General features: G+C 72.0%; 48 protein-coding genes, 4 tRNA genes, 1 other RNA gene and 1 pseudogene (2 of these 54 running past the window's edge). 22 read left to right on the top strand and 32 right to left on the bottom strand.

The window, feature by feature from the left end; genetic code table 11:
- Window positions 1–482, bottom strand: the 5' portion of a protein-coding gene (locus tag ACFYMP_RS24600) for a hypothetical protein (protein WP_388861518.1). The gene continues 361 nt to the left of window position 1, outside the view; the window shows 482 of its 843 coding nt (coding positions 1–482); the start codon lies at window positions 480–482; the stop codon falls past the left edge of the window.
- A gap of 227 nt (window positions 483–709) precedes the next feature.
- Here ACFYMP_RS24600 and ACFYMP_RS24595 point away from each other — a divergent pair, with 227 nt between their 5' ends.
- Window positions 710–1795 (top strand): Leu/Phe/Val dehydrogenase, encoded by a 1086-nt coding sequence (locus ACFYMP_RS24595; protein ID WP_388861516.1) that lies wholly within the window; start codon window positions 710–712, stop codon window positions 1793–1795.
- A 324-nt stretch (window positions 1796–2119) separates the two neighbouring features.
- Window positions 2120–2383, top strand: coding sequence for a DUF3073 domain-containing protein (locus tag ACFYMP_RS24590; RefSeq protein WP_388861514.1), 264 nt, complete (start codon window positions 2120–2122; stop codon window positions 2381–2383).
- Between the two features lie 368 nt (window positions 2384–2751).
- Here the strand turns inward: ACFYMP_RS24590 and purM are convergent, their stop codons facing one another.
- The 4 genes from purM to ACFYMP_RS24570 all read right to left on the bottom strand — a co-directional run bounded on the left by purM (window position 2752) and on the right by ACFYMP_RS24570 (window position 8368).
- Window positions 2752–3855 (bottom strand): phosphoribosylformylglycinamidine cyclo-ligase, encoded by a 1104-nt coding sequence (purM, locus tag ACFYMP_RS24585; protein ID WP_388861512.1) that lies wholly within the window; start codon window positions 3853–3855, stop codon window positions 2752–2754.
- 488 nt (window positions 3856–4343) lie between these two features.
- On the bottom strand, window positions 4344–5870 hold the full coding sequence (gene purF / locus ACFYMP_RS24580) for an amidophosphoribosyltransferase (RefSeq protein ID WP_388861510.1): 1527 nt from the start codon (window positions 5868–5870) through the stop codon (window positions 4344–4346).
- Between the two features lie 509 nt (window positions 5871–6379).
- Window positions 6380–7492 (bottom strand): META domain-containing protein, encoded by a 1113-nt coding sequence (locus tag ACFYMP_RS24575; RefSeq protein ID WP_388861508.1) that lies wholly within the window; start codon window positions 7490–7492, stop codon window positions 6380–6382.
- Between the two features lie 72 nt (window positions 7493–7564).
- Window positions 7565–8368, bottom strand: a complete 804-nt coding sequence (locus tag ACFYMP_RS24570; protein WP_388861506.1) for a sterol carrier family protein — start codon at window positions 8366–8368, stop codon at window positions 7565–7567.
- A gap of 544 nt (window positions 8369–8912) precedes the next feature.
- On the opposite strand from ACFYMP_RS24570, the gene ACFYMP_RS24565 reads away from it, so the two are divergent.
- The gene (locus ACFYMP_RS24565; RefSeq protein WP_388861504.1) at window positions 8913–9140 is read left to right on the top strand and encodes a hypothetical protein; all 228 of its coding nucleotides are present in this window, start codon (window positions 8913–8915) and stop codon (window positions 9138–9140) included.
- A gap of 689 nt (window positions 9141–9829) precedes the next feature.
- Window positions 9830–10228, top strand: coding sequence for a hypothetical protein (locus ACFYMP_RS24560; protein WP_388861502.1), 399 nt, complete (start codon window positions 9830–9832; stop codon window positions 10226–10228).
- Here ACFYMP_RS24560 and ACFYMP_RS24555 read toward each other — a convergent pair.
- The 5 genes from ACFYMP_RS24555 to purS all read right to left on the bottom strand — a co-directional run bounded on the left by ACFYMP_RS24555 (window position 10197) and on the right by purS (window position 15387).
- Window positions 10197–11102 carry a M23 family metallopeptidase gene (locus tag ACFYMP_RS24555; protein WP_388861500.1) on the bottom strand — a complete coding sequence of 302 codons (906 nt, stop codon included), beginning with the start codon at window positions 11100–11102 and terminating at the stop codon, window positions 10197–10199. The two genes, ACFYMP_RS24560 and ACFYMP_RS24555, sit on opposite strands and share 32 nt — an antisense overlap.
- Before the next feature lie 248 nt (window positions 11103–11350).
- Entirely contained in the window at window positions 11351–11863 is a 513-nt protein-coding gene (locus ACFYMP_RS24550) for an ArsR family transcriptional regulator (protein ID WP_388861498.1), read from the bottom strand.
- A 355-nt stretch (window positions 11864–12218) separates the two neighbouring features.
- Complete coding sequence (gene purL, locus ACFYMP_RS24545) at window positions 12219–14468, bottom strand: phosphoribosylformylglycinamidine synthase subunit PurL (protein ID WP_388861496.1); 2250 nt, start codon at window positions 14466–14468, stop codon at window positions 12219–12221.
- Entirely contained in the window at window positions 14465–15145 is a 681-nt protein-coding gene (gene purQ / locus ACFYMP_RS24540; RefSeq protein WP_363149631.1) for a phosphoribosylformylglycinamidine synthase subunit PurQ, read from the bottom strand. Before purQ ends, purL begins: the two co-directional genes overlap by 4 nt.
- Window positions 15142–15387: a phosphoribosylformylglycinamidine synthase subunit PurS gene (gene purS / locus ACFYMP_RS24535; RefSeq protein ID WP_363149632.1), complete on the bottom strand. Its 246-nt coding sequence runs from the start codon at window positions 15385–15387 to the stop codon at window positions 15142–15144. The genes purQ and purS overlap by 4 nt, the downstream gene beginning before the upstream one ends.
- A gap of 471 nt (window positions 15388–15858) precedes the next feature.
- Here purS and ACFYMP_RS24530 point away from each other — a divergent pair, with 471 nt between their 5' ends.
- The 8 genes from ACFYMP_RS24530 to ACFYMP_RS24495 all read left to right on the top strand — a co-directional run bounded on the left by ACFYMP_RS24530 (window position 15859) and on the right by ACFYMP_RS24495 (window position 21904).
- Window positions 15859–16176, top strand: a complete 318-nt coding sequence (locus tag ACFYMP_RS24530) for an Lsr2 family protein (protein WP_363149633.1) — start codon at window positions 15859–15861, stop codon at window positions 16174–16176.
- A gap of 234 nt (window positions 16177–16410) precedes the next feature.
- A tRNA-Gly gene (locus ACFYMP_RS24525) sits at window positions 16411–16482 on the top strand.
- 77 nt (window positions 16483–16559) lie between these two features.
- Window positions 16560–16632 (top strand) — tRNA-Gly (locus ACFYMP_RS24520).
- Window positions 16633–17072: 440 nt separating this feature from the next.
- A complete protein-coding gene (locus ACFYMP_RS24515) occupies window positions 17073–18188 on the top strand; it encodes an ABC transporter ATP-binding protein (RefSeq protein ID WP_388861493.1) in 1116 nt (371 codons plus the stop codon).
- Complete coding sequence (locus tag ACFYMP_RS24510) at window positions 18185–19015, top strand: ABC transporter permease (protein WP_388861491.1); 831 nt, start codon at window positions 18185–18187, stop codon at window positions 19013–19015. Before ACFYMP_RS24515 ends, ACFYMP_RS24510 begins: the two co-directional genes overlap by 4 nt.
- A gap of 108 nt (window positions 19016–19123) precedes the next feature.
- A complete protein-coding gene (locus ACFYMP_RS24505) occupies window positions 19124–21118 on the top strand; it encodes a sensor histidine kinase (RefSeq protein ID WP_388861489.1) in 1995 nt (664 codons plus the stop codon).
- Window positions 21119–21131: 13 nt separating this feature from the next.
- Window positions 21132–21782, top strand: a complete 651-nt coding sequence (locus tag ACFYMP_RS24500; protein WP_388861487.1) for a response regulator — start codon at window positions 21132–21134, stop codon at window positions 21780–21782.
- A 49-nt stretch (window positions 21783–21831) separates the two neighbouring features.
- Window positions 21832–21904: transfer RNA gene (locus ACFYMP_RS24495), tRNA-Gly, on the top strand.
- Between the two features lie 177 nt (window positions 21905–22081).
- On the opposite strand, the gene ACFYMP_RS24490 is transcribed toward ACFYMP_RS24495, so the two are convergent.
- The 6 genes from ACFYMP_RS24490 to ffs form a co-directional block, all read right to left on the bottom strand.
- Window positions 22082–22981: a phosphoribosylaminoimidazolesuccinocarboxamide synthase gene (locus ACFYMP_RS24490; protein WP_388861485.1), complete on the bottom strand. Its 900-nt coding sequence runs from the start codon at window positions 22979–22981 to the stop codon at window positions 22082–22084.
- Between the two features lie 281 nt (window positions 22982–23262).
- Complete coding sequence (locus ACFYMP_RS24485) at window positions 23263–24747, bottom strand: N,N-dimethylformamidase beta subunit family domain-containing protein (RefSeq protein ID WP_388861483.1); 1485 nt, start codon at window positions 24745–24747, stop codon at window positions 23263–23265.
- Between the two features lie 569 nt (window positions 24748–25316).
- Complete coding sequence (locus ACFYMP_RS24480) at window positions 25317–27638, bottom strand: hypothetical protein (RefSeq protein ID WP_388861481.1); 2322 nt, start codon at window positions 27636–27638, stop codon at window positions 25317–25319.
- An 899-nt stretch (window positions 27639–28537) separates the two neighbouring features.
- Entirely contained in the window at window positions 28538–29812 is a 1275-nt protein-coding gene (gene purD / locus ACFYMP_RS24475; protein WP_388861479.1) for a phosphoribosylamine--glycine ligase, read from the bottom strand.
- A 274-nt stretch (window positions 29813–30086) separates the two neighbouring features.
- On the bottom strand, window positions 30087–32336 hold the full coding sequence (locus ACFYMP_RS24470) for a DNA polymerase III subunit gamma and tau (RefSeq protein WP_388861477.1): 2250 nt from the start codon (window positions 32334–32336) through the stop codon (window positions 30087–30089).
- Window positions 32337–32440: 104 nt separating this feature from the next.
- An RNA gene (ffs, locus tag ACFYMP_RS24465) (signal recognition particle sRNA small type) lies at window positions 32441–32536 on the bottom strand.
- Between the two features lie 71 nt (window positions 32537–32607).
- Here ffs and ACFYMP_RS24460 point away from each other — a divergent pair.
- A tRNA-Ser gene (locus ACFYMP_RS24460) sits at window positions 32608–32695 on the top strand.
- A 64-nt stretch (window positions 32696–32759) separates the two neighbouring features.
- Here the strand turns inward: ACFYMP_RS24460 and ACFYMP_RS24455 are convergent.
- Window positions 32760–33143 (bottom strand): annotated as a pseudogene (locus ACFYMP_RS24455) (tyrosine-type recombinase/integrase); the annotation flags it as partial.
- 137 nt (window positions 33144–33280) lie between these two features.
- Here ACFYMP_RS24455 and ACFYMP_RS24450 point away from each other — a divergent pair.
- Entirely contained in the window at window positions 33281–34078 is a 798-nt protein-coding gene (locus ACFYMP_RS24450; protein WP_388861475.1) for an HNH endonuclease, read from the top strand.
- Window positions 34079–34304: 226 nt separating this feature from the next.
- Window positions 34305–35309 (top strand): HNH endonuclease signature motif containing protein, encoded by a 1005-nt coding sequence (locus ACFYMP_RS24445; protein ID WP_388861473.1) that lies wholly within the window; start codon window positions 34305–34307, stop codon window positions 35307–35309.
- A 459-nt stretch (window positions 35310–35768) separates the two neighbouring features.
- Here ACFYMP_RS24445 and ACFYMP_RS24440 read toward each other — a convergent pair whose 3' ends face one another.
- The 6 genes from ACFYMP_RS24440 to ACFYMP_RS24415 all read right to left on the bottom strand — a co-directional run bounded on the left by ACFYMP_RS24440 (window position 35769) and on the right by ACFYMP_RS24415 (window position 39735).
- A complete protein-coding gene (locus ACFYMP_RS24440; RefSeq protein ID WP_388861471.1) occupies window positions 35769–36092 on the bottom strand; it encodes a tyrosine-type recombinase/integrase in 324 nt (107 codons plus the stop codon).
- 270 nt (window positions 36093–36362) lie between these two features.
- On the bottom strand, window positions 36363–36512 hold the full coding sequence (locus tag ACFYMP_RS24435) for a hypothetical protein (protein ID WP_388861469.1): 150 nt from the start codon (window positions 36510–36512) through the stop codon (window positions 36363–36365).
- A 520-nt stretch (window positions 36513–37032) separates the two neighbouring features.
- Window positions 37033–38031: a sporulation-delaying protein SdpB family protein gene (locus tag ACFYMP_RS24430; protein ID WP_388861467.1), complete on the bottom strand. Its 999-nt coding sequence runs from the start codon at window positions 38029–38031 to the stop codon at window positions 37033–37035.
- Window positions 38013–38477 carry an SdpA family antimicrobial peptide system protein gene (locus tag ACFYMP_RS24425; RefSeq protein WP_388861560.1) on the bottom strand — a complete coding sequence of 155 codons (465 nt, stop codon included), beginning with the start codon at window positions 38475–38477 and terminating at the stop codon, window positions 38013–38015. The genes ACFYMP_RS24430 and ACFYMP_RS24425 overlap by 19 nt, the downstream gene beginning before the upstream one ends.
- 164 nt (window positions 38478–38641) lie before the next feature.
- Window positions 38642–39313 carry a hypothetical protein gene (locus tag ACFYMP_RS24420; protein WP_388861465.1) on the bottom strand — a complete coding sequence of 224 codons (672 nt, stop codon included), beginning with the start codon at window positions 39311–39313 and terminating at the stop codon, window positions 38642–38644.
- A gap of 35 nt (window positions 39314–39348) precedes the next feature.
- Window positions 39349–39735 (bottom strand): SdpI family protein, encoded by a 387-nt coding sequence (locus ACFYMP_RS24415; RefSeq protein ID WP_388861463.1) that lies wholly within the window; start codon window positions 39733–39735, stop codon window positions 39349–39351.
- Window positions 39736–40262: 527 nt separating this feature from the next.
- Between ACFYMP_RS24415 and ACFYMP_RS24410 the strand changes: the two genes are divergently transcribed.
- Complete coding sequence (locus tag ACFYMP_RS24410; protein ID WP_388861461.1) at window positions 40263–40394, top strand: DUF6192 family protein; 132 nt, start codon at window positions 40263–40265, stop codon at window positions 40392–40394.
- A gap of 606 nt (window positions 40395–41000) precedes the next feature.
- Complete coding sequence (locus ACFYMP_RS24405) at window positions 41001–43205, top strand: histidine kinase (RefSeq protein ID WP_388861459.1); 2205 nt, start codon at window positions 41001–41003, stop codon at window positions 43203–43205.
- Window positions 43206–43227: 22 nt separating this feature from the next.
- Here ACFYMP_RS24405 and ACFYMP_RS24400 read toward each other — a convergent pair whose 3' ends face one another.
- Window positions 43228–43836: a DNA-binding response regulator gene (locus tag ACFYMP_RS24400; protein ID WP_388861457.1), complete on the bottom strand. Its 609-nt coding sequence runs from the start codon at window positions 43834–43836 to the stop codon at window positions 43228–43230.
- An 85-nt stretch (window positions 43837–43921) separates the two neighbouring features.
- Here ACFYMP_RS24400 and ACFYMP_RS24395 point away from each other — a divergent pair, with 85 nt between their 5' ends.
- A complete protein-coding gene (locus ACFYMP_RS24395) occupies window positions 43922–44656 on the top strand; it encodes an ABC transporter ATP-binding protein (RefSeq protein ID WP_388861455.1) in 735 nt (244 codons plus the stop codon).
- The gene (locus ACFYMP_RS24390) at window positions 44656–47112 is read left to right on the top strand and encodes an ABC transporter permease (RefSeq protein ID WP_388861453.1); all 2457 of its coding nucleotides are present in this window, start codon (window positions 44656–44658) and stop codon (window positions 47110–47112) included. Before ACFYMP_RS24395 ends, ACFYMP_RS24390 begins: the two co-directional genes overlap by 1 nt.
- Before the next feature lie 312 nt (window positions 47113–47424).
- On the opposite strand, the gene ACFYMP_RS24385 is transcribed toward ACFYMP_RS24390, so the two are convergent.
- Genes ACFYMP_RS24385 through ACFYMP_RS24370 form a run of 4 tightly spaced genes read right to left on the bottom strand, consistent with a single transcriptional unit; the run spans window position 47425 to window position 50853 of the window.
- Window positions 47425–48252: an SAM-dependent methyltransferase gene (locus ACFYMP_RS24385; RefSeq protein ID WP_388861558.1), complete on the bottom strand. Its 828-nt coding sequence runs from the start codon at window positions 48250–48252 to the stop codon at window positions 47425–47427.
- Between the two features lie 56 nt (window positions 48253–48308).
- A complete protein-coding gene (locus ACFYMP_RS24380; protein ID WP_388861451.1) occupies window positions 48309–48974 on the bottom strand; it encodes a cysteine hydrolase family protein in 666 nt (221 codons plus the stop codon).
- The gene (locus ACFYMP_RS24375) at window positions 48971–50272 is read right to left on the bottom strand and encodes an isocitrate/isopropylmalate family dehydrogenase (RefSeq protein ID WP_388861449.1); all 1302 of its coding nucleotides are present in this window, start codon (window positions 50270–50272) and stop codon (window positions 48971–48973) included. Before ACFYMP_RS24375 ends, ACFYMP_RS24380 begins: the two co-directional genes overlap by 4 nt.
- A gap of 17 nt (window positions 50273–50289) precedes the next feature.
- A complete protein-coding gene (locus tag ACFYMP_RS24370; protein WP_388861447.1) occupies window positions 50290–50853 on the bottom strand; it encodes an EF-hand domain-containing protein in 564 nt (187 codons plus the stop codon).
- Window positions 50854–51391: 538 nt separating this feature from the next.
- Here ACFYMP_RS24370 and ACFYMP_RS24365 point away from each other — a divergent pair.
- Both ACFYMP_RS24365 and ACFYMP_RS24360 read left to right on the top strand, forming a co-directional pair.
- On the top strand, window positions 51392–53098 hold the full coding sequence (locus ACFYMP_RS24365; RefSeq protein WP_388861446.1) for a serine/threonine-protein kinase: 1707 nt from the start codon (window positions 51392–51394) through the stop codon (window positions 53096–53098).
- A gap of 314 nt (window positions 53099–53412) precedes the next feature.
- The gene (locus tag ACFYMP_RS24360; RefSeq protein WP_388861444.1) at window positions 53413–54612 is read left to right on the top strand and encodes an acyl-CoA dehydrogenase family protein; all 1200 of its coding nucleotides are present in this window, start codon (window positions 53413–53415) and stop codon (window positions 54610–54612) included.
- 232 nt (window positions 54613–54844) lie between these two features.
- Here the strand turns inward: ACFYMP_RS24360 and ACFYMP_RS24355 are convergent, their stop codons facing one another.
- The gene (locus ACFYMP_RS24355; RefSeq protein WP_363149650.1) at window positions 54845–55135 is read right to left on the bottom strand and encodes an SCO5918 family protein; all 291 of its coding nucleotides are present in this window, start codon (window positions 55133–55135) and stop codon (window positions 54845–54847) included.
- 292 nt (window positions 55136–55427) lie between these two features.
- Window positions 55428–55631, bottom strand: a complete 204-nt coding sequence (locus tag ACFYMP_RS24350) for a cold-shock protein (protein ID WP_030788646.1) — start codon at window positions 55629–55631, stop codon at window positions 55428–55430.
- Here ACFYMP_RS24350 and ACFYMP_RS24345 point away from each other — a divergent pair.
- Window positions 55630–55815, top strand: coding sequence for a hypothetical protein (locus tag ACFYMP_RS24345; RefSeq protein WP_388861441.1), 186 nt, complete (start codon window positions 55630–55632; stop codon window positions 55813–55815). The genes ACFYMP_RS24350 and ACFYMP_RS24345 overlap by 2 nt on opposite strands.
- Window positions 55816–56040: 225 nt before the next feature.
- On the opposite strand, the gene ACFYMP_RS24340 is transcribed toward ACFYMP_RS24345, so the two are convergent.
- Together ACFYMP_RS24340 and ACFYMP_RS24335 are read right to left on the bottom strand one after the other, a co-directional pair.
- Window positions 56041–56412 (bottom strand): MerR family transcriptional regulator, encoded by a 372-nt coding sequence (locus tag ACFYMP_RS24340; protein ID WP_388861439.1) that lies wholly within the window; start codon window positions 56410–56412, stop codon window positions 56041–56043.
- A 192-nt stretch (window positions 56413–56604) separates the two neighbouring features.
- On the bottom strand, window positions 56605–56643 hold the final stretch of the coding sequence (locus ACFYMP_RS24335) for a SpoIIE family protein phosphatase (protein WP_388861556.1). It continues 1755 nt past the right edge of the window; the window shows 39 of its 1794 coding nt (coding positions 1756–1794); its start codon lies off the right edge, out of view; the stop codon is at window positions 56605–56607.

Below are 56643 nucleotides of genomic sequence, written 5' to 3'. Positions count from 1 at the left end.
TTCTCGTACTCGCGCTCGGTGTCGGCGACCAGGACGAACCAGCTCAGTGGTACCTGCCAGGTGCCGGTGCGAATCCAGGGGCGCGCGTCCGGGTTGCGTTCGAGCCAGCGCTCGAAGTCGTCGCGCGCCTGCCGGCGCACCACCGGCGGGAGCACCGCGTCGAGCACCGGCCGGGGCAGCTCCTCGGCGAGGGTGCCCAGCGCCTGCCAGCCGCGCAGCCGGGTCCGCCAGGGACAGACGCACACGACCCCGTCGATCTCGGCGACGAACGCGTCGGCGCTCTCGTGCACCGGGACGGGCACCGGCGGGGTGGGCAGCAGATCGGCCAGGGAACGGCGCAGTTCCTCCTGGTAGGAGGGGTGCTCGGGGCGTCGCGCGTAGCGCTCCCAGTGCTCCCTCTCCTCCTCGGGAAAGGCGGCGAGGGGCTCGTAGACACGTAGGTAGGACGCGTAGGGGACGACCACCGAGGACACCTTGGGCACGATCACTCCCCTCCCCGGCCACGGGAACGGAAAACCCGTGCGCCGGTCACAACCGTGCCCATGGTCCCACGCGGGCCGTACCCCGGAGGGTGATCCACGACACTGCGCCCGCGAGGCCGCGGGACAGGCTCTAGCCTCGTGTCACACGCTCTCCACCACCCGCGGGGAGCGGGTGCCGCTCCACCTCACCGGTTCATCCGCCGCACCAACTCAGGGGAGTCACCACCGTGACCGACGTGACCGACGGCGTCCTGCACACCCTCTTCCGCACCGAAGCGGGGGGCCACGAGCAGGTCGTGCTCTGCCAGGACAGGGAGAGCGGCCTGCGCGCCGTCATCGCCCTGCACTCCACCGCCCTGGGCCCCGCCCTGGGCGGTACCCGTTTCTACCCCTACGCCAGTGACGAGGAGGCCGTCGCCGACGCCCTCAACCTGTCGCGCGGGATGTCGTACAAGAACGCGCTGGCCGGGCTGCGGCACGGTGGCGGCAAGGCCGTGATCATCGGGGACCCCGAGACGGTGAAGACCGAGGAGCTGCTGCTCGCCTACGGGCGGGCCGTCGCCTCGCTCGGCGGCCGCTACGTGACCGCGTGCGACGTGGGGACCTACGTGGCCGACATGGACGTCGTGGCCCGCACCAATCCGTGGACGACGGGGCGTTCCCCGGAGAACGGCGGGGCCGGCGACTCCTCGGTCCTCACCGCGTACGGGGTCTTCCAGGGGATGCGGGCCGGGGCGCAGGAACTGTGGGGCGACCCGACGCTGCGCGGCCGGAGGGTCGGGGTGGCCGGGGTCGGGAAGGTCGGCCACCACCTCGTCGACCATCTGCTCGCGGACGGTGCCGAGGTCGTCGTGACCGACGTGCGCGAGGAGTCGGTGCGCCGGGTCGTCGAGCGGCACGCGGGCCGGGTGACGGTCGCCGCCGACACCGAGGCCCTGATCCGCACCCCGGGCCTGGACGTGTACGCGCCCTGCGCGCTGGGCGGGGCGCTGGACGACGCGAGCGTGCGGGCGCTGACCGCGCGTCTGGTGTGCGGGGCGGCCAACAACCAGCTCGCCCACCCCGGGGTCGAGAAGGACCTCGCCGACCGGGGCGTCCTCTACGCCCCGGACTACGTGGTGAACGCGGGCGGGGTCATCCAGGTGGCCGACGAGCAGCACGGTTTCGACTTCGAGCGCTGCAAGAGCCAGGCCACGAGGATCTTCGACACCACCCTGCAAATCTTCGCGACCGCAAAGGAAGCGGGGGTGCCCCCGGCCGCCGCGGCCGACCGGATCGCGGAGGAGCGGATGGCCGAGGCGCGCCGGGCCTGAGCGTCCGGACGCCTCCGGCAGCGAGGCCCGGCCCGCCGCGGGGGCCCGTGGGACAGGGGAGGCCACCGGGGGGAGACATGACTCACCCCGGTCGGCGGGTCGGCGCTTCAGAAGAGGTTAAAATCGCACCTGACCAGCGAGGAAAGGGCTCCTGGCGGGTAGCGCGGCAGGGCGCGGGACGCGGGCGACGTACCGGATGGCCGCTGGAGCAGGTACCGTGGAAGCCCTACGGGCACGGTCTCTCATTTGAGAGGTCCTGTCCGAAACATGAACGCGTGTCAAGACTCTGGGGCCGTCGAGCCCCGTCACCGAGGGGGTCGAGCCATGGGGCGCGGCCGGGCCAAGGCCAAGCAGACGAAGGTCGCCCGCCAGCTGAAGTACAACAGCGGCGGGACTGACCTGTCGCGTCTGGCCAGCGAGCTGGGCGCATCGACTTCGAGTCAGCCTCCGAACAGGGAGCCGTTCGAGGACGACGACGACGAAGACGACCCGTACGCACAGTACGCGGATCTGTACAACGACGAAGAGGACGACGACGACTCCGACGGTGGGTCGGGCCAGTCCTCTTCGCGGCGCCGCGGCGCTTGACCTCGTATGGATCGGGCACCCGGTCCGGGGCACTCCCCCGGACCGGGTTCTCTGCTGCATGGGCGCGGTACCGAGGTACCCGCGCCGGTGCGGTGGGCGGCTGGGCGCGGCACGGGTGAGCGGTGCCGTCCGCATCGGCGTGGGGCTGTGAGCCGTACGCCGCTTTTCGCTGTCCGCGACCGGTGCGGCCGTCTCGCTGTCCAGGACCGGCAGGAACGCTTCGGCGTCCGCGGCCGGTGAGGCCGCCACGACGGTGCGCCACCTCGGGGCCGAGGCCGCCACGACGGTGCGCCACCTCCGGGCCGGTCCCGGGCCCCGTACCCGTGTACGGGGCCCTGTTTCCGCTGGTCATCTCGTGGTCCCGCTGATCACGCCGCGTAGTCGCCGACCAGTTCGGCGCCGGTGGCGTGCTCTCCGCGAGCGGTGATCTCGCCGGCCACCCAGGCGTCCAGGCCGCGGTCGGCGAGGGTCGCGAGGGCCGGTTCGACGGCCTCGGGCGGGACGACGGCGAACATGCCGACGCCCATGTTCAGCGTCTTCTCCAGTTCGAGCCGCTCGACGTCACCCGTACGGCCGACCAGATCGAAGACCGGGGCGGGCGTCCAGGTCGAGCGTTCCACCGTGGCGTGCAGCCCCTCGGGGACGACGCGCGCCAGGTTGGCCGCGAGACCGCCGCCGGTGACGTGGGAGAAGGCGTGCACCTCGGAGGTCCGCATGAGGGCCAGGCAGTCCAGCGAGTAGATCTTGGTGGGCTCCAGCAGCTCCTCGCCGAGCGTGCGGCCGAACTCCTCGAAGCGGCGGTCCAGCGAGTGGCCGGCCCGGTCGAGCAGCACGTGGCGGACCAGCGAGTAGCCGTTGGAGTGCAGCCCCGAGGAGGCGAGCGCGAGGACCGCGTCGCCCTCGCGGATACGCTCCGCGCCCAGCAGCCGGTCGGCCTCGACGACTCCGGTACCGGCGCCGGCCACGTCGAAGTCGTCCGCGCCGAGCAGTCCCGGGTGCTCGGCGGTCTCCCCGCCGACGAGGGCGCAGCCCGCGAGGACGCAGCCCTCGGCGATGCCCTTCACGATCGAGGCGATCCGCTCGGGGTGGACCTTGCCGACGCAGATGTAGTCGGTCATGAACAGCGGCTCCGCGCCGCACACCACGATGTCGTCCATGACCATCGCGACCAGATCGTGACCGATCGTGTCGTAGACGCCGAGCCGGCGCGCGAGGTCGACCTTGGTGCCGACGCCGTCGGTGGCGGAGGCGAGCAGCGGACGTTCGTACCGCTTCAGCGCGGAGGCGTCGAAGAGGCCCGCGAAACCGCCGAGCCCGCCGAGCACCTCGGGGCGCTGGGCCTTCTTGACCCACTTCTTCATGAGTTCGACGGCGAGATCACCGGCCTCGATGTCGACGCCCGCCGACTTGTAGGAGGCCGCGGCGTCGCTCGTCTCGGGCACGGGCGGCATGGAGGGCAGTGAGGAGGGCATGGGATGCGTCTTTCGTCTGCGTCGTCGGTCCGGGGCCTGGTACGTCGTCGGTCCGGCTGCGGTCGGGGGCGGCGGTCGGTACCCGGCCGGTCCGGGCCCGGGGCCGTCCGGGCATCTGTCCGGGCTCCGGAATCCGGCGGTGCCGCGAGGGCGCCGGCCGGGCCCCGTACCGGTGAGGGACGGGGACTCCGCTACGGGGCGGCTCTTTCCCGGGGCCTGCACGAGCCCTGTTCAGGGACTGAGCGGGGTCTGTTCAAAACTGGGCGAGGTCTGTTCAGGACTGAGCGGGGTCTGTTCAGGACTGGGCGGGGTCCGTTCAGTCCCAGGCGGGGTGGGGTCCGGCGGGTACCCGCTCCGATCTTGCCCCGGGCCGGCCGGAACCCGGTCGGGACCCGCGCGGGTCCCGTCCCGGGGTTCCCCGCTCGGAGGCCCTGTGCGAAGCCCCCGCTCAGAGGCGCCGCGCAAGGCCACCGTTCAGGAGCTCCCGGTCACGGCCTGCGCAGGGCGTCGCTGGCCGCGGTCTCGGCCACCCCCGCCGCCAGCTCCGTCTCCAGGAGCTGCTTGCCGAGCAGTTCCGGGTCGGGCAGCTCCATCGGGTACTCGCCGTCGAAGCAGGCCCGGCACAGGTTCGGCTTGTCGATCGTGGTCGCCTCGATCATCGCGTCGATCGAGATGTACGCGAGCGAGTCGGCGCCCAGCGAGGTACCGATCTCCTCGGGCGACATGCCGTTGGCGATGAGTTCCGCGCGGGTCGCGAAGTCGATGCCGAAGAAGCAGGGCCACTTCACGGGCGGGGAGGAGATCCGGATGTGGACCTCGGCGGCGCCCGCCTCCCGCAGCATCCGTACGAGAGCGCGCTGCGTGTTCCCCCGGACGATGGAGTCGTCGACGACCACGAGGCGCTTGCCCCGGATGACTTCCTTGAGGGGGTTCAGTTTCAGCCGGATGCCGAGCTGGCGGATGGTCTGTGAAGGCTGGATGAAGGTCCGGCCGACATAGGCGTTCTTCACCAGTCCGCTGCCGAAGGGGATGCCGCTGGCCTCGGCGTAGCCGATCGCGGCGGGGGTCCCGGACTCCGGGGTCGCTATGACGAGGTCCGCCTCGACGGGGGCTTCCTTCGCGAGCCGCCGGCCCATCTCCACGCGGGAGAGGTAGACGTTCCGCCCGGCGATGTCGGTGTCGGGACGCGCCAGGTAGACGTACTCGAAGACACAGCCCTTGGGCTTTGCTTCCGCGAACCGGCTGGTGCGCAGACCGTTCTGGTCGATGGCGACCATCTCGCCCGGCTCGATCTCCCGCACGTAGGAGGCGCCGCAGATGTCGAGAGCGGCGCTCTCGCTCGCGACGACCCAGCCGCGCTCCAGCCGGCCGAGGACCAGCGGGCGGATGCCCTGCGGGTCGCGGGCGGCGTAGAGGGTGTTCTCGTCCATGAAGACGAGGGAGAAGGCGCCCCGTACGTGCGGCAGCACCTTCGGCGCGGCCTGCTCGACGGTCAGCGGCTTGCCCTCCTCGTCGGTCTGGCCCGCGAGCAGGGCCGTGACGAGGTCGGTGTCGTTGGTGGCGGCGACCTGGGTGGCCCGGCCGTTCTCCTTGGGGAGGTCGGCGACCATCTCGGCGAGCTGCGCCGTGTTCACCAGATTGCCGTTGTGGCCCAGGGCGATCGAACCGTGCGCGGTGGCCCGGAACGTGGGCTGCGCGTTCTCCCACACCGAGGCTCCGGTGGTGGAGTAGCGGGCGTGACCCACCGCGATATGACCCTGGAGAGAGCTGAGAGAGGTCTCGTCGAAGACCTGGGACACGAGCCCCATGTCCTTGAAGACGAGGATCTGGGAACCATTGCTGACCGCGATTCCCGCGGACTCCTGGCCCCTGTGTTGGAGGGCGTACAGCCCGAAGTAGGTGAGTTTGGCGACCTCTTCGCCAGGAGCCCAGACACCGAAGACGCCGCAAGCGTCCTGGGGGCCTTTCTCTCCCGGAAGAAGGTCATGATTGAGGAGACCGTCACCACGTGGCACGGAACCGAGTGTAGGCGAGATCGACCACTGGTCCGAATTGGGGACGGGACCACCCTGTCCTGCCACCGTCTTGCGGAGCAGCCGCCTGGCCTGCGCGGATACCCACCGCACCGGGCCGCCACGACCACTGATCCCGCAGGTGGCAGGCGGTCTACGCGCATACCCTCCGCCCCCCGCGCGCGCACCCCCTGGGGCACCGGGCCTCCCCTGGGCCGGGAGGGACGGGACGGCCGGGAGTGTGCGGTGTCTCACGGGGGCGGGCGGAGGGGGAGCGACGGCAGGACGGCGTCGGAACGCTTTCGGCCGGACAGCGGCCGGAGAGCGACGGAACGGTTTCGGCCGCGCGGCGGCGGGACGGGCGGGCCGGCGGCCGGTACGGGCAGGAGGCAGGGGCGGGCGCGGCGGCCGGTACCAGTCCGGAGGCAGCGGAGCAGGGGCGGCGGGCACGGCGCGGCCGGTACCAGTCCTGAGGCAGCGGCAGCGGCACGAGGGGGGCGGGGCGGGCCGGTTCAGGCGCGGGGGACGGCGCGCAGGCCGGTGCCGTTCTCCGCGGTGAGAGTCAGCGTGCCGTCGGCCACCGCGTGACGCAGGGGGGACGCGAACAGCTTCAGCAGCGCCTTCTCGGTGTCCATCGCCTCTCCCTGGCACAGCATCCGGGTGGTGACGGGCCGGTCGATACGGAGCCGGTCGCCGTCGAGTTCGGCGCGCGCCGAGAAGCGGTTGCAGCCGAGGCTGCCGGTCACCTTGCCGTCCTTGGCGAGCCGGAGATGGGCCCCGGGGGACACACGACGGGAGCCCTGGCCGTCGCCGCCGCTCTCCGTACCGTCGAGGAGACGCGTGATCTCCCAGGTCGTCTCCGTGAGCGGCACGGAGGCAGTCGATCCGTCCTTTCCGGGCCCTGGGGTGGACGATCCGCCCTTTCCGGGCCCTGGGGTGGACGATCCGCCCGGGGAGGACGCGCCTTCTCCCCGTCCTGCGGACGCGCCGCCCTTGTCCTCGCTCCTGCGGAGGTTCACGGCGTCGCCTTCCGGGGTCGTGAGCGTGAGCCGGTCCGCGCCGGGACCGGTCCGCCGCTCGGTGTGCGCGGTGAGTTCGTTGCCGGTGAGAAGCCCGGACAGCTTCTTCTCGAAGGCCATCACCGGTTTCCCGCAGGCCCTGCGCGTGGAGACGGGTTCGCTCAGCCGCAGCCGCCCACCCCTCTCGTCGGTGAAGCGGACCGGCGAGGAGAAGCGGTTGCAGCCGTAGTCGCCCTCGGCGCGTGGCGTACGGGCCGAGGTGTCGAAGGCGAGCCGGGCCCCCTCGGGCGCACGGTGGCGCTTCCCGTCGGCGGTGACGCTCTCGACGCTCCAGCTCACCCCGGTGTACGCGGGTGGCTCGGCGCTGCTGACGGAGGTGCCGGCGCCGGTTTCGCCCGCCCCGCCGCCCTGGTGCCCGGCTCCGCTGCCCGCCGGCCCGGTCCCGCAGGCCGTGAGAACGGTCGCGCAGACCGTGAGGACGGCGAGGGACGCGGCCGACGACACGCTGCCCGTCGTGGCCCGGACCGGCACCCGGCCCGCCGCACGTCCCGTGACCCGTGCTGAGGACCGGCCGGTGGCCCGGCCGGGAAAGGTCGCTCGGTTCATGTCCATGGCAGTGGGACGGGCCGCCCCGGTGATGGGTTCCGTCCCGTCCGGCGGACGGGACGGAACCCTTGGTCAGCCCATGAGGGGCAGGAGTCCGGACAGGTCGGCGCGTTCCCCGCTCGCGCTGATCCGGGCGGCCCGCCGCTCCTCGTCCCACGTGGCGCGTCCGGTCGCGAGCCGCAGCCACGTGCGCGGATCGGTCTCCACGACGTTGGGCGGGGTACCGCGCGTGTGCCGCGGCCCCTCTACGCACTGCACGACGGCGTACGGCGGCACCCGTACCTCGGTGGAGGCTCCCGGGGCCTTCACGGCGAGCGCGTCGGCGAGCAGCCGGGTGCAGGCGGCGAGGGCCTGCCGGTCGAGCGTCACGTCGAGACCGGTGGCCCGGGACAGGTCGTCGCTGTGCACGACGAGTTCGACGCAGCGGGTCACTAGGAAGTCACCGAGCACCATCGGCCCGACCCGGGTGCCGACGAGCCGGCCGGGCAGCGCGGCGGGAAGCAGCGTCCTGGCCCGTTCGTCGATCCCGGCGAGCAGGCTGTCGAGCGCGGCCGGTCCGGGGTGGACGGCGGCCAGCCGCCGGACGTCCGCGTCGATGTTCCCGGCCCGCCCGGCGGTCGCGAAAGGCCAGTCCAGCAGGGGCAGCGCCTTCGCCACCGGCGGGGCCTCCGCGAGTCGCTGGTTGAGGCTGTCGAGCACCATCCCCAGATGCGCGACCAGTTCGCGCACGCTCCACTCCCCGAGCCCGCTCTCCCCGTCGAGCTGCTCGGCGGTCAACGCGCTGACAGCGGTACGGACATGCCCGAACTGGGCGAGCACGGCGGCCCGGGTCTTCTGGGCGTCGTACGTACGGAGTCGTTTCCTGACCGGCGGCATGAGAAGAGGGTAGAACCCGGCCGGCGAACCGGGACCCCCGCCTGCGAACCGGAACCCCGGCCTGCGAACCGGAACCCCGGCCTGTCGGCAGCCGCGGTCGCGGGTGCGCGGCTTACGGGGGGGGCGGCCGCGAGCCGCCGGGGGACGGGCGGCGGGAGCCGGGGCACGAGGGCGGGCGCCGGGGCACGGGGCGGGCGAGGCCGCGACGGGGCCCATGCACCTGCCGGGGCGGAATCCCCTCCGCTCTCTGGACATAGTGCCGGTGTCCGACTGTCGGCGGCCGCTCCCATCGTCATGGACGCCGTCCTCAGAATCCGGCACCTCCGATGCCCCTCGGACGTAGCGAACGCGCGCGTTCGCTGCACAACACAGAGCGAAGGCCGTTGTCGGCCGGTGGGCTTGCGGGGCTTGGTGCCGGGTCGGTGATCCTGCGGCCCGTCACGTCCGGCAGCTGACCGCGACGTGAGGGCCGAGCGGTGCCCTGTGCTCCGTCGCCCGCCTCGCACGCGGACCGTCCGCGTGCCCCGGTCCCGAGGGGATTCCCATGTCCGTGCTCGCTCTGTCCGTTGTTCTGCTGCTGCTCCTGGGAACCGGGGCGGTGATGGTCACCGTCCTGGTCGTCGTCCACCGTCGGCCCGCTTTGGGGAGGCCCCTGGGTCTGGCGATCGCCGCGGGCACCCTGCTGGTGGCCGTCGGCGCTCTGGTCGCGTCGGGGGGAGCCGCCCCGGCCACACCCGTCCAGGTCAGCGTCACCGCTCCGCCCGCTCCCTGATGCCCCGCCAGTGGTCCCTGCGGTCTTTGCGGTCCCTGCCGCCGCCCCTGCGGTCTCTGCGGTCTCTGCGGCACAGCGGCAGGGGCCGCAGGGGGGCGGCCCCCGGCCTCCGTGACGCGAAGCGCCGCTTCGTCGTGTGCGGGTAGCGGGACGCGGGGCCCACTGTCCCGGCTGCGCCGGAGCCGACTCGTCAGGCGCGAGACGGCGTGCACCCGTGCCCTCATCAGTTCCCGGCGAGGTCGCGGCCGCCGGCGATCTCCCCGGCACAGGGCGCACTCCGGAACGAGTCGATACCGGTCTCCGGGGCGCCGGCGGGCGGTGTGGGCGGGCCTCCCCCCGAACCCCTGGGCCTGGCCGAACCGGTCCTGCCGCTCAGCCTGTTCCGGGAAACGGGCCCTGCGGCTGAGCTTCGTCGTCCGGGGGCTGGTGAGCGTCGCGATGACCGTCACCCTCGTCTACGTAATGGTCTACCTCCAGGCCGCCCGGCAGGTGGAAATCGCTTCCGCCGGACTCCAGTTGCTGCCCATGGCTCTCGGCACGGGGCTGCCGGGACAGCTCGTCGGACGTCTCGGCGGCGCTGCCCGGCGGAGTGTCGTGACGGGCACGCCGCGCGCCCCCTCGCCCTGGCCCTGCTCGGCACCTCCCCGGCGGACAGCAGCCTCTGGTGGCTGCGCAGCGAACTCCTCCTCATGGGAGCGGGTTTCGGCATGCTGATCGGCCGGCTCCTCCAGTTCGGGCAGGAACATGCCCCGCCGGGACGGCTCGGGGTGACCACGACCGCCATCCGCTTGCTCCAGACACCGGGCGGCGCGCTCGGCGTGAGTCTCTTCGGACCGCTGCTGAGCCGGCTCACCGAAGGGAGGACCGCCGGAGGGACGACCGGGAGCGGCGCCGACGGGGACGGCGTCGCGCACGGGACGGAGGCGGGGCTCGGACTGATCCAGGGGACCGACGTCATCCTCTTCTCCCTGGCCGGCCTGCTGGTCCTCGCGACCGCGCTCGCCGTCAGGCTTCCGGCTGCCCCCTCTGCCGTCGGCGCCCCGGTCGCAGCCGCAGTCACGGCCCGACGTACGCCGCCGGCACGGTGAAGGTCTCCGAGTTCGCGGGTATCCCGATCCCCGTCCAGGTGAAGGGGAGCCCGCGGGCAGCCGTGAGACCGGGCCGGTCCATGAGCTGGAAGTGGACGTGCGGCTCGGTGGTGTTGCCGCTGTTGCCGCAGGCTCCGAGCTGTTGTCCCGCCCGCACCCGGTCCCCCGCCGCGACCCGCAGGGAGCCGCGCCGCACGTGGGCGTAGAGGGCGAACACCCCGTCGCCCAGATCCAGGACGATCCGGTTCCCCACGACCCTTCCGGGCCCCAGAAAGTCTCGCAGCGTCCCCTCGGCCAACAGGTACAGCAGCGCGGGTACCGAGGTGCGGCTCAGGTGGTCCCGCTGCCCGTCCGAGGCGTGGACGACGGTCGCGTCGGCCACCGCGAGCAGCGGCACCCCGAACCCGGGGAAGCTGGAGGGTGGTCGCATGAACGGCCAGAAGAGTGCGAAAGCCGGCCTGCGCCGTCCCACCACGCCCTCTGACAGAGCACCCACCGAACCGGCCCCCTGCCCCGTCCCGTCCTCTCCCTCTCCCTCTCCCTCTCCCTCCGCCACGATGTCGATCGCGTACATCTGCCCGTAGACCGCCGTGCCGTGACTGGGCACCCGGTTCGCCGGACTGTTGAGCGCGGTCCACCGGCCGGTGACCGGCGGCCGTACCTCGACGGGCGCCCGGCCCGAAGGGGTCCGCAGGCCCCGGACGGCGAACGCCTGGCAGATCAGCGCGGCCACGAAGAACCCGAAGTTCCACCAGGCCGGGTACGGCGGGTCGGCGAAGAACCGCGAGGTGACCGCCAGAAGGAAGGCCCCCGACAGGAGCCGGTACAGAAGCGCCCACACCTCACGGGACCCGTAGGCCCTACGGGCCCTCATACCGACTCACCCGCGACCCCACTCGATCCACAGCCCCCACTCGATCCACAGCCCCCACTCGGCCCGTAGACCCCACTCCTCCCGTCCACCGCGCCCGGATTCCGCACCATGCCCCGTCCGCGCACCGCACTGACTTCACGCGCCCCACCCGACCCACGCACCCCGTAGTTCCCCTTCATCAATCCCCCTGGACATTCGTCGTCCCACGCACGCCGACCCTGCTCATGCCGCCAGTGCCCGGGGCGCCGTCAATTCGCCGCCGTCAGCATCACCAGGAGCGGGACCACTCGCGCCCCCGGCACCTCGTACTGCGCCCGGCCCGCCGCCCGGAGCCAGCCGGCCGCGGTGAGCTGGCGCAGGTGGTGGTAGATCTGGCCCGTCGTCCCGAGCCCTTCCGTTCCGGTCAGTTCGGCCACCGTGTGCCGACCGGCCAGGATCTCCCGGAGCAGTCGCAGCCGTACGGGATGGCCGAGAGCGGCCAGAGCATCGGCGGCGTCCGACCAGTCCGGCCCGAACAGGGAGGCGGTCGTACGCCCGTACTGCCACTCGTACCGCAGCCCGCCCGGCAGGCCCACCGTGCCCGCGAACAGAACCCCGCCCTCGGTCACTCCCTCCGCGTCGAACAGCCCCTTCAGCGCCTCCAGAGCCCAGAAGTCCTTGTCCGTCCGCACGCTTTCGCCTTCACCGCGATCACCTCCCGTCGGCCCCTCCAGCGCGGCGACCCGCGCCTCCAGTTCGGAAACCCGCTCTTCCAGTCCCATCACGCACCCTTACGTAGTTACGTAATTCCCACAGTCGCAGACCGCCCAAACCCGACCGCCGGGAAAATCCTGAACGCTTTCCCGGACCCGGACCCGGACCCGGACCCGGACCCGGGCCCCGGCACCCGGCACCCGGCCCCCGACCCCTGAAGCCTCCCCGGACGGACCACGGAAGCCACGGCGCCGCGTCCCGGTGCGCGCCACACGCACCGGGACACGGGACGGGCACGGGAAAGGCCCCCGCCCGGTCCAGGTGACCGGGCGGGGGCCTTCCCCTATCCGTCGTTCGTCGTTCCTCGTTCCGTCGTTCCTCGTTCCTCGTTTTGTCGTGCGAACGGGAACCGCCGCAGCGCCGCTAGGCGAGCAGCGCCGGAACCGTGCCCTCGTGGGCCTCGCGCAGCTCCGTCAGGGAGAGGGCGAACTCGCCCTGCACCTCGACCGCGTCGCCGTCCACGACACCGATCCGGGTCACGGGCAGTCCGCGCGCTCCGCACATGTCGGTGAAGCGCAGTTCCTCACTGCGCGGCACGGACACGACGGCGCGGCCGGCCGACTCCGAGAAGAGGAAGGTGAACGCGTCCAGGGCGTCCGGGACGACGAGCCGCGCGCCGACGCCGCCGAGCAGGCAGGACTCGATCACCGAGGTGACCAGGCCGCCGTCCGACAGGTCGTGCGCCGCGTCGATCATCCCGTCGCGCGAGGCGGAGATCAGGATCTCGCCGAGCAGGCGCTCGCGCTCCAGGTCCACGGCCGGCGGCAGCCCGCCGAGGTGGTCGTGGACGACCTCGGACCACGCCGAGCCGCCGAACTCCTCCTTCGTGTCGCCGAGGAGGTAGAGCAGCTGCCCCTCCTCCTTGAAGGCGACCGGGGTGCGGCGCGCCACGTCGTCGATCACGCCGAGCACCGCGACGACCGGCGTCGGGTGGATCGCGACGCTGCCCGTCTGGTTGTAGAGGGAGACGTTGCCGCCGGTGACGGGGGTGCCGAGCTGCTGGCAGCCGTCGGCGAGGCCGCGGATGGCCTCGGCGAACTGCCACATGACGGCCGGGTCCTCGGGGGAGCCGAAGTTGAGGCAGTCGGAGACCGCGAGCGGCTTCGCGCCCGTCGTCGCCACGTTGCGGTACGCCTCGGCCAGCGCGAGCTGAGCGCCGGTGTACGGGTCGAGCTTCGTGTAGCGGCCGTTGCCGTCGGTCGCGAGGGCGACGCCGAGGCCGGTCTCCTCGTCCACCCGGATCATCCCGGAGTCCTCGGGCTGCGCGAGGACGGTGTTGCCCTGCACGAAACGGTCGTACTGGTCGGTGATCCACGCCTTCGACGCCTGGTTCGGCGAGGAGAGGACCTGGAGCACCTGCTGCTTCAGCTCGGCCGCCGTGGCCGGGCGGGGCAGCTTGTTCGCGTCGTCGGCCTGGAGCGCGTCCTGCCACTCGGGGCGGGCCAGCGGACGCTCGTAGACCGGTCCGTCGTGGGCGACGGTGCGCGGGTCCACGTCGACGATCTTCTCGCCGTGCCAGAAGATCTCCAGCCGGTCCCCGTCGGTGACCTCGCCGACGACGGTCGCGATGACGTCCCACTTCTCGCAGATCGCGAGGAACCGCTCGACCTTCGCGGGCTCGACGACCGCGCACATGCGTTCCTGCGACTCGCTCATGAGGATTTCCTCGGGCGAGAGCGTCGAGTCGCGCAGCGGTACGTCGTCGAGGACGACGGTCATGCCGCCCGAACCGTTGGAGGCGAGCTCGGAGGTGGCGCAGGACAGTCCGGCCGCGCCGAGGTCCTGGATACCGACGACGAGCTTCTCGGCGAAGGCCTCCAGGGTGCACTCGATGAGCAGCTTCTCCTGGAAGGGGTCACCGACCTGCACGGCGGGGCGCTTGCTGGGCTTCGCGTCGTCGAAGGTCTCGGAGGCGAGGATGGAGGCGCCGCCGATCCCGTCACCGCCCGTACGGGCTCCGTAGAGGATGACCTTGTTGCCCGCGCCGGACGCCTTCGCGAGGTGGATGTCCTCGTGCCGCATGACGCCGACGGCACCGGCGTTGACCAGCGGGTTTCCCTGATAGCAGGCGTCGAAGACGACCTCGCCGCCGATGTTCGGCAGGCCCAGGCAGTTGCCGTAGCCACCGATCCCGGCGACGACGCCCGGCAGGACGCGCTTGGTGTCGGGGTGGTCGGCGGCGCCGAAGCGCAGCGGGTCGACCACGGCGACCGGGCGGGCGCCCATCGCGATGATGTCGCGCACGATGCCGCCGACGCCGGTCGCGGCGCCCTGGTACGGCTCGACGTACGAGGGGTGGTTGTGCGACTCGACCTTGAAGGTCACCGCGTAGCCCTGGCCGACGTCGACGACCCCGGCGTTCTCGCCGATACCGACGAGCATGGCCTCGGACTCGGGGGCCTTCTCGCCGAACTGCCGCAGGTGGACCTTGCTGCTCTTGTACGAACAGTGCTCCGACCACATGACGGAGTACATGGCCAGCTCGGCGCCGGTGGGCCGGCGGCCGAGGATCTCGCGGACCCTGAGGTACTCGTCCTCCTTGAGGCCGAGTTCCTTCCAGGGGAGGTCCACATCCGGGGTCGCGGCCGCGTTCTCGACCGTGTCCAGGCTCATGCGCTTACCAGCTTCTTCAGGATCGAGGTGAAGAACCCGAGGCCGTCCGTACCGCCGCTGCCCACGAGGGGGTCCACGGCGTGCTCGGGGTGCGGCATGAGGCCCACGACGTTGCCGGCCTCATTGGTGATGCCCGCGATGTCGCGGAGCGCGCCGTTCGGGTTGACGTCGAGGTACCGGAAGGCCACGCGCCCCTCCGCCTCCAGCTCGTCGAGTGTCCGCTCGTCGGCGGTGTAACGGCCGTCCATGTTCTTGAGCGGAATACGGATCTCCTGACCGGCCGTGAAATCGGCGGTCCAGGCGGTGTCCGTGGTCTCCACACGCAGCTTCTGCTCACGGCACACGAAGCGCATGCGGTCGTTCTGGAGCATGGCGCCCGGCAGCAGATGCGCCTCGGTCAGCACCTGAAATCCGTTGCAGATACCGAGGACCGGCATTCCGGACTTCGCCTGCTCGATGATCGATTCCATGACCGGGGAGAACCGGGAGATGGCACCGGCCCGCAGATAGTCGCCATAGCTGAATCCACCGGGAAGGACGACCGCGTCGACCTGATGCAGATCCTTGTCGCGGTGCCACAGCGGAACGGCCTCCGCGCCGGCGACCCGCACGGCGCGCTGAGTGTCGCGATCGTCGAGCGTACCGGGAAATGTGACGACGCCAATACGAGCCGTCACGACTCCACCTTTACGACGAAGTCCTCGATGACGGTGTTCGCGAGGAACGTCTCCGCCATCTCACGGACGCGGGCCAGAGCCGCCTCGTCGACCGGCTCCGCCACCTCCAGTTCGAAACGCTTTCCCTGACGCACGTCGGAGATCCCGTCGAAGCCGAGGCGCGGCAGTGCACGCTGCACCGCCTGCCCCTGGGGGTCGAGGATCTCCGGCTTGAGCATGACGTCGACTACGACGCGTGCCACTGGCACTCCCGGTGTGTGGTGCTTCGTTGAGCTTGTCCGTTCAGCGTACCCGGCCCGATTTTCTACGCGGGTAGACAACTGTTACCTGTGACGGCGGTCACCCGGACCGCGCTGGGGCGGGAACCGGCCCGCACTCCCACCGGCCTTTCGCGGGCCGCGGGCGGCGGTCAACTGATCGCCCGCACAAAGAGAAAGGGCGCGCTCGCGGGCCACATTTCACCGGGTGGACATCGCACGGGACGGCTCCCGCCGAGCGCGGGAACACGCGCCGTGAATGAGATGGTCTTCCCCATTCCACACCGACCGCTGTACAAAGGAATCAACCAGGAAAAGACATTCGGAAAAAAGCGGATCCCTTCGATGATGCGCACCGTCCCCGTATGTCCGTGTCCCGTGCGCCGCCGTGCACACGGGACACTCCCGGCCCAGGACAGTCGGGCGGCCCCGCCGCCGACGAAAGGACCGATATTCGTGGCGCAGCGTGTCGTGGTCACGCTTTACGACGACACCGACGGCAAGGAAGCGGCGGAAACCGTCACTTTCGGGATCGACGGCAAGTCGTACGAGATCGACCTCAGCCAGACCAATGCGGAGAAACTGCGTGAGGCCCTGGAGCCTTATGTGGCGGCTGGCCGCAAACGCTCCGCCTCGGGCCGCGCGTACCGGCGCACCGCCGTGGCCGCCGATCCCGCGGCCGTGCGCGCGTGGGCCCGCTCGCACCAGCTGGAGGTGCCGCAGCGCGGCCGCATCCCGAAGAAGGTCTACGAGGCGTTCGAGGCGGCCAACTGAGGAGCGGCCGGCCGTTGCTCCCCCTCGCCCCCGGACCCCCGGGTGCGGGGAACGGGAGGGGGCCACGGCCGGACCGACTGACGGCGGCCGGGGCCCGGTCCGGGTCCCGGCCACTGCCGGCTGACGGGGCGCCAAGGAGGGGCGGGGCCCGACTTGCACAGCACCCCAGGTGATCCGCTAGAGTCTGGAGCACGCCGAGGGGCGAGGCCGGAAGGCCGGAACCCCGAGGATCTCGCGGGTGTAGTTCAGTAGTAGAACACCCCCTTTCCAAGGGGGAGGCGCAGTGTGCAATTCCTGTCACCCGCTCTGCATCGCTCCACCGGTCCTCCGGATTCGGGTAGAGTGACGCGAGCGCCGATCGGTGAGAGCCGGTCGGATGCGATGCGGACGTAGCTCAGTTGGTAGAGCGCAACCTTGCCAAGGTTGAGGTCGCCAGTTCGAATCTGGTCGTCCGCTCAGCGAAAGCCCCCAGTACCTTCGGGTACCGGGGGCTTTTTCGTGTCCGGTCCCGCAGCTGTGGGTGCGTACCCGTCCCGCTCGTGCGGGTGCGTATCCGGCCCCGCCCGCGCGGGCGCGTTCGTGGGCGAGGCGACCGGCACGAACCGGGGCGTGACGGGCCGCCACCGTTCGTGTGCGACCTTCGCGAGAGCCCCCGGTAAGCCTCGTGGCAGCCGTGGCAGCCATGGCAAGCCTCGTGGAAGCTGTCCGCGACGCGGGAGCTGTCCGCGACCATCGTGGCAGCCGTCCGCGGCCTCCGCGGCAGCCGTTCGCGACCGTCCTGGCAGCTGCCGCGGACGGCGTTCCGTGGGATCTGCCGCTCTCCGTCTGACATTTGTCATGCCGCTTCATGACACCGCGCACTGACCGGTGCCCGCGCGAGGGGACAGGCTTGGGGCATGAACAGTGCGATGGACACCACGCGGGTGATCGACGTCACCGATCTGCGGCGGGTGTACGGGGGCGGGTTCGAGGCGGTCCGGGGCGTCAGCTTCCACGTGGACCGCGGCGAACTCTTCGCCCTGCTCGGCACCAACGGCGCGGGAAAGACCTCCACGGTCGAACTCCTCGAAGGGCTCTCCCAGCCGGCCGGTGGCCGGGTCCGGGTCCTGGGGCACGACCCCTACACCGAACGGGCCGCCGTGCGGCCCAGGACGGGGGTCATGCTCCAGGAGGGCGGTTTCCCCTCCGAACTGACCGTCGAGGAGACGGTACGGATGTGGGCGGGCTGCACGAGCGGGGCGCGACCGGTCCCGGAGGCTCTGGGCCTCGTGGGGCTGGAGCGACGCGGCCAGGTGCGGGTCAAGCAGTTGTCCGGCGGGGAGAAACGCCGGCTCGACCTCGCGACCGCCCTGCTCGGCCGCCCCGAGGTGCTGTTCCTGGACGAGCCGACCACCGGGCTGGACGCCGAAGGGCGCCGGGAGACCTGGGACCTCGTACGGGAGTTGCGGGCGGGCGGCACCACCGTCCTCATGACGACGCACTACCTGGAGGAGGCCGAGGCGCTCGCCGACCGCCTCGCCATCCTGCACGAGGGCCGTATCTCCGCCACCGGCACGGTGGCGGAGGTCGTGGCCTCCCAGCCCTCCCGCATCAGCTTCGTCCTTCCGGAGGGCTACCACCTGGGCGACCTGCCGCCGCTGCCGCGGCTCGGCGCGGAACTCGTCGAGGACGAGGCGCTGGGGCTCCGGGGCCGGAGCGGCGAGGAGGGCCGGGCGAAGGGCCCGGAAGGCGGCGGGAGCGAGCGCGTCGAGGACCGGGCCCGCGCCCGCAGGACCGTGCGGCTGCGTACGCACCGGCTCCAGCACGCGGCGACCGAACTGCTGGTGTGGGCGAGGGAGCAGGGGGTCGAGCTGTCCGGGCTCGATGTGCGGGCGGCCTCACTGGAGGAGGCGTTCCTGCGCATCGCCCGGGAGACGGAGAACCCTGCGCTCCCGCGGGCGGCGGGCTCGCCGGAGCCGGACGAGCCCGTGGCCCCGGCGGGCCGGAACCGGAAGAGGAAGGTCCTGCGATGAAGGCCGGCACAACGCACCCAGAAAAACCCGCACCGGTGACCGGCGACCGCCCGAAGACGGCGACGACGACGGCGGTCAGCAGGATGGGGGCCCTCGCCCGCGTCGAACTGATCCTCCTGCTGCGGGGGAAGGGAACCCTCTTCGCCGCGCTCGTCGTGCCGCTCGTGCTGCCCTTCAGTTTCCGCGGCGCGGCCAAGGGGCTGGATCTCAGCGGGACGGGACTGACCCTGGGCACGGTGCTGCTGCCCGGCGCTCTCGGTCTGTCGCTGCTGTTCGCCGTGTACAGCTCACTCGTCGGGATATTCGTGGCCCGGCGTGAGGAACTGGTCCTCAAGCGGCTGCGTACGGGCGAGCTGCACGACCGCGAGATCCTGCTGGGCGCCGCGCTCCCCGCGATCGGGATAGGGCTCGCGCAGTCCGTGGTCCTCGTGGCCGGCTTCGGGCTGCTCATCGGCGTCGAGGCACCGAAGGCCGTCTACCTCGTGGTCCTGGGCATCCTGTTCGGGCTGCTCCTGTCGGTGACACTCGCCGCGCTGAGCGCCACGGTCAGCCGGACCGCGGAGAGCGCCGCGCTCACCGCGATGCCGATGCTCATCCTCACGATGATCGGTTCCGGGGTCGCCGTACCGCTCGACGTGTTCCCCGACGCGCTCGCCCATGTGTGCCGCGTCCTGCCGCTGACCCCGGTGATCACGTTGCTGCGGGGTGGCTGGGCCGGGAACCTCGGCACGGGCGAGACCCTGGTGGCGCTCGGCTCCGCCTTGGCCTGGTCGGTGCTGACCGTGTTGGCTGTGCGGAAGTGGTTCCGCTGGGAGCCGCGACGTTAGGACCCGGCACACCGGGCGTACGGGACCACCGACAAGGCCCACCGGTACAGAGAGGGCTACGCCGGTACAGAGAGGGCTACGCCGGTTCAGGGGGCGAGGAGGGCGATCGTGGACGACGGGACCAGGGACCGCGGGACGGGCGGCCGCGGGACGAGTGACGACCAGACGCGGCCCGGCCCGGGGCGCGACCGGCCCGAGCTGCCGGCCGACGGCGAGGCCGGAGGCGGCCGGACGAGGTCCGGCGGGCGCGGCGGGGCCAGGGACGGGCTCACGGAGGGCATCAAGGACGGCATCAAGGACGGGCTGCGCCGCAGGATCTGGGGCAGCCGCAGTTCGGTCCAGAAGATCGACGCCTACAGCCGGTTCAGCCTGTGCCTGGTGCCGTGGGTCTTCTACGCCGGCTGGGCACTCCCGATCCTGTTGATCGATCCGCCGGTACGGCCGGTGGACGTGGGCCTGAGCGTGGCCCTGGGCGTCATCGGCCTGGCCCTGTGCCTGGCGACCCGGTCCGCGCTCCTGGGCAGTCTCGACCGGTATCTCGGCAAGGGGGACTGCTCCAGGCGCTCCCTCGTCCTGCTGCTCGTGCTGACCGCGCTGATGCTCGGGACCGCCGAGGCCCTGGTCGTACGCGGGGGGATCGTGGTGGGCGGCCTCGCCATGATCGTGATGTTCGCGTTCTTCCCGGTCTCGGCGGTCTACGCCCTGCGCCTGAGCCCGAGCCGCTTCGTCCCCGTACTGCTGGGGACCGTGGCCGGATGCGCGCTCGTGTTCCTGATCCCCGACCCGGCGGGTGACACCTCGGGCACGCTGACCGGCGTCGCGATCTGCGCCGGGCTGCTCGGGCTGGCCTCGACCAGGCCCTGTGCCTGGAGCCTCGCCGCCACCTGGGAGGTGGAGCGGGCCAAGGAGACCGAGGCGCGGCTCGCGGTCGCCGAGGAACGGCTGCGGTTCGGGCGCGATCTGCATGACGTGCTGGGCCGCAACCTCGCGGTGATAGCGCTCAAGAGCGAACTGGCCGTCCAGCTCGCGCGACGCGGGAAGCCGGAGGCGGTCGAGCAGATGGTGGAGGTCCAGCGCATCGCCCGCGACTCGCAGCGCGAGGTCCGCGAGGTGGTGCGCGGATACCGGGGCATCGATCTCGGGGCCGAACTCCTCGGCGCGCGCAGTGTCCTTGAGGCGGCCGGCATCGAATGCGAGTCGGCCGCGAGCGCCACCGAGGACCTGCCCGCTCCCGTCCAGGCCGCGCTGGCCTGGGTGGTACGGGAGGCGGCCACCAACGTGCTGCGGCACGGAGACGCCCGCCACTGCGCGATCACCCTCGCCACGAGCCGCAGCGGCACCAGCCTGACCGTGGAGAACGACGGCGTGCCGGACTCGCTCGTCCCGTCCGGGACCGGCTCGGGCCTGGCCGGCCTGCGCGAGCGCCTCGGCACGGTCGCGGGCACCCTCGAAGCGGCCCCCGCCGGGCCCGGCCGCTTCCGGCTGTGCGCGCGTGTGCCGGCGGTGGCCCCCGTCTCCGAGGTCTCCGAGGCGGAGGACAGTGAGCCAGCCGCTCCAGCACCTGCCGCCGGTCCGGCGGCTGTTCCCGGTCCGGCTGCCCTCGTCCGTCCGACGCCTGCCGCCGGTGCCGCTGCGGGGTCTGTTGCCCGTCCCGCTGCGGGGCCCGCTCCCGGCCTTGCCGCCGGTTCGGGTCCTGGTCCGCGTATCGGCTCCGGGCCGTACTCCGGTCCCGAGCCCGAGCCCGAACCCAACCCCGGAACCCGCCCACGTCCCGTCACCGCTGCCGCTGCCGAAGTGGAGGTCGAAGCCGAGGTGGAGACCGAAGCCGTTGCCGAGGCCGACGTGGAGACCGAAGCCGATACCGGGGCCGACCCGGAGGTCGAAGCCGGGACCGAGGCAGCCGTCCTCCCGACCGCCCCCGCTCCGCGTGCCGCCGAGGTCTCTCTCACCACGGGTGCCGCCGGCGCAGAAGCGGTGTCTGCCCGTCGGGCCCCGGCGACCGCCGGACCCGCCCCGTCCGCGTACTCCTCCTCTGCCGCTCGCACCGCCTCTGCCCCCGCCGTCCCCGGTCCGTCCTCCCGTCCCCTTCCTCCGCCACGATGAGGCAGTCACAGCGATGAAGAACCTTCCGCCCGTCGACCCGGCAGGCCCGCCACCGGCCGCCGTCCGTGTCCTGCTCGCCGACGACGAGCACCTCATCCGTGGGGCGCTGGCCGCTCTGCTGGCGCTGGAGGACGATCTGCTGGTCGTGGCAGAGGCGGCCTCCGGTCCGGAGGCGCTCGCCATGGCGCTCGCGCACGAGCCCGACGTCGCCGTGCTCGATCTCCAGATGCCCGGGAGCGACGGTGTGAGTGTCGCCACAGCTCTCCGAGGACAACTCCCCACCTGCCGCACCATGATCGTCACGAGCCACGGGCTGCCGGGCCACCTCAAGCGCGCACTGGAGGCAGGGGTGCGCGGCTTCGTGCCGAAGACCGTGAGCGCCCAGCGGCTGGCCGAGATCATCCGGACCGTGCACGCCGGAAGCCGTTACGTGGATCCGGAGTTGGCGGCCGACGCCATCGCCGCCGGGGATTCCCCGCTCACCGTGCGGGAGACCGAGGTCCTGGAACTCGCGGCCGACGGCGCCCCGGTGGCGGAGATCGCCGAGCGGGCCGCGCTCTCCCAGGGGACGGTCCGTAACTACCTCTCCTCGGCCGTCACGAAACTGGGAGCCGAGAACCGTCACGCGGCCGTGCGCACAGCACGCCGCAGAGGTTGGCTATAGTGGACGCACGCACGGAACGCCGACGCGCAAGCGCGGGCAGCAGTGCGGTGCGGACGTAGCTCAGTTGGTAGAGCGCAACCTTGCCAAGGTTGAGGTCGCCAGTTCGAACCTGGTCGTCCGCTCAGCGAAAGCCCCCAGTACCTTCCGGTACCGGGGGCTTTTTCGTACCCCGGTACGCGGGCCCGGCCCGCGCGGGTCCGCGTGGGGCCAGTACGTGTGCGGGGGCGATGTTTCACGTGAAACACCGCCCCCGCACACGCGCCGTACGTGCTCACCACCCGCTCGCGTGTCCGGGCGGATCAGGACCAGCGCACGCCCGTCAGTCGCTCGTACGCCTCGATGTACTTCCCGCGGGTACGGTCCACGACGTCCTGCGGCAGCGGCGGCGGGGGCTGCTCGCTGTGCCGGTCCCAGCCGGACTCGGCGGAGGTCAGCCAGTCGCGGACGAACTGCTTGTCGAAGGAGGGCTGCGGGCGGCCCGGCTCCCAGGTGTCGGCGGGCCAGAAGCGCGAGGAGTCCGGGGTGAGCACCTCGTCGGCCAGGACCAGTTCCTCACCGTCGTAGCCGAACTCGAACTTGGTGTCGGCGAGGATGATGCCGCGTTCCTTCGCGATGTCCCTGCCCCGGGCGTAGACGGCCAGGGTGGCCTGGCGCAGCTCGGCAGCGGGTTCGGCGCCGAGCCGGCGCGCGATCTCCTCGTAGCTGACGTTCTCGTCGTGCTCGCCGACCTCGGCCTTGGTCGCCGGGGTGAAGATCGCGGCGGGCAGCTCCGAGCCGTCCTCCAGTCCCTCGGGCAGCGCGAGCCCGCAAACGGTGCGCGACTGCTGGTACTCGACGAGGCCGGAACCGGCCAGGTAGCCCCGGGCCACGCACTCCACGGGTGCCATCCGCAGAGAACGGCACACCAGGGTGCGGCCCCGCCAGTCCTCGGGGGCGCCGGGCGGCAGCGCGGTGGAGATGACGTGGTTGGGCACCAGCTCGGCGAGCTGGTCGAACCACCACAGCGACAGCTGGGTCAGCACTCGCCCCTTGTCGGGGATCTCGGTGGGCAGCACCCAGTCGTACGCGGAGATGCGGTCACTGGCGACCATGACGAGGTCGCCCGCTTCGTTCTGGTAGAGGTCGCGCACCTTGCCGGTGTGCAGATGCACCAGCCCCGGCACCTGCACGGCCTCGGGCTTTTCGACGAATCCGGACACGGTTCCTCCCCGTGGTTCTGTCCAATTCCTCCGATTGTCCCGTACGTCGTGCGGGAGAGCCTGATCAGGGGGTGCGAGGCGCGTGCCCGTTCCGTGAACCGTCCCGCGCACGCGGGCACGCGGGCACGCGGGCGCACCCGGGACGGGGACGCCGGGGGGAACGCCGGGGACGGGCACGCGGGCGCACCCGCGACGGCCACGCGGGCGCGTGCCGCCTCGGAGGCCCGTCGGCAGGCTCCGGCACCGTCCCGGCGCGGGACCCCGGCCCCGGGGGCTCCTGCTCAGTCCCTCTTGCAGATGCGGTCGAGGAGGTTGGCGGTGGCGCGCTGGATGCGGGTGTCGACGTGTCCGGGCCGGTCCAGCGCGGGCGACCAGGCGAAGGTGCCGGAGGCGAAGACCAGGGCCCCGCTCGGCGCCCGGTACAGGGAGGTCTCCTGGTGGCGGGTGACGCCCCCGTCGTCGTAGGGGGAGTGGGCGAGCAGGACACGGTCCTCGTGCTCGGGCAGGGCGGTGCGCGGGAAGTAGCGGTCGGCCTCCCCGGCCACGAGCCCGGTGATCTCGTCGCGCTCGTAGGCCCCGGTGGCCTCCCACAGCCAGTGATCGGCGTGCCGGACGACCAGCGGGGCCGGTTCCGGCACCCGGCCCGCGTACTGGATGCCCATGATCTGCTGCTCCGGCCGGTCGATCTCGCGCCACAGCGAGGGCTTGCCGGGGCCGCGCCGTTTGCGGCAGGTCAGCAGCCGGTCGGGCACGCCCGAGGCGGAGGGTCCCAGCTCCACCTGCCAGTACATCGTGTTGGCGGAGAGGAAGACGAGCGAGGTACCGGTCTCCTTCGCGAGTTCCGTCGTCCGCCGCATCGGCACCGACCAGTACTCGTCGTGCCCGGGGAAGACGAGGCCCCGGTAGCGGGTGGGGTCGATCCGGCCCGCGTGCAGATCGCGGGCGTCCGCGTAGGCGAGGTCGTAGCCGTAGCGCTCGGCCCAGCGGATGAAGTCGTAGGCGTGGCCCACGTGCAGGGGCAGCCCCGCGCCCGCGTACGGCCGGTCGAAGGAGACCGTGACGGCCGCGTCCTCCTCACCGAGCAGCTTCCCGGACCCGTCCCACGCGTGGTAGAGGCTGGCACCCGAACGTCCGTCCTCGGGGTACAGGTTGTACGCCTGCCAGGTCACGTCGGGAAGCAGGAGGAGCAGGTCCGCCGGATCGCTGTCCCGGACCGTGAACGGCACGTGCGAGCGGTGCCCGTTCTGCGTCGTCAGCACCGCGACGTACGCGCCGACCTTCCAGTACGAGGGGACCTGGAGCCGGTACGACATGAACCAGTTGTGGCACGACACCGTGCGGTCGGCGATAAGCGGCCGGGACTGCGTGATGCCCGCCTGCCGGGGGGTGGTGGTGATCTTGGCGGCTCCGGCCCCGCCGTAGTGACCGATGCGGTAGATGTCGATGAAGAAGGGCTGCGGCGGGTCCACCGTGACGTGGAAGTCGAGGGAGTCCCCGGGCGCGACCGCGCCCGTCGAGGTGAAGCCCTTGATCTGCTGGTGCACGTCGTCGGAGGGGCGGGTGCCGCCGTCGCCCGTGCGCGGACCGGGAACCAGCACCGCCCCCGGAGCCGGGGCGTGATCGACGTACCAGGGCACCACGTGCCCGGTGTCGTCGAAGTACGTCTCACTGCCGCGCAGCCACGGCAACGGCCCCTGCCCGAAAGGGTCCGTCACGGCGTGCGCGAGGGCACCCGACTCCCAGCGCCTGATCTGCCCCGACCCCATACGTTCCCCTCCCTCGCTCCCCCGGCCCCTGTGGTGCTCCGCTGCTCGATCCTGCGGGTGGTGCGTGTGTGGATGTGCCGCCGGTGGTAGTGCGTCGTACGTGCGGTAGTGCGTCGTGCGGTGACGGCGCGCCGCCCCACGGGGGTGCGTCGCGCCGCGGTGGAACGGCGTCCGGAGCGGTACGCCGTGCCGCGGTGGTTACGTCGTGGACGGGCCGTCGGCGGTGGTGTCCGGCCGGGCCCTCGTCGGCGGACCCGGCACCCGCGGCGGTCCGCCTCGCAGGGCGCACCCCTCCCCTTCGGCCACCGCTGATACGGCCCTGCGGACCCAGCACATCACATTACGCACGCATCCCGTCACCGTTCGTCTCTCCTGGCAGGAAGCGGATTCACGGCCTCCGCTACGGGTGCCCGCCGCGCCACCTCCTGTGCGCCCGTACGCCCCCTGATGCTGCTTGTCCCGGCCGCGAAGGTCTGCACAACGAGTACGGGCACGGCCCCGGGAGCCCGGAGGACGCGAGGGGGAAGGGGCCGCGCTCAGCGCCCGGAGAGCGCGAGGGGCGGGGGCGCTCAGGCCAGCCGTATCGGCTTCTCGGGACGGATGCCGAGCCGGGCCAGCCAGCGGCGCAGCGGTATGGAGTCCCCGTCCTCGACGAGGCTGCGCACCCGCGCGCCGAGGTCCTTGGCCCGCTCGCCCTCGACAAGGAGCGCGGGCCCGTCCAGCCAGTCGAGACCGGGCGCGGCTCCGGCGGTGTCGACGGCCGCACAGCACACCAGCGCGGTCACGTGGTCGGTCAGCAGCTCCTTGCCGGTACGCGGCGACTGGAGCGGGAAGAGCGGGAGGCCGCCCTCGCCGCCCGCCCCGGACACCACGTCCCCGGCGCCCGCACGGGCGACGGGAGCGGCCGCCTCCTCACGGGCGAGCCGTGCGGCGAGCCCCGCGGCGAGCGCTTCCGTCGGGGGGTGAGAGACCGCTTCCGCGTCCACGGCCTCAGTGTCGGTCTCCGGGCCCCCGGCGGACGAGTGCGCCGAGGCGGTCGCGAACCCGTCCCCTGAACCCTCCACGGGGCCGCCAGCAGGGCCGTTCACGAGTCCGTTCTCAACAGTCCGGCCGCGCGCCGCCTCACCTCCTCGGGTCTCCTCCGCGCGCCGTTCCCTGGGCGCGAGGACCCTGACGGGAGACGAGGCGGAGGCGGGCGAGGTGGGAGCCGGCGAACCCCCCGAGGGAGAGGTTCCGGAGGGGGAGGTTCCGGAGGAGGGACTACCGGAGGAAGAGGCAGAGCGGCCCGGGTCCTGGCCGGGAGGGGTGGTCCGTGCGCGCTCCGGGCTCCCGGCCGGTCCGTGCCCGGACTCGGGCAGGGCGTCGCGGAAGCTCAGGCGGTCCAGCACACGGGCCAGGGTGAGACCGCGCGCCGTCCCCGAAGCCGCAGTCGCAAGCGCAGTCCGCCGGCCGCCCGGCCCCCGCGGGTCGCTCAGACCGCCCCGTTCCCCCCGCGGACCACTCAGCTCCTCCTGACCGCCCGGACCAGGCGCACGGCGGGGACCGTCCGGACCACCCGCGCCGCCCCAGCCGTACGGCTCTTCCGGGCCGACCGCTCCGTCGTCCGCGTGTTCCGCGCCCTTCCCCCCGGCGGAGGCCGTGTCCAGAGCGTCGAGCACGGCGTGCAGGCGGGCCGCGTCGCGGCGCCAGGTGCGGTCGACGACCTCCTGGGGGTACTCCTGCCAGCTGACCGGGGACCAGTCGGAGCCCTGGCCCGTCGGATCACCGTGAAAAAGACGGGCCGCGAGCAGGGAGGCGGCCTCGTCCACCAGACCGGGCTCCTCCAGCAGGTCGCAGGCGGGCCGCTCGTCGAGCCGTGCCGCGAAGCCGTCCGCGAGACGGTCCCGGCGGGAGAGTTCGGTCAGCGCGGCCACCACCCCCGCGTCGAGCCGGGACGGCCAGCGCCCCATGCGCCAGGCGGGCACGGCGACCCGCGTCAGCAGCCGGTCCCAGCCCGCGTAGGCGAGGCCGACCTGTTCCTGGGCCACGATCCGCTGCCCGTAGTCGACGGCACGGGCCCGTTCCGCGGAGGCCGCGGCGACGTACCGCTCCATGTCGGAGGCGGCGTCCCTGCACCGTACGAGCAGCAGCCGCGCGATGCGTCCGGGGGCACCGAGCACCAGGCGCCGTACGGGATGGGAGCGGGAGCCCGCCACGGCGACGGCCGCGTCGAGCCCCCGGACGAACCGCCGCGCGGCCGCTGTTCCGGGATGCGCGGCGGGCCCCGTGCCGGCCACGACGGGGGCGAGCAGCGCGCGCAGTTCCGCCACCCGCATCCACCACAGGAAGGGCGATCCGATGACCAGGACGGGTGCCGGCGGCGTCGAGCCGGAAGAACCAGAAGAACCGGGAGAACCCGAGAGGGCGGAAAGAGCGGAAGAACCGGAAAGGGTGGAAGAGGAGGCGGCGGCGGAGCCGGGGTCCCCGCCGGTTCCTGCCGCGCCGCGGCGTCCGCGTTCCTCCAGCCAGCTGTCGCAGTCCGGGGTGAGCGCTATCGCGGAGGGCGCGGGCACGTCGAGGGCCTCGGCGAGTTCGCGTACGAGCCGGTAGAGGTCGGGCGCGGAGCGCTCCGCGACGGGCACGGTGGGGCTCTGCGCCGGGGCGGCGCGCGCGATCAGCAGCGCGGTCGCTCCGGCGAGCAGCAGGACGAGGACGGCGAACGCCGAGACGCCGTCGCGCGCCACGTCCCATCCGGGGCCCGTGAGCCGCCCGGTGCCGGCGGCCGCCCACAGGACGACCGCGACCGCGGCGGGCAGCGCCGCGCAGGCCACGGCCCGGCCGCGCACCCGCAGCACAGCGGCGGCCCGGGTCCGCGCGGCCAGCGCGCCCACCTCCACACCCTCACCCGTCACGACCTGCCGCCCCCTACCCCTGGTACCCGCCGGACAGGCACCGTTGCGCCCGGCACCGTCGGACCGCGTCGGCCTGCCGCGCGGCGCTCTCCCCCATGCGCTCCCCGTACCACCCGTACCGCCCGTGCTCGACGTACAGTCCGTGCCTTTCCCGCAGCCCGTGCCCGTCGTACAGAGCGCTCGTCCCGTGCTGCCCGCACAGCCCTCGCGCCCCGCGCCTCCGGTACGCCCACGCCCGGCCCGCGTCCCCCACGCGCCCCGGCTCCCGCGTCCGGTGCGCGGGGTGCGTCCAGTGAGCGGAGGGCGTCCGGTGCGCGGGGTGCGTCCGGTGCGCGAGAAGGAACCGGCGCACGGGCCGCATCCGGAATGCGGGCCGCATCCGGAGTGCCGGCCGCATCCGGAGTGCCGGCCGCGTCCGGTGCGCGTGGCCGAGCACGCGGGAACCGGCGCGCCCGGACGGGCGCGGGGCACCGCACCCGTGCCCGGCGGCCTGCCGCTTCGCGTACTTCATGGCTTTGCTCACACCCCCACTGTGGCACCGCCCTCCGACATCGCAATGCCGGTGGGCCAAGTGCCTCACTCCGCTCCGCGCCTCACCGGTCCGCCCCCGTGAATCCGGCGGAGCGCTTGCGCGGCACCCTAGTTGGGGCTTCGACACGCGTCAGCCGGATAGACCATCGATCACTCGATGGAATGGCTTTGGGCAAAGGTGCTGACAACGGCCGACAACAGAGAACCCCGGGGCCCGTACGCGCGTTCGTGCTGCGTACGGGCCCCGGGGCCGGTGTTCTGGTGCCTGTCCTGGACGCCTCGCCGGTCCCGCCGGAGGGCGCGCGCCGTTCAGTGTGCGCGGCTCAGCGGGTGGGACCTGGGCGGGTAGGGCTTTGGGCGGGTGGGGCTCAGCGGGTGGCCGCCGCGGCGGACGCCGCGGAGGCCGCGGAGGCCGCGATGTCGGTGCGGTACTGGGAGCCGTCGAGGCCGATCCGGGAGACCGCCGCGTAGGCCCGCTCCCGGGCCTCTCCGAGGTCGGTGCCGGTCGCGGTGACGGACAGGACGCGACCGCCCGCGCTGACCACGGCGTCCCCCTCCCGCTTCGTGCCGGCGTGCAGGACGTACGCGTCCGGGGCGTCCTTGGCCGCGACCTCGTCCAGTCCGGTGACCGGGTCGCCGGTACGGGGCGTGCCCGGGTAGTTGTGGGAGGCGATGACGACGGTGACGGCGGCGTCCTCGCTCCACCGCAGCGCGGGCAGCGCGTCGAGGGTGCCGACGGCGGAGGCGTGCAGCAGTCCGGACAGCGGCGTACGGAGCCGGGCCAGCACGACCTGCGTCTCGGGGTCGCCGAAGCGGGCGTTGAACTCGATGACGCGCACACCGCGCGAGGTGAGCGCGAGGCCCGCGTACAGCAGCCCGGAGAACGGCGTACCGCGCCTGCGCAGCTCGTCCACGGTGGGCTGGAGCACGGTGCGCAACACCTCGTCGACCAGTCCGGGCTCGGCCCAGGGCAGCGGCGAGTAGGCGCCCATGCCGCCGGTGTTGGGGCCTTCGTCGCCGTCCAGGGCGCGCTTGAAGTCCTGGGCGGGCTGGAGCGGGAGGACGGTCGTGCCGTCGGTGACGGCGAAGAGGGACACCTCGGGGCCGTCGAGGAACTCCTCGATGACGACCCGGCCGCAGGCGCGGGCGTGGGCGCGAGCCTCCTCCAGATCCTCCGTGACGACGACTCCCTTGCCGGCCGCGAGCCCGTCGTCCTTCACGACGTACGGGGCGCCGAAGGCGGCGAGCGCCTCATCGGCCTCCTCGGGCGTCGTGCAGACGTAGGCGCGGGCGGTCGGCACCTGGGCGGCGGCCATGACGTCCTTCGCGAACGCCTTGCTGCCTTCGAGCCGGGCGGCCGCGCCGGAGGGCCCGAAGCACGCGATGCCCGCCGCGCGCACGGCGTCGGCGACCCCGGCGACGAGCGGCGCCTCGGGCCCCACGACGACGAGGCCGGCCTCCACTTCGCGCGCGAGCCGGGCGACGTCGGCCCCGTCGAGCGGATCGACGGGGCGCAGCTCGGCGGCCTCGGCGATCCCGGCGTTGCCAGGGGCGCAGTACAGGGCGTCGACGGCGGGGTCGAGCGAGAGAGAACGGCACAGGGCGTGTTCGCGGGCACCGGTTCCGATGACAAGGACCTTCACGGGTGCAGCCTAACGGGCGGGCCGCAGGGGGCCGGGGGCGCGTTTGGCGGGCACCGGCGCGGAACCCGGCGAGGAGCTGTGGTGAGAGGGCGGCGTCGGAGCTGTCGTACGAGGTCAGGGGCGAGGACCGTCGTAACGGTCGCGGGGGCGAGGGGGCACGGAATCTGGGCGGTCAGGCCAGGTCAGGTCAGGTCAGGTCAGGCGCGAACCCGGCCGCCCGGCTCACCCGGCACTGACGCGCGCCCGGCTGACTCGGCGCTGTCGTACACGCGACTCACTCGTTGTCGTACTCGTCCACGACGGTCGCGCCGAGTTCGCGGACGATGAGTTCGTATCCGCTGAGCGCGCTCTCCACGAGGTCCGGGTCGTCCTCCTGCGGGACGTCGTCCTCCAGGGAGACCGGCGGTCGTACCGGTGCGGGTGCCTGGTTCTCCGGGGCGGCGGGCCGCGGCGCGGGGGCGGACGGGGCCGGGCGGGGAGCCGGGGCGGACGGGCCGGACGCGGGCGGGGCGGCGGGGGCCGGGTTCCCGTACCCGCCCGAGGGAGCGGACGGCGCGGCGGGCGCGGACCCACCGCCGTACCCCCCGTTGCCGCCACGAGCACCGCCGGGCGCGGGGGAACCACCGAAACCGGAACCGCCGGGAGCGCCTTGTCCCCCCGGCGCGCCCGGACCACCGGAAGCGGGTCCCGGGCCGCCGAAACCTGAACCCGAGCCGCCGAAACCTGAACCGGAGCCCCCGAAACCGGAGCCGGGTCCGCCGGCCGGTCCTCCGGCACCGCCACCGCTCCCGCCGCCGGAGGGATCGATGACGGCCTCGATCTTCCACTGCACGCCGAAGCGGCTGCTGAGGGCCTGGCGCAGGACGTCCTCACTGCCGCTGCCGGAGAAGTTGTCGCGGGCGCCGGCGTTGACGAAGCCGATCTGGAGGGTGGTCCCGTCGAACCCGGTGACCTGGGCGTTCTGGCTGAGCAGGATCCAGGTGAAGCGCCGCTGGTTCTTGACGGCCTCCAGGATGTCCGGCCACAGCGCACGCGGATCGAGCCCGCCCGCCGCCGGGGCGGCCGCCGGTGCCTGGGCGGGCGCGGGTGCCGGGCCGGAGCCCGGAACGGGACCGGTGGGGGCGGAGGAAGGAGAGGCACCGGTGGGCCAGCCGCCCGGTCTGCGCCCCGCCCCCCCGCCACCGGCCCCGGTGGTGGCGGGCCAGGAACCGGGCGTGGCGGGGGCCGCGGTCGGCGCGGCCTGTTGTGGAGCGGGGGCGGCGTCCGGCGGGGCCGCGGGCGCGGGCTGCGGAGCCGTGGGCTGCGCGACGGGGGCCACGGGGGCCGGGGCCGGGGCGGCGGCCTGGGCATAGGCGGCGGGCGGGGGCCCGGAACGCTCCAGGCGGTCGAGCCGGGCGAGCAGGGACCGTTCGTCGTCGTAGGCGGCGGGCAGCAGCACGCGGGCGCAGATGAGTTCGAGCTGCAACCGGGGGGAGGTGGCCCCGCGCATCTCGGTGAGCCCCGCGTTGACCAGATCGGCGGCGCGGCTCAGTTCGGCGGCACCGAAGACGGACGCCTGGGCCTGCATGCGTTCGACGAGGTCGGCGGGGGCGTCGATGAGCCCCTTCTCCCCCGCGTCCGGGACGGCGGCGAGGATGAGGAGGTCGCGCAGCCGCTCCAGCAGGTCGGCGACGAAGCGACGCGGATCGTTTCCGCCCTCGATGACACGGTCGACGACCTCGAAGGCGGCGGCCCCGTCCCCGGCGGCGAAGGCGTCGACGACGGAGTCGAGCAGCGAACCGTCGGTATAGCCGAGCAGCGAGGTGGCCATGGCGTAGCTCACACCGCCGTCGTCGGCACCGGCCAGCAACTGGTCCATGACGGACATCGAGTCACGCACCGAACCGGCGCCGGCCCGGACGACGAGCGGCAGCACCCCCTCCTCGACCTGGACCTTCTCGTGCCCGCACACCTCGGCGAGGTACTCGCGCAGGGTCCCGGGCGGCACGAGCCGGAACGGGTAGTGGTGGGTACGCGAGCGAATGGTCCCGATGACCTTCTCGGGCTCGGTCGTCGCGAAGATGAACTTGAGGTGCTCCGGGGGCTCCTCGACCACCTTCAGCAGGGCGTTGAACCCGGCCGAGGTGACCATGTGAGCCTCGTCGATGATGTAGATCTTGTACCGGCTGGAGGCAGGCCCGAAGAACGCCTTCTCCCGGAGGTCACGCGCGTCGTCCACCCCACCGTGGGAGGCGGCGTCGATCTCGATGACGTCGATCGACCCCGGCCCGTTGCGCGCGAGAACGCGACAGGACTGGCACTCCCCGCAGGGCGTCGGAGTGGGCCCCTGCTCGCAGTTCAGACAGCGGGCGAGAATGCGCGCGCTGGTCGTCTTCCCGCAGCCGCGCGGCCCGCTGAACAGGTACGCGTGATTGACCCGGTTGTTCCGCAGCGCCTGGGACAACGGGGCAGTCACATGCTCCTGCCCGATGACCTCGGCGAAGGACTCGGGGCGGTAACGGCGGTAGAGCGCGAGAGACGACACGTCTACGAGGTTATAGGCGCCCACGGACAACCGGCCCGCCCCGGCGCCCCGGCCCCGGCCCGCCCGCGACGCCTCTCACGCCCCGGCCCCGACGGCCCCGGGCACGAAGACGCCCCCCACGCACCCGCCAGAGCCGACCTACCCTTGCTGCCTTCCGGCCCTGGGGGATTCAGTCAGATAGCGCCACGTGAGGGGCTGCGCACACAGTACCCGATCCCGGCCCCGGGAACGAGTTCGCGAGCACGCCCCGAGGTCATGTAATGTCTCCAGCGGAGGATTCGCCTAGAGGCCTAGGGCGCACGCTTGGAAAGCGTGTTGGGGGCAACCCCTCACGAGTTCGAATCTCGTATCCTCCGCCATTGCTCTCACCGGGCAATACGTCGAAGGGCCCCGCTGCTTGCAGCGGGGCCCTTCGACGTTGCCTCAGCCCTCGTTGTCCTGGTCTTTGTCCACAGCAGCGCTCGATGCCGCCCCCCAGATGGCATCCGCGAGCTTCTGTGCCACCTCCTTCAGCAGGGCGTCGGGCACGTGCAGGTACCGCGCGCGCATCCGTGAGGACGTGCTGGCCTCCCAGCCCATGATCTGGTCGATGACGCGGTCCGGGATGCCGAGCAGCATGAGGACGGTGGCAGCGGTGTGGCGGGCGTCATGCAGGCGCCCGTCCCGCACCCCGGCGTCACCAAGCAGCTTCTTCCAGTCGTGGTAGTCCGTGTTCGGGCTGAGCGGACCACCCAGCGGCTTCGTGAAGACGTAGTCGGACTCGGTCCACAGGCTGCGGCTGGGGGCCTTTTCTCGTCGAGCGGTCACTTTGGCCCGGGAGGATGGCGCTCTAACCCGTGGACCAGCAAAATGATGGAGTGCGGCTCTGCATCCTAGATGGGGTGGCTAGCGAATCACCCGACCTTGCATTAATGAGATCTGACGCCTAGGAGAATGGATCAAAAATGTCCGCCAGGGAGCCCCGTCCCGCAATTCCGGAAGATGTGAAGCGGGAAGTCCGCGAGAGGTGCGGATTTGGTTGCGTGCTTTGCGGTGCACCCATTTACCAGTACGACCATATGCACGAATGGTCGAAAGGAGGGGCTCACGAACCGGATAATCTGACCCTGCTTTGCGCCAGTCACCATGAAGAGAAAACCAAGAACTTGCTGCCTATCGAAAGAGTGAGGAGGGCAAACGGGAATCCATTTAATCGACCCAAAGTGGAATCACCTGCACATGTACTGCATTATTATGGGGACAGTTTCGAAGTTTTTATGGGCTCCACCCAGTTTACGCAAAGGCTTGGACTGGCAGGGGTCTGCACTCTTGTGGAGGTGAATTCTGAGCCTCTACTGAGCTTTAGGATCGACCAAGGTGGCTTGCTGGTTAGTCTTAAGTTGTGCGGACGCGACGGGTCACCCTTGGTTACGATTGTCGATAATGAACTCACTTACGCGACAGCTAGCTGGGATGTGCAATTCAAAGGGCGGGCTCTTACCGTGCGAGAGGGCAAGGGGAAGATTCGGGCTCGTTTGGCATTCGATCCTCCGCGACGGCTAAATCTACAACGGGCCCTATTTGCTCATGACGGCCTGCAGGTGGAGGTCGACCCCAATGGCATTCATGTGCCGGATCATAATATCCATCTCGGCGGGGGCCTATGGGATGGATTTTATACCAAGGGGGTCGTTGCGTACGATAAGCGACACAAGGTCGATGGCTGCGAGGGGGCATTCTTGTGTATGCCCGTGGATGAGTAACACTTCGCGGGCCACCTCGACCGTGCACAAGCGCCGTGGCAACGGGGCGCCGTTCGCGAGTGCCGGCCGGAAGTGGTGAGCGTCGTGGGGCTCCCATTCCGACCACCTTCGTCCCAGGGCAGAGCCGAGCAGTCGCGGCCCAGGGCGACAAGGCCGTTCGTACAGTGGCGCGCTCCTCCTGGCGCCCTGAACCACGCCCGCTCCACGATGTGTGGGTCGAAGGCGGATGGGGCCCCCGGCGTTGTCAGTGGTCGACGCTAGCCTGCCAGTCCACTTGGTCGGTGCGAAGTCAACCAAGTCGCCGGGGTCAGGAGCTGAGTTGAAGACTGCATCCATCTGCCAGGCCGAGGGAGCTGACTGGTCGTGTGATCGGTACTGCTACGGGAGGCAACCGCTCTGTCTAGGGCACTACAGACAGGACAGAAAAGGGAAGGCACTTGTGCCCATCAGGGTTCCCGGCGAGACCCCCAAGTGCCAAGCGGCGGGTGAGGGTTGGGAATGCTCGCGAGACGTGACTGCCAAGGGATTTTGCGATGTTCACTATAGACAAGAGAAGCAGGGTAAGCCCCTAAGGGAAATCACTCGACCTAGAGAGAAAGGGACGTGTAAGGCAGCTCTCGAAGGGTGGAAATGCGAGCAGCCTGAAAAGTCCCTTGGTTTTTGCAGCGCACATTATCGGCAGCAGAACCTAGGGCAGCCGCTAAAGCAACTCCGGATACGACAGTCAAACACGGGGACGTGTAAAGCGCTTGGGGAAGAGTGGAGCTGCGATAAGCCCAGCCGTTCGATGGGGCTGTGCTCGGGGCACTATGCTCAAGGACGCAAAGGAAGTCAGCTAAGCAGTCTGATAGCACAAGCCACCGGGCTGAGTGACCGAGAGCGAGTCGAGTGGTACCGTGATCACAGAAGCACGATATCCGAGAATGGCTGTTGGGAGGTCACGTCCACTGGGCCAAACGGGTATCGGCAAGTCCATACAAGCCGTGGAAAGATGAAGCTACTCCACGTCCTTTCGTACGAGTCATTTCATGGAACCACTTCAGGGTTTCCAGTACATCACAAGTGCGCGAAACCTGCCTGCTTCAATCCGGAACACCTACAGTTGGTTTCACAGCGCGAAAATGTGGCCGAAATGCTCGAACGGAATGCTTACATTCGGCGAATCGAGGAGCTTGAAAGCCGGGTGCACTACCTAGAGACTTTACTCGGTGAAAGAGATAACTCTGGATGAAGCGCCTGGTCCTGGCGGGAGAGCGACCAGAGCCGGGAAGCGCGATTTAATCCGTAGCTCTAGCCGGGTCGGTCAGCAGTAGACTTACCGGCCGCTACGAGGCGTTGGCGAGGCGGCGGCGGGGCCATAGAGCACCACACGGGCAGCGGACCTGGGCTAACACCCACCAGACAAGGCATCCTCCCAGCGCCGCTCGTTGTCCTGTTCCTTGTCCAGTTCGCTCACGCCCGCCTTGGTTCGCCGACGTACGCCGGCCCTCTCTGACCTGCCGAGTGGCCGTCCATGAACGCTCACGAACGGCCACTCGCACAGTTGGAAAGCGTGTTGGGGGCAACCCCTCACGAGTTCGAATCTCGTGTCCTCCGCCATTGCTCTCACCGGGCAATACGTCGAAGGCCCCCGCTGCTCGCAGTGGGGGCCTTCGACGTTAGTTGGGGCCGCCTAGTCTCATCTCCAGTCTCAACGGCGGCTGCCGGACGCCCCTTCCGCCGGACCGTCGCCGTCCTTCGCAATCTCCCAGATGAGGCCACCCACCTGTTCGGCCACGCCGCGCAGAATGCCACCCGTCACATGGTGGTACCGGGCCGCCATGGCGGTCGATGACCAACCCATGATCTGCATGACCACGCGTTCCGGCACTCCGAGGATCAGCAGCACCGTCGCGGCGGTGTGGCGTGCGTCATGGAGACGGCCGTCACGAACCTCCGCGTCCTTCAGCAGTTGCTTCCACGCGTCGTAGTCGGTGCTGGGGATGAGCGGGAGCCCGAAGGGCGGCGTGAACACGTAATCGGTCTCGTGCCACTCCTCCCCTGCCCGCCGGCGGCCCCTCGCCTGTTCCTCCCGGTGCGGGGCCAGCGGCCGGGCGAGTTCTTCCGGCAGGCCGGTGGGGCGGCGTCCCGCCTTCGACTAGGTGTTGGCTGTGTCCTCGCGTTCTTGCGGATGCGGCTCTTGCAGTGCCCGGTCTTCCGTCCGCGGTCCCCACCGCATCCGTGCAGGTACCTGGGCCGCAGCCTGTTCTTCCGGACCCGGACCAGACCCGCCGCCAAGTCCACGTCACCCCAGCGCCCCGCCCTGGCGCAGCCCGAGAACGAGGGCCACGCACCACCGGGCGCTGTTCGGGAGCTTCGCAGCCTCGCTGAGGAGCCGTTGAACCTCTTCGAGGTCGTACGGCTCGACTTCCTCCTCCTCGATCCGGGGAGGCACGGCGAGGGAGGCGACGTTGCGCGTGACGTGCCCCCCGCCGCATCGCGTGGTTGAGCGCGGTCCTCATGGTGCGGTGCGCCTGGTGAACGGTGGCCGGCTTCCTACCCCTGGCCAGCATCTTCGCGTAGAAGCGCTCCAGGTGCTCGAGCTCCATTTCTTCAGACGGTGGGCCCCCACTCCAGGGAATCAAGTGGACACGCATGGCCACCTCGTAGCCGGTGTAGGTGTTCTTCCGCACTGACGGCTTCGCGATCTCCCCCACCCAGTGGAGAAGTTACGTCTTGACGGTCCAGGCGCGTCCGGGCTTTCGCCGCTTGCCCGCATCGCGCTGATTCTCCAACTCGCATACTTAGTAGCCGACTTCGGGCTCACGCCTGCTCATGACGTGGCGCCGGTCGGGGTGCCCGTCGTCGTCGCCGGTGCCCACCGTTACGCGGCCGTGCCAGTAGCCGTCCTTACCGAAGTGATGCTCGATGACCCGTCCGGGCGCTCGGCGGCGGCCCGGCGCGGAACTTCGAGGTTATGCTCCGATTTTCATCGCGTCGGCCTTGTCGGCCGGGTCAGGATTCGTAGGCGCAGGGGTGGGACCACCCGCCATCGAACCGCGGGCGCGCGTGAGCGCATCTTTCACTCGCGGAGTATGCGCGTCGATACCTCTGGAAGCCGCGCAGATCACCGCTCCCACCATGATGAAGCCGAAGGAGACGATCCCGAGTTGCAGGATGATCAGGAGGTGGAGGCTCGTACTGACAGCCGCAGCAAGCGCCTGCCGGGACCCGCGCCGCAGTAGGAGAAACGCGATCAGGGACTCTCCGAGAATCGTTCCCCATGCGGACAGGAGGGCAATGAGGGTAACGCCCGTCGCCCAGCGGAAGAGATCGGCGAAAAGGCCGCCTGCGCCGAAGTTCTCCATGCGTGCGACATAGTATGTCGCACTGCCTTCCGCCCACTGGTCGACGGGCAACTTCGCCAGAGCGCTGTTGAGGTAGATGTACGCGACCTGAATGCGCACACCCCACCAGCCGGCCCAGGCGATGCCCTGCCAGACCGATCCCTTCCCCTCGCGGTTGTCCGACTTCTGCCAATGCCACGTCCGCTTGTCGTTGGCGCACGCCAGAACGAGGAAGAAGGTGACGACCTGTGCGACGGCGTCGCCACCGTCGGGCAGTGATATCGACTGTCCGACAGAAAGGGACGCCCAGAAATGCAGTACCGTCGTATAGCGGGGAAGAAAGCCGCTCGCGACTATCAGGAGAAAAGCCAGGATTAGAAGGCTGAGGAATTGTCGATCCGTGGAGTCGGCCAGGCAGTACAACGAGAGAGCCTGGGCCGGCGTTGAGCAGTCGACCTTTATCTCGTCCGCGCCCACCGGAACGAAGAGGTAGGACGCCGGCGTGAAGATCATGATCGACGCCTGGGCAAGCGCGATCATCGACCTTCCCGCGCCGAGCGCACGGGACTCGGCGGGGAAGCTCCTGAGAGCCCGTTCCATCGAAGTGGCTATTTTCTTCGTGAGCACTTCGCCTCCACAAGAGCAGCCTTCTTGTCGAGACGCCACCCCTCGTACTTGTCACGGAACTTCCACGGGACAGGCCTCGTCTCCACGAGCACCAATCTCCCGCAAAGGGTGGGGACCGGCGACGAGTTCGTGACAGAGACAGGCGCCGAAGACCCGGCGACCACCGCTGGACAATCCCCTTCCGTCTCCTCGCAGTCCTCCCACTCCCGCACCTGATTCGCCATGCTGGCTACCTCGGGTCCTTGGGCACGCTGACGTCGCGTGAGGCCGTAGAGGTTGTCCGAGCGCGAGTTGGGTAACCGCGCCGCATAGCCGACACCGTCGTCAGACACGACGTACGGGACGAACTCCGGATCATTCGGAGGTTTCGTGAAGAATGCCCAACTCTGGGGCAGAAACCTTGCTGACAGGGACCGGAGATCACCCCCGTCGCGTGTGGAGAGCACGTTGCTCGGGAGTGAGAAGAAGATCGATCCAGCCAGCAGAACTCCAACCAGGAGAATGCCGCCCGTAGCGGAGACCAGAGCCGGTACCGAGCGAATCGACTCGGCCCCTTCCCTCCCGGTGGTCCGCTCGTCGGCGTTCCGCTCGGTGGTCGCCGGGCCGTGACTCACGTCAGCGCAGAGGTGAGGGCTTCGACGAACGCGTCCCGCTCGATACCCGAGCCGGTCGGGCTGCCGTCCTCCAGATACCACGTGACGACCACGAGGGTCGCCAGGGCGTTGGTGGCAACCCCGGCATTCGTGTACGCGACGGCGTTGGCGGCACCCACGGCGTTGACGTAAATGGCCACGTTCGCGCCCATCCAGAACCAGCCGGCCGGCTGCGCCTCGCCGTTGGGCGCCGGCTCGGCGTTCTCCTCGATCCACTTGTTGAAGGAGATCGAGAAGTCACGGAGAGCCGCGTCGACGCGCACGGGGTCGCCGGAATAGAACGGCACCGCCACCTTCTCGTGGAACCCGGGGTGAGCAGTCAGGAACTGCGTGATGATCCGGTTCAGTGCCTTTTCGTCGGTGTGCGGCTTGTCGGGGTTGAATCCGAGCATCCGCTTCAGCTCGGGGTGCGCGTCCGCGATCGGTCCCTGGGCGGCGAGCAGCAGTTGGAGAAGCTCGGCATCGGTGTACTTGACGGCTCCCCGCGCCGTCACCTTGAGCTGCGCCTTACCCGGCGCGGAAGCTTCGCGCCCGTCGGCGGCGAAGGCAGTCTGGGTGGTGACACCGCCCGCCACGAGGATGGCGCCGGCCGCCACCGCGGCGACCGTGTTTCCCGGTTTGAACTTCACGTTGCCCTCCGTCATACAGCTCGGCGTGAGCCGGGCTATCTGTCTGAACGACCGACTGCACGTGCGGCCGCATTCGCCTTGATCGCTGCTGCGGTGATAAGTGCGAGAACTCCTGCCAGCCCGGCCGACGGAACGATGATGACAGTCGCATTCACGGTATCGCTCAGCGTGAATGCCAGGCCGAGTGCCAGTGAAACGGCTCCTGTGGCATAGGCGGTCAGGAAGGTTACCGTCAGCATCGGAGCCGCTGAGGTGTGCCCTGCCTGCCATGCACGGTCGGAAGACATCGTCGCCTTGGTCCGGATTCCGATCGCTGAATTACGTTGGATGCTGCCGCTCGCAACCTGGCTCTTCATGTAGTGAATCACCGCGCCCAGCGTCAGCAATCCCGCGCCGAAAGTGAATCCCGCGACCGGATCCATTGCCTTTCCTCCAAGAACGTAGATATCGGCGCTCCCCGTTCGAAGACGCCTCCCCCCACCGGCAGGGATCAGATCGCCTGCCCACACGCCAAGTCCTCCCCCATTCCCCCCGCATATACCCGAACCGCAATCGGGCAGTGCAGCATTGAGACAGTAATGCAATCGTTTTGGACAGGTAAAGATCGATTCAAGACGCCCTCTGTAGGTGAATGGCTCATTCCGGGTGTTTACGTCCTCCGCTGACTCGGGTAAAAGGCCCGGTTCGCGCTGGGGGACCAGGCTCTGGTCACCGAGCCGACGCCGCCGGCGTCGGGTAGGGGCCGTGACCAAGAGGAACGACGGCCTCCGCACGGTCGGGGAGCCGCCGCGGGTGTGCGCCGACGACATCGGCGTATCCCGCAGGACGGTCGAGGACGGGCGCTGGGTGTCCTCGCGCTGGCTCCAGGAGAAACGGAAAGGCGCCATCTCGCACCCCGTCCACAAGATCCTTGCGTTGATCCCGGACGACGAAGAGCGGTGGGGCGGTTGTGGACGCCCCCTTCAACTCGCGCTCGGGCCGCGGGCAGTGGACTACGAACGGGGCGAAACGCCTGGTCGGGCAGCAGGTCGACCGTCCGCCGCTCGATCGCCAGGGCCCGTGGGGCCGCCGACTGGCTTGAGCGCGATCGACACCGGCGCGTTCACCCCTGGACGAGCAGCTCGCCCAGCTACGCAAGCGCGACTGACCCATGGCTCGCCGCCCTCGTGGCGGAGAGCCGGACCGCCCGCTGAGCGAGCACGCGCACGCGCACGCGCACTACGGCGAGCTGGTCCGCGTCGCGCTGATGGAAGCCGGACCGGCCGGAATATGGAAGCCGGACCGGCCGGAACGCCGGCCACGCGGATGGTCGCCGTCACTCGCCTGTCCCCGTCAGCCTCGATGCCCCGGGTGCGGCCGACGGGAACACCTGATCCCAGCCCCGCCAGAAGGGTTGACCGTACCGAAGGGACCGCCGGGTAGACGGTCTCGGTTCTGGTCTCGTTCACGCCGCCCGACGCCGTTCGATGCCGTCCGACGCCTTTCGAGAGGGTCGCCGTCCTCGGCTGCGCGCAGTCTGGACGCCCGCGTCCCCCGCCGGGCCCCCAGGCGACCCTGCGGAAAGCGTGTGTGGGGGGGGCGACCCCTCACGAGTTCGGGTCTCGTACCCTCCGCCTCCCCTTGACCGGGGGCCCGGACCCCTGAACGGTCCGGGCCCTCGTCGTTCCGGGCCGCATACGATGCGCGAGTGGGGAAGCGACGCGGGCCGGTGGGGCGGCAGTTGGTGGCGGCGGTGGCTGTGGCGCTGGTGCTGACCCACCTGCTGAAGGGGGTCGGGCGGGTCGCCGCGGAGCCGGTGGTGGGGGCGGCGGTGGTGGTGGTCTGCCTCGTACTGGTGGGTTTGCAGTCGCGGCACACCCGGAAACTTCCCGGATGGACCGGACAGGCCCCGTGGACCCGGTGGCCCCGGCGGCCCGGACAGGACCGGTGGCCCCGGTGGCCCGGACAGGACCGGTGGCCCCGATGGCCCGGACAGGACCGGTGGCCCCGATGGCCCGGGTGGGCCGTCGTGGAAGTGACGGCCGGGTTCCTCGCGGTGGGGCCGCTCGGGGTCTCGGCCGGGCTGCTGTGCCTGCCGGTGGCCTCCCTGCTGGTGGAGCGGCGTCGGCTGCTGCTGGCCCTGCTGGTGGCGGGGGCGGCGCTGGTGGAGGCGGGCCGGGCCCCGGGGGTGCGGGAGGCCGTCGACCTGCTGCTGACGGTCGCCCTGGGCGGCACCATGCTCTACGCCGTGACCACGCTGGCGCTGCTGGCGGGCCGGGTCCACGACACGCGGCTGGAACTCGCGGCCTCCGCGGTCACCGGTGAGCGGCTGCGCATCGCGTCCACGATGGGGACGGGGCTGGACACGGGCATGGCCGCGATCCGGGAGGCGGCCGGGCGCGGGGACCCGTCGGAGCTGGACGGGTTGATCGGCGTGGCCCGCCGGACGCTGGCGGCGGTCCGTGCCGCCGCCGCCGAGCTGCGCAGCCTCTCGCTGGCGCCGGAGGCGGCGAGCGCCCGCGCCCTGCTGGGTTCGGCGGGCGTCGCGGCCGAGCTGCGGATCGGGCACCGCGAGCCGCTGGGCCCGGCCGGGACGGTGCTGGCGACGGTGCTGCGGGAGGCGGTCACCGCGGTGGTGCGGGTCGGGGACGCCCGGCGGTGCGAGGTCTCGACCGAGGAACGGGCCGGGCGGGTGGTGCTGCGGGTGGTCAACGACGGCGTGCCGACGGCGGCGCTCGGCGCGGACCTGCTCGACGGACTGGCGGGGCGGGTGCGCGCGGTCGGCGGCCGGCTGACGGCGGGACTGGAGGCCGACGGGCGCTTCGCGGTGGAGGCGTCGGTGCCCGCGACGCCGGCCGCGCCGGCCGTGGACCCGCCGGAGCTGCGGACCGCCCTCGCCCTGTACTGGTTCGTGCTCGCCGTGTTCTGCGCCAGGGCGTTGATGTTCGTCCCCGGCCCCCGGCTGGTCCTCGGCGCGGGATGCGCGGCGGTCTTCTGTGCCTTCCAGGTCCGCTTCTCGATCCGGGACGCGAGGCGGCACGCCCGCGCCGCGCTGCTCGCCTCCGCGGTGCTGGCACTGCTGCCGCTCCCCTGGCTGGGGCACAACTGGATCGGCGCGGCCGGCATCCTGGCCGGCTCGCTGCTGATCGCCCTGCCGCCGCGCGCGGGCGCGGCGCTGGCCGGCGCGGTGGCGCTGTCCGCCGCGGTCATCAGTGGCGGCGGCGCGGCCGCGGTGCCGCTGACCGCCGTGAGCGTGCTGATCACCTGCGTGGTGGTGTACGCGGTGCTTCGCCTGGTCCGGCTGGTGCGGGAGCTGGAGCGGACGGCGGACGGGCGGGCGCGGGCCGCCGTCGTCGCCGAGCGGCTGCGCGCCGCCCGGGACCTGCACGACCTGCTCGGGCACGGTCTGACCGCGATCCTGCTCAAGGCCGAGCTGGCCCGGCGGCTGGCGGACACCGATCCGGTCCGCTGCCGGGCCGAGCTGGCGGACATCGTGCGGCTGGCCGAACGCGGCCGGGCCGAGCTGGGGACGATGGCCGCTGACGGCCCCCGGCTGTCCTTCACCGCCGAACTGGCCTCGGCGGCAACCATCCTGGGGGCCGCGGGGATCACGGTGGAATCGGAGGACGGACCGCTGCCGGACGCGGTGGGAGGCGTCCTGTCCGTGGTGCTGCGCGAGGCCGTCACCAACGTCCTGCGGCACAGCCGGGCCCGGTACGTGCGGATCGCCGTCTCGGCGGCCGAGGAGGTGGCGCGGCTGGAGGTGGAGAACGACGGCGTCGGGGCGGACGTCACCGCGCCCGGCTCCGGGATCGGCGGGCTGACGGTCCGGCTGGCCGGAGCGGGCGGCACCCTGACCGCCGGACCGGACGACGGCTGGTACCTGCTGCGGGCCGAGGTGCCGCTGCGTTGAGCCGCGCGGGGGCGGGCGGCGGTCAGAGCCAGCCGGCCTCGCGGGCGATCCGGACGGCGTCCGTGCGGTTGCGGGCGTTCAGCTTGCCGACGACCGCGGTCAGGACGTTGCGCACCGTGCCGGTGGACAGGTGCAGGCGCGCGGCGATCTCGGGAGGCTCGGCGCCGCCGGCCAGTTCGCGCAGGACGTCGTTCTCGCGGGGGGTGAGGGGGTTGTCCGCCAGGTCCCAGGCCGCGACGGCCAGGGCCGGGTCCAGCACCCTTCCTCCGGCGGCCACCCGGCGGATGGCCGCGACCAGTTCGGCGGGCGGCGCGGTCTTCAGCAGGAAGCCGTCGACCTTCGCGTCCAGCGCCCGGCGGAGCAGCCCGGGACGGCCCAGCGAGGTCAGCATCAACGTCCGGCAGTCCGGCAGCTTCTCCTTCAGCGCGGCGGCCGCCTGCAGGCCGTCCGTCCGGCCCAGCATCTCGATGTCCAGGACCGCCACGTCGGGGTGGAAGACCAGCGCCCGGGGCAGCACGTCGTCCGCCGAGTCCGTCTCCGCGACGACTTCCAGGTCGGGTTCCAGCCCGAGGAGCGCCACCAGTGCCCCGCGCACCACGTGCTGGTCCTCGGCCAGCAGGAGTCTGATCATGGCCCGACCCTACCCGTGACGACGTCACGGGTGCCGCGTGATCCCTTCCCTGGGAAGGGAGTTCGCGGGCCGGGAGGCTGGAGGCATGAGCGAAGCGATCACGTTGGACGCCGTGAGCAAGGTCTACGGCAAGGGGCGCGGCGCGGTCGCCGCGCTGCGGGAGGTGACGGTGCGGCTGCCGAAGGGGGGTTTCACCGCGGTGATGGGGCCGTCCGGTTCGGGCAAGAGCACCTTCCTGCACTGCGCGGCGGGCCTGGACCGCCCGACCGCCGGGACGGTCCGGCTCGGCGACACCGACCTGTCCCGGCTGAGCGAGCGGGAACTGACCGAACTACGGCGCGACCGCGCGGGGTTCGTGTTCCAGTCCTTCAATCTGGTCTCCGCGCTGACCGTCGAGCAGAACATCACCCTGCCGCTGCGGCTGGCCGGGCGGCGGACCGACGCCGGACGGCTGGCGGGACTCGTCCGCCGGGTGGGCCTGCAGGAGCGTACCGGCCACCGGCCGGGCCAGCTGTCCGGCGGCCAGCAGCAGCGGGTGGCGATCGCCCGTGCGCTGATCTCGGATCCCGAGGTGGTGTTCGCCGACGAACCCACCGGGGCGCTCGACACGATGACGGCTCGTGAGGTGCTGGTCCTGCTGCGGCAGACCGTCGACGAGTCCGGCCAGACCCTCGTCATGGTCACCCACGACCCGGTCGCCGCCTCCTACGCCGACGAGGTGCTGTTCCTGGCCGACGGACGGGTCGTCGACACCATGGCCGGACCGACCGCCGCCAAGGTCGCCGACCGCATGATCCGGCTGGGGGCGTGGAACCGATGATGCTGGGACTCGCCCTCGCCACCCTCCGGCACCGCCGGGCCGGGTTCGCCGGCGCCTTCGTCGCCCTGTTCTGTGCCGCGGCCCTGATCTGCGGCTGCGGGACGCTGCTGGTCACCGGCCTGGTCGGCACCGTCCGGCCGGAGCGCTACGCGGCCGCGCCGATCCTCGTGTCCGGCGACCAGGAGGTGCGCGCCGTCGTGCACAAGGGCAAGGGGAAGGTCAAGGAGAAGGCCAAGCCGATCGCGGACCGCGCCTGGGTGCCGGCCGGCCTCGCGCAGCGTATCGCGGCGCTGCCTTCGGTGCGGGCCGTCGCCACCGAGGTGACCTTCCCGGCGCTGCTGTCCGGCGGCCCGGACAGCGGTTCGTGGGGCCACGGCTGGGAGTCCGCGCCGTTGGCCGGTCCCGCCCTGGCCGCCGGCCGCGCGCCCGCCGCCGACGACGAGGTGGTCGTCGACGCGGACACCGCGGCCCGGACGCACCTGTCGCCCGGCTCCGCCACGGTCGTCCGGGTTCCCTCGGGAACGCTGGGCGTGCGGGTGGTCGGGGTCACCGCGCGGGGCTTCGACAGCCAGGCCGCGGTCTTCTTCACCACCGGCCGGGCCCGTCAACTGGCCGGACACGAGGGCCTGGTCAGCGCGATCGGCGTCTTCCCGTCCGCGCCGACGGCCGCCGCCGACGTCCGGGCGCTGCTGGCCGGTGACCCGGGCGCGGTGGTCCGCACCGGCGAGGACCGCGGGCGTGCGGAGTTCCCGGACGCCGCCGGGGCCGGGGTGCGCCTGGTCAGCATGGGCGCCGTACTGGCCGGCACCTCGCTGCTGGTCGCCCTGCTGATCGTGGTCGGCACCTTCGGCCTGTCGGTCCAGCAGCGGCAACGGGAGATCGCGGTGTTGCGGGCGGTGGCCGCGACTGGGCGGCAGGTCCGGCGGATGATCGGCGGCGAGGCGCTGGTGCTCGGCCTGTCCGCCGGGATTCCGGGTGCCGCCGCCGGTCTGCCGCTGGGCGGTTGGCTGCACGGCCGGTTCGTCGCTCTTGACGTCGTCCCGGCGAACCTGCCCGTGGTGCTCTCGCCCTTCCCGGCGCTGGCCGCGGCGGTCGTCACCTCGCTGGCCGCCTGGGTCGCGGCCCGGGTCTCGGCGCGGCGGGCGACCGCGATCAGGCCGGTCGAGGCGCTCGGCGAGGCGGAGACGAAGCCGCCGGGCCTGGCCCCGGTCCGGATCGTTTTCGGGGTGCTGGCCACCGTCGGCGCGGCCGTGCTGACCGCCCTGCTGACCGTCCTGCACTCCGACCAGGCGTCGACGCCGGTCTGCTTCCTCGCCGTCCTGCTGTGGTGCACGGCGCTCTCGCTGCTCGGCCCGCTGGTGGCCCGAGCCGGGACGGCCGTACTGTCCCTGCCGCTGCGGGCGTCCCGGATCGGCGGCTGGCTCGCCGTCCGACACCTGCGGGCCGGGGCGCACCGGCTGGCGTCGGTGGTCGTGCCGCTGACCCTGTTGATCGCGATGGCCTGCACCATCCTGTTCACCCAGACCACCACCGAGCACGCGGCCGCCGCCCAGCGCGAGCAGGGCAACACCGCCGACTTCGTGGTCGGCCCGCGCGCTCCGGCCTCCGCCGCCGAGGCGCTCACCGCGGTGCCGGGCGTCCGGACGGTGACCCGGGTCCTGCACAGTCAGGTCCGGGACGGGCTCACCAAGCGCAGCGCGCAGGCCGTCACCCCCGGGCGGCTGGCCGACACCCTGGACCTCGGCGTCACCGCCGGCGACCTCGGCCGGCTGGCGGACGACACCGTGGCGGCCGCGGACGGGCTGGGCTACCGGCTCGGCCAGCGAATCCGGCTGACCCTCGCCGACGGCACCCCGGCGCAGGTGACGGTGGTCGCGCTGTACGGCCGCGGCCTCGGCTTCGGGGACCTCACCCTCGCGCACCATTTGGTCGCCGCCCACGTCGACGTACCGCTGGACGACGAACTGCTGGTCCGCGGCGACGGTCTGACCCGGCGCTCGCTCACCGCCGCCCTGCGCGACGACCCCGGGCTCGGGGTGCTCGACCGGGCCTCCGCCGCCGCGACGAACCGGTCCGGTGCGCAGATCGGCTACGTCACGCTCGGGCTGATCATCACCTTCGTGGCCATCGCGGTCGTGAACACCCTGGCCATGGGCATCGCCGACCGCCGACGCGAGTTCGGCGCGCTGTCCCTGGCCGGTGCCACCCGCCGCCAGATCCGGCGGATGCTCGGCTGGGAGACCACGGTCGCCGTCACCCTCGCCCTCGTGTTCGGCCTGGCCGTCGCCCTCGCGGTGCTCACCACCTACGCCGAGGGCATCACGCGCGGCACCGCCGGAGTGGCCGTCCCCGTCCCCGAACTCGCCCTGACGCTCCTCGGCGCGGCCTCCCTCGCCGCCCTCGGCACCTGGCTTCCCGCCCGCACCGCCCTGCGGGGGCCGCACCGCCGGGCCTGACGGGCCCCTGCCGGGCGGCACGGACCGGTTCGCCGCCGTCCCCTGACACCTCCGCTCGCATCGAGCGCCGCCCAGGAGGCGTTGGTGCCCGGTCCGCGCGAAGGCCCCGGCCGGGAACCGGCCGGGGCCTTCGGTGTTCTGTGTCCCGTCCTGTCCCCTCCTGTCCGCTCCTGTCCCCTCCTGTCCGCTCCTGTCCTGTCCTGTACGCGGAAATGGGGGAGCGTGAGGTGGGGGGCGCGGTGACGTCCGTCCTGGCACGGCACGCGCCCGCGGCGGCGCTGCCGCGTTCCGGTCCCTTCGTGCGCCCGGCGGTCAACGCCCCGCGAACACCCACCGGTTGGCGGCCAGGGCGTCGTCCGGTTCCCTTCGGGGGCCGCGGCCGTGGTGGTCCGTGTAGTCGAAGGGGGTGCGGACCTTCGTGTGCCAGCCGCGGGTGGTGAGGTCGTGCGCGGAGTCGGGGCGGGGGTCCGGGTCGAAGAGGGTCAGCAGGTGGACGCCGATCCGGTCGCGGGCCGCCCGGTAGACCGGGGAGTCGCGGACGGCGGGGGTCTCCGTGCCGTACTTCACCTCGTAGACCAGGCTGCTTCCGGGGGCGCTGTGGGCGTCGATCGTGTCGATCAGGCGGCGTTCGGCGGCCGAGGGCAGGTAGAGGAGCAGTCCTTCCGCGATCCAGGCGGTGGGGCGGGTGGCGTCGAACCCGGCCGCGCTCAGGGCCGGGACCCAGTCGCCCCGCAGGTCGGTGGCGACCGTCACCCGCCGGGCCCGGGGGCGCGCGTCGAGGGCGTCCAGGGTGTGCTGCTTGAAGTCGAGGACGTCCGGCCGGTCGATCTCGAAGACGGCGCAGTCGCCGGGCAGCGGGAGCCGGTAGACGCGGGTGTCCAGTCCGGCGCCGAGCAGGACCACCTGGCGCGCCCCCGCCGCGGTCGCTCTCAGCAGGCTGTCGTCGAAGACCCGGGTGCGCAGTCCGAAGTAGCGCCCGAGTCTGCCCCACAGCGGGTCCGACTCGCCGCCCGGCACCTGCGCCGGGTGCACCGGCCACGTCGAGCAGGCCGGGGCCGCGCGGACGAAGTGCCGCGCGTACGCGTCCTGGACGAGGGCGTCGGGACGGCCCGTCTCGACGGCCCTCGCCGCGGCGACCATGAGCGCGGTCAGGGCGACGCCCTCCGCTATGCCGCCCGCCGTCGCTCCCTCAGGCGTCACCGCCACGCTTCCTCCTCCTCTTCCTGTCGCTCCGGGTGCCGCGTCCACAGCGCGGCGCGGTCGTGCGTGGTGACGCGGGCGCCGTAGACGCGGCTCATGAAGCGCAGGATCTGTTCGTCGGGTGTGTGCAGGGCGGCCGTGCAGTCGCTCAGTACGGTGACGTGCAGGCCCTTCTGGAACGCGGTGCGCGCCGTGCTGTCCACGCAGACGTCGGCGAAGAGCCCCGCGAAGGCCAGGTGGCCGGTGCCGCGCTGTGCGAGGTGTCCCTCGAAACCCTCGGCCAGGAAGGCGTCGAAGCAGGCCCGTTTGGTGAACACCCGCTCCCCGGGCGCCGGTCCGAGCGCCTCGGGGAACTCGGCGCCCCAACTGCCCTCCAGGCACTTGGGCGGCTTGCCCCGCGCGGCGTCCCGGCGTCTCCAGGCGGCGCCCTGGTGGGCCGGGTCCCCGAGGAAGCGGACGAACACCACCTCGGTGGACCGCGAGCGGGCCGTCTCGACGGCGCGGGCCGTGTTGCGCACCACGGCCTCCAGTCTCGCCGGGTCGCCCGGAAAGCGGGCGGTCGCGAGCGGGCCGGCGCAGAAGTCGTTCTGCACGTCGACCACGACCAGCGCCGTGCCGCCGTCCTCCGCGCCCCCGCCCGCCCCGCCCTCGACGCCCGTCATGGGCCGGTGACCGGTTCGGCCCTCGGCGGCGCCGTACGGGTCGTCGGCACCGCCGGGCCGGACGGTCTCTCCAGCGTCCCGAGCAGTGTGTCCACGACCGCGGTGGTGGAGTGCCTGCCGCCGAGGTCCGGGGTGCTGACACCCGCCTCCCTGAGCTGGGCGAGCGCCCGTTCCGCCGCGGCGACGGCGCCCGCGCAGCCGGTGTGCCGTTCGGCGACGGCCGCGGCGGCGCGCACCGTGGCCACCGGGTTGACCAGATCCCGCCCTTCGAGGTCGTCGGCCGATCCGTGCACCGTCTGGTACTCGACGAGCCCGTCCAGGTCCTCGTGCAGGTGCACGTTGCGGGTGCAGTGCTCCTCCTGCCGGCCGGCGCCGAACCGGTCGAGCAGGACGACGTGCATGATGTCCGCCCACTCGTTGCCCGCCACGAGGACGGTGCGGTCCGCCGGGCCGTCGGTGATCAGGTTCCGGTTGACGGTGTCCGGCTGGAAGACCCGTACGTCCACGCCGTGGCGCTGTGCGAACTCGGCGGCCCACACGTCCAGGGCGCCGTCGAGCAGGTGGAACTTGTACGCCATGACGATCCGCGCCGGTCCCTCGCCGGGCCACTCCTGCCGGGCCCGGCGCAGGGCGTACTCCAGGACCTTCTCGGTGATCTCCCGGCTGAACTCGGTGATCCGCCGCACGCGCCCCGGGGTGTGCTCGTTCTCCCCGGTGTAGAAGCCCTGGGCCTGGTCCCGGACCAGCAGGAGCCTGGCGCCGGCGGCGTCGAGGGCGTCCACCTTCACGGCCCGCAGCCGCTGCCTGACCAGATACAGGGTCTGCGCGTTGATCGCCGTACGGAAGACGACCCGGCCCCCGGCGGCGGCCCGCGCGCGGATGAACTGCTCGTAGTGGTCGGCGTCCTCCCGGGTCAGCGCGCGGACCTCGTCGATCCCTCCGCGCCCGCCCCCGCCCGCGCTCCCCAGGGAGGCGTCCTTCAGGGCGACGTCCTTCAGCGAGACGTACGAGTGGTAGACGCGCGGCGAGCGCGCCACCGTGACCTCCGTGCCGTACAACTCGGCGAAGCGGCCGAGGACGCGCTCGAAGACGGCCGCGACCTCCGCGCCCGTGCCCCGGCCCACCGCCAGCCCGACGACGTTCCGCTCCCCACCGCTCGCGACGCCGGCGGGCGCGGCGCCGGCGGGCGCGACGCCGGCCTGCGCGGTGCGGACGCCGTTCGCCCCGGCGGCCTTCGTGCTCCCGGTGTCGCGGTTGTCCGTGTCCCGGTTGTCCGTCTCCCGGTTGTCCGTGTCCATGCTGCCCGGGGCCCGCGTCAGACCGCGGTCCCGGTGACCAGCTGGTCCCCGGTTCCGGCCCCGGAGACGAGACGGTCGCCGGGGATGCCCGCCTTGTCGGGGGCGTAGTAGTCCTTGATGCCCTCGGCCCACACCGGCACCGGGACGCGGTCGTCCGCCGTGGGGCCGAAGGCGTCGAAGAGCGCCTCGACGTTGTCGCGTTCGAAGCCGATGGCCGCCATCAGGGCGTGGAAGGCGGGGCGTTCGATGAACCCGTCGCCGTCCGGGTCGCCCAGCGCGGCGAGCGCCTCGGCGAACTCGGTGATCGTCGCGTCGAAGCGCTCGGGCGACAGGACGCAGGCGGTGTACTCCTCGAAGCTGATCTCGCCGTCGCCGTTGGCGTCCAGCTCGCCCAGCAGCGTGGTCCAGTACCGGGCGAAGGCCGCTCGCACGGCGTCCTGCGCCGCCCGGCCGGACTGCGGGGCGGCGGCCACGACCCGGTCGCCCATGAGCGTGAAGTCGTCGGCGTCGAGTACGCCGTTCCCGTTCGCGTCCAGCAGGGAGAAGACGAGCGCGACCCGCTGGGTGGCTTCTGCACGCATGGCTTGGGCACCTTCCTCGTAACCGATTCCGGGGCCGGACGCCGGGTAGCTCCGGTGTCCCGCTCCGCACGCCGGACGTCGCCCGGCCGTACGGATGGTTGTCCCGGCGGATGGCGCTTATCCGAAAAGGTGGCCTGTTTACCCAGAAAGGTGGAATCGGGCCGGATTCCCCGCGCGAACGGGCCGGGCGTGCTTGCGTCGGCGGCCTCGCGGCCCCGACGACCCAACGGCCCTACTGAGCAGTTACGTTGGGCCATATCGTGACGGAGGCACCGCGGGGCGCTGTCGTAGCGTCGGGCGCGCGGGGCCTGCCGGTCCGGCGCGGTGCGCGGTGGCGGTCAGGCGGTCGCCGTCCGCGGTCCGGGCACCTCCCCGTCACGGACTCCGCACCGGCTTCCCACGCGGCTGTCGCACGCCACCCCGTGACCACGCGTCACGCCGTCCCGCCGCCGCCGGAACGGCCGTCGGGGGGATTGATCGCACCAGCTATCGTGCTATCGCCGTCTGTTCAGGTGTGCGAAGAGGGGGAGATCTCACGGTGTCCGATCAGGGGCGGCTCGTCGTCGGCCGGTACCGGCTCGTGGAGCGGGTGGGCCGCGGCGGTATGGGGACCGTGTGGCGGGCCGAGGACGAACTGCTGGGCAGGCACGTCGCCGTGAAGAAGCTTCACGTCCCCCCGCACCTGCACGAGAGCGAGGGCGAGGTCCAGCGGCTCTACGAGCGCACCCGCCGGGAGGCCCGCAGCGCCGCCCGGATCACCCACCCCAACGTGACGGTCGTGCACGACGTCGTCGACGACGAGGGCCTGCCCTGCATCGTCATGGAATACGTCCCCTCCGTCACCCTGGCGGACGTCCTGAAGCGGCGCGGCGCCCTGCCGCCCGCCGAGGCCGCGAGGATCGGCGGGGCCATGGCCGCCGCGCTCCGGGCGGCGCACGCGGCCGGGGTACTGCACCGGGACGTCAAGCCGGGCAACGTGCTGCTCGGGCACGACGGGCGCGTCGTCCTCACCGACTTCGGGATCGCGGTGGAGCCCGGGACCTCCTCACTGACCAGGACCGGAGAGCTGGTCGGCTCGGTCCACTACCTGGCTCCGGAGCGTCTGCGCAGCGGTATCGCCGACCCCGGCCCGGCCTGTGACCTGTGGTCGCTCGGGGCGACGCTCTACCAGGCGGTCGAGGGGCAGCCGCCCTACGACCGGGACACCGCGATCGAGACGGCGTACGCCATCGCCGCCGAACCGTACGGTCCGCCGCGCCGGGCCGGGGCGCTGACGCCGGTGATCGAGGGCCTGCTCGTGAAGGACCCGGCCCGGCGCATGACCGCGCCCGAGGCCGCCCGCCTCCTGGGCCTCGTGGCGGGGACGGGAACGGGGAAGACGGGTGCGGTCGAGGCCGTCGAGGCACCCACGCGACCCCAGCGGCTGGACGTTCCCCCGGCGCCGGAGCCGGGGACCGCGCGGTCCGGGGTGACGGTCCCGGACCACGCCGCGGGCCCGCCCGGCGGCGGCGTGGCGGGCGGGGCCGGGCGCCGCCGCCGTACGGTCCGCTGGTCGGTGGCCGCGGCCGGGCTCGCGGCCGCCGTGACGGCCGGTGTGCTGCTGTCGCAGGCGGACGGCGCCTCCTCGGCGAGCGCGGAACCGCGCGGCACGGGCGCCGCCTCGGCCGGGCCCGCCCCCTCCGGGGCCGACGGCTCCCCCGCCGCGGGGAAGTCCGCCGGGGGCTCCGCCGGTGCGGCGCCCGGGGACTCCGGCGGCTCCGCGGGAGGGTCGCCCTCCCCGGGTGACTCCCCGCCCCCGCCGGTGCCCGAGGGGTACCGGCTGCGGGAGGCCGGCGAGGGGTTCTCCGTGCCCGTGCGGGAGGGCTGGAAGCCCAAGGGCCTGGGCGGCGGGCAGCTCGCCTACATCGACCCGACCGGGCTGGCGGGCCTGCGGGTCGACGTCATCCGGTTCGCCGGCTCCGACCCCCTCGCGCACTGGCGTGACACCGAGGAGGAGCAGACCCGCCGGGACAGTCCGGGCTACGAACGGGTACGGATGGCGGCCACGACCTTCCGGGGGCGGCCCGCCGGGTACTGGGAGTTCACCTTCAAGGGCCGGGTACGGGACTTCCGCGCGGTGGAACTCGCGTTGAGCGGGACCAACGGGACGCAGTATCTGGTCTACCTGTCGGCGCCGCAGTCCCAGTGGGAGCAGTTCCGGCCGGCCTTCGACACGGCGGTGAACGGCATGCGCTTCGAGGACTGAGGGGGACGAGGGGCGGGGAAACGGTTACTCGGCCCTCCCGCCTCCCCCGGCTCCCCCGCCTTGCCCGGTTTCGCGACACACCCGACACACCCGACACACCCGCGCTCCCCCGTCGCGCGCACCGGGGCCGTCTATCGTCGTGCACCCTCCGTCGGCTGTCCTCGTCCCGCCGTCGCCCCGCCCCTCGTGCCGTCCGCAAGGCCCCGCCGCCGGCTCCCGTCGTCGCCCGGCGGGGGTGGTGACCACCGGCGAGGTCTGGGCGTTCCGGCGCGGGGTACTCGGCGGTAACCAGGAGTCTTGGAGAGGCGGCTGTGATGGCGGAGCATCAGCACCGGACCGACCCGGGTGCGGTCGAGGGGGATTTCTACCGGGTGAAGGACCTGCTGGACGCGGACGAGCGCAAGCGGCTCGACGCCGTACGGGAGTTCCTGGTCACGCGGGTCGCTCCGCACGCCAACGAGTGGTGGGAGCGGGAGCACACCCCGCTCGACCTGCGGGAGGAGATCCGGGCGCTCGGGATCACCGGGGAGCCGGGGGACACAGACGGCATCGCCCCGCGCGGCCACCTGTTCGCCGGGCTCCTCGGGATGGAGATGGCGCGCGTCGATCCCTCGTTCGCGACCTTCTTCGGGGTGCACGCGGGGCTCGCCATGGGATCGATCAGGGAGTGCGGTTCCGCGGAGCAGCGGGAGCGGTGGCTGCCGTCGATGGCGCGCTGGGAGAAGATCGGCGCCTTCGGTCTCACCGAGCCGCTCGTCGGCTCGGGCACGGCGCTCGGGCTCACGACCACGGCGCGGCGCGAGGGCGACGAGTGGGTGCTCAACGGCGAGAAGAAGTGGATCGGCAACGCGACCTTCGCCGACCTGATCGTCATCTGGGCGAAGGACGAGGAGGACGAGCAGGTCAAGGGCTTCGTCGTGGAGAAGGGCACGCCGGGGTTCAGCGCCCGCAAACTGGAGCACAAGATCGCGCTGCGCGGCGTGCAGAACGCGCACATCGTGCTGGAGGACGTCCGGGTCCCCGAGGCCGACCGGCTCCAGGAGGCGCACTCCTTCCGGGACACCGCCCGGGTGCTGAAGGTGACGCGCGGCGGTGTGGCGTGGAGCGCGACGGGCTGTTCGGTCGGCGCCTACGAGGCCGCTCGCGCGTACACCGTGGAGCGGGAGCAGTTCGGGCGGCCCCTCGCGGGTTTCCAGCTCGTCCAGGACCTGCTGGCGCGGATGCTCGCGAACATCACGGCGTCCCAGGCGATGGTCGTGCGGATGGCCGCCCTGGAGGAGCGGGACGAGATGTCCGACGCGCACGCCGCCCTGGCCAAGATGTTCTGCACCTCGCGCATGCGCGAGACGGTGGCCTGGGCCCGGGAGGTGCTGGGCGGGAACGGCATCCTGCTCGAAAACGACGTGGCCCGCTTCTTCGCCGACGCGGAGGCGCTGTACTCCTACGAGGGCACCCGCGACATGAACGCGCTGATCGTGGGGCGCGCGGCAACGGGGTACAGCGCGTTCGTGTGACTCCGTGACTCCGTGACGGCGCGGGCGGGCGACCAGGGCCCCCGACAGCCGACGCCCCGCCCCGCCCCCGGACGAAGCCGGCGCCCCGCCCGCGCACGATCAGGTGCGCGGACGGGGCGCCGGTCGTACGGGGGCGGGGCGCCGTGTCGCTCACGCGGCGCCCTCTGCCCCGTCGAGACGCGACGTGGCGGGACGCGCCGCGGCACGGTGTGACGCCTCGGGACGCGCCGCGTCAGCCGAGCGTGCCCTCGGGGGAGCCCAGCGAGAAGGGCTCGGGGACGACCGGCTGCGGTGCGGCGTGGCACGTGAAGCCGAGCCGGGTCAGGGCGCGGACCACCTCGCCCGCGGAGAAGTCCCGCCGGTCCTGACCGGTGATGACCTGGCCCACCTGCTTGACGGGGTACTGGCGGCGGCCGATGGTCACCGACTCCGCGGTGATCGCCTCGGGGGCGATGCCCTTCATCGACGCCTGCACATCGCTTTTGATCAGATCGAAGGGGTACCGGGCAATCACGCAGCGCATCGTGCCTCATCTGGGTCGTTGGAGGTCCGCCACGGGCTGGGCGGGAGGGGAGTCCATCGGTCGCTTGGTCCTGGCGGCGTTTTCCGTCGCCGCCGGGGGCCGGCGGGGCCGCCGCCCTTTTCTTCCATGGGCGGCCGGGGCCGTCGGCGTTTTCTGGCTGCCTTCCCGGGCGTCCCGTTCCGCGGTTCCCGCGACGGGCCCGGCCGGAAGGCGGAAGTGAAAGGGCTTTCACGACGGACCGGGGCCCGCACCACTGTGGTGGTGCGGGCCCCGGTCGCGGAACGCGTCGGCGTCAGGCGGGAACGATGTTCTCGGCCTGCGGGCCCTTCTGGCCCTGCGTGACGTCGAAGGTCACCTTCTGGCCCTCCTGCAGCTCGCGGAAGCCCTGGGTGGCGATGTTCGAGTAGTGAGCGAAGACGTCGGCGCCGCCGCCCTCCTGCTCGATGAAGCCGAAGCCCTTTTCCGCGTTGAACCACTTGACGGTGCCAGTAGCCATGTACATCTCCTCTGTGGGGCAGTTCTCGGGCGGACCGCACTGTGCGATCGCCCGCGTCGCCGCGATGATCTCCCCATTCGGAGAAAATACCGAACAAACAAAGCGCATCCATCGGAGTGAAATCTCCCGGGGTGAAACCCGCCGGGAAATCCGCGCCGAGGCTGTGCTGTGCGCCGTAATTTGACGGGAACCACAACTAGCAACTGAAAATCAGCGTAGCACGCCGGTCCCGCCCGGCCGGAGGAAATGAGCCGCCTGGCCGTTTCCCCCCGCGCGGTCGCGCGCGGGGGGCTCCCGAGGCGGAATAGCGGAAACTGAATTCTTTTTCTGTCGCCGCCGGGACAGATATTCATTCACCGCGGGCCGGGGCCGGCCCCACGGCGTTTCCGGCGTCTTCGGCACCCTCGGCCTACCGGGCGCGACCGGCCCTCCCGGTGCCCCCGGCCGGCCCGGCGGCCCCCGGGTCCTCGTCGGCCAGTTCCTCGTTGCGTCGCTGGGCACGGGCCAGCCGGTCCTCCAGGTCGACGATCCGGCACGCGGCGTCGACGGGGGTTCCCTGGTCGACCAGCTCACGGGCGCGGGCAGCGGTCCTGAGCTGCTTCCTGGAGTAGCGCCTGTGCCCGCCCTCGGAGCGCAGCGGCACGATGAGGCCGGCCTCCCCCACGGCCCGCAGGAAGGCGGGGGTCGCACCGATCAGCTCGGCGGCCCGGCCCATGGTGTAGGCCGGGTAGTCGTCGTCGTCCAGTCGGTCGCTCGTGCGGGGCGGGATCTCTTGGGGCACGTACGTCTTCTTCTCTCGGGGTCGGTCGGGCTCGCCTGCGGCGGACATCTGCCACCACTGTGACAGCTTTTCATCCCCGGCGGTGTGAGCCCGTGCGTCCCGGCGCCCACGCCCCGCCCTGTCCCGCTCCGTCTCGTCCCGCCCCGTCCCGTCCCGTACGGAGCGGCCCGGTCCCGCGGGCGGGCGTCCCTCTCAGTCCTGTCCGTCCTGCTCGCCCAGTTCGAACCACAC

The organism is Streptomyces sp. NPDC007088, assembly GCF_042869355.1.
Classification (GTDB): domain Bacteria; phylum Actinomycetota; class Actinomycetes; order Streptomycetales; family Streptomycetaceae; genus Streptomyces.
Note: the sequence above shows the minus strand (reverse complement) of the source record. Positions and strands in the feature narration are given on the sequence as shown.

Bases quoted from the DNA above. Each gene is read 5' to 3' on its own strand.
- ACFYMP_RS24450 (WP_388861475.1), top strand. From the start codon at position 33,281: ATGTCCGCCAGGGAGCCCCGTCCCGCAATTCCGGAAGATGTGAAGCGG.
- ACFYMP_RS24360 (WP_388861444.1), top strand. From the start codon at position 53,413: ATGGCGGAGCATCAGCACCGGACCGACCCGGGTGCGGTCGAGGGGGAT.
- ACFYMP_RS24510 (WP_388861491.1), top strand. From the start codon at position 18,185: ATGAAGGCCGGCACAACGCACCCAGAAAAACCCGCACCGGTGACCGGC.
- ACFYMP_RS24570 (WP_388861506.1), bottom strand. From the start codon at position 8,368: ATGCCGCCGGTCAGGAAACGACTCCGTACGTACGACGCCCAGAAGACC.
- ACFYMP_RS24395 (WP_388861455.1), top strand. From the start codon at position 43,922: ATGAGCGAAGCGATCACGTTGGACGCCGTGAGCAAGGTCTACGGCAAG.
- ACFYMP_RS24370 (WP_388861447.1), bottom strand. From the start codon at position 50,853: ATGCGTGCAGAAGCCACCCAGCGGGTCGCGCTCGTCTTCTCCCTGCTG.
- ACFYMP_RS24400 (WP_388861457.1), bottom strand. From the start codon at position 43,836: ATGATCAGACTCCTGCTGGCCGAGGACCAGCACGTGGTGCGCGGGGCA.
- ACFYMP_RS24380 (WP_388861451.1), bottom strand. From the start codon at position 48,974: ATGACGGGCGTCGAGGGCGGGGCGGGCGGGGGCGCGGAGGACGGCGGC.
- ACFYMP_RS24390 (WP_388861453.1), top strand. From the start codon at position 44,656: ATGCTGGGACTCGCCCTCGCCACCCTCCGGCACCGCCGGGCCGGGTTC.
- ACFYMP_RS24550 (WP_388861498.1), bottom strand. From the start codon at position 11,863: ATGGGACTGGAAGAGCGGGTTTCCGAACTGGAGGCGCGGGTCGCCGCG.
- ACFYMP_RS24555 (WP_388861500.1), bottom strand. From the start codon at position 11,102: ATGAGGGCCCGTAGGGCCTACGGGTCCCGTGAGGTGTGGGCGCTTCTG.
- ACFYMP_RS24415 (WP_388861463.1), bottom strand. From the start codon at position 39,735: ATGGATCCGGTCGCGGGATTCACTTTCGGCGCGGGATTGCTGACGCTG.
- ACFYMP_RS24560 (WP_388861502.1), top strand. From the start codon at position 9,830: ATGGGAGCGGGTTTCGGCATGCTGATCGGCCGGCTCCTCCAGTTCGGG.
- ACFYMP_RS24515 (WP_388861493.1), top strand. From the start codon at position 17,073: ATGAACAGTGCGATGGACACCACGCGGGTGATCGACGTCACCGATCTG.
- purL (WP_388861496.1), bottom strand. From the start codon at position 14,468: ATGAGCCTGGACACGGTCGAGAACGCGGCCGCGACCCCGGATGTGGAC.
- ACFYMP_RS24500 (WP_388861487.1), top strand. From the start codon at position 21,132: ATGAAGAACCTTCCGCCCGTCGACCCGGCAGGCCCGCCACCGGCCGCC.
- ACFYMP_RS24485 (WP_388861483.1), bottom strand. From the start codon at position 24,747: ATGGGGTCGGGGCAGATCAGGCGCTGGGAGTCGGGTGCCCTCGCGCAC.
- ACFYMP_RS24445 (WP_388861473.1), top strand. From the start codon at position 34,305: ATGGGGCCCCCGGCGTTGTCAGTGGTCGACGCTAGCCTGCCAGTCCAC.
- ACFYMP_RS24345 (WP_388861441.1), top strand. From the start codon at position 55,630: ATGTACATCTCCTCTGTGGGGCAGTTCTCGGGCGGACCGCACTGTGCG.
- ACFYMP_RS24385 (WP_388861558.1), bottom strand. From the start codon at position 48,252: ATGGTCGCCGCGGCGAGGGCCGTCGAGACGGGCCGTCCCGACGCCCTC.
- purM (WP_388861512.1), bottom strand. From the start codon at position 3,855: ATGCCCTCCTCACTGCCCTCCATGCCGCCCGTGCCCGAGACGAGCGAC.
- ACFYMP_RS24575 (WP_388861508.1), bottom strand. From the start codon at position 7,492: ATGAACCGAGCGACCTTTCCCGGCCGGGCCACCGGCCGGTCCTCAGCA.
- ACFYMP_RS24565 (WP_388861504.1), top strand. From the start codon at position 8,913: ATGTCCGTGCTCGCTCTGTCCGTTGTTCTGCTGCTGCTCCTGGGAACC.
- ACFYMP_RS24355 (WP_363149650.1), bottom strand. From the start codon at position 55,135: ATGCGCTGCGTGATTGCCCGGTACCCCTTCGATCTGATCAAAAGCGAT.
- ACFYMP_RS24590 (WP_388861514.1), top strand. From the start codon at position 2,120: ATGGGGCGCGGCCGGGCCAAGGCCAAGCAGACGAAGGTCGCCCGCCAG.
- ACFYMP_RS24375 (WP_388861449.1), bottom strand. From the start codon at position 50,272: ATGGACACGGACAACCGGGAGACGGACAACCGGGACACGGACAACCGC.
- ACFYMP_RS24350 (WP_030788646.1), bottom strand. From the start codon at position 55,631: ATGGCTACTGGCACCGTCAAGTGGTTCAACGCGGAAAAGGGCTTCGGC.